Below are 57,671 nucleotides of genomic sequence, written 5' to 3'. Positions count from 1 at the left end.
AAAACGGGTTCAGGCTTGGAGTATTGACACCAGGGACTCGCCTAGCCGTGAACACCCACCATGACACCGCCACTCCGACCTTATCGGTCATTGACCCGCGCGCACTGGCGGTTCGCAGCGTTGCCTATTACCGACACCCGGATAAAGCCGACATCGAATCGCGCATCACCCGGCAGGTCTTCGATGAGGCAGGGCGCCAGGTAGCGTCGTGGGATCCGCGCTTGTGGGCCGTTGCGCCGAAATCGAATCTAGCCACGACTTATGCGATGGGCGGCCAGGCGCTGCTTACCGACAGCGTCGACGCCGGTTGGCAGGTGCGGCTGTTGAATGAGGCGGGTTCGATATGTTCTGGCTGGGATGCGCGGGGCAGTCAGAGTCATCGCCAATACGATGATCTGCAGCGACCGCTAGCCCTCACCGAGCAGGCGCACGACGGGCAGTCTCGCGTGGTCGAGCGCTGGATCCATGGAAAAGCCACCGATGATCGCGCGCTGCACAACCAGTGCGGTCGACCGATCCGCCACGACGACCCGGCCGGCAATCGGCACTTCGATGACTATGGTCTCGGCGGTGCAGTTCTGGTGGAGTCGCGAAGCTTTTTGACCGAGCTTGAGACGCCCGACTGGCCACTCGATCCCGACCGGCGGGATGACTATCTCGAGGAAACCACCTACGTCACCCGACAGACTTTCACTCCAACCGGCGACTTGCAGCATCACACCGACGCGGTTGGAAACCTCAGAACGCAGCATTACAACGTCGCCGGGCAATCCTGCGCGACCTGGCTGTTGCAGACCGGCGAGGGCAGGCAGCCGAAGTGCCTGGTCAGCGCCATTCGCTACAACGCGCAGGGTCAAGTCGAAAGTGAAACGGCCGGCAACGGCGTCATCGCCCGTGCCCAATACAGCCGTGATGACGGCCGATTGCTCAGACTCGTGGCCAGTGTCGGCACGCATCCTCCGCTGCAGGATCTGAATTACGCCTACGATCCGGTGGGCAACATCATCAGCCTGCAAGACAAGACTCAAGTCGTGTCCTGGTTCAACAACCAGCGCATCGATCCGCTCAGTCGATATCGCTACGACAGCCTTTATCAACTGGTCGAGGCCAGTGGTTGGGAGGTCAGCCAGCCCAGCCATGGCCCGGCCTTGCCGGATCTGCTGCCAACACCGCTGGACCCCAATCAACGGCGCAACTACACGCAGAAATTCGACTACGACGCAGCGGGCAACCTCATCACTCACCATCACAGCGGTGCGCCGGGTTTCTCGATGTACACCTCCCATCGCAGCAACCGAAGCCTGATGCAGCGCGACGATGGTTCCTTGCCCGGGGAAGCGGAGATAGCGCTGGGATTTGATGCGGCGGGCAATCAGTTGGAGTTGCAACGCGGTCAGGCCATGTACTGGAACGTACGCAATGAGTTAAGCCGGGTTGTGTTGGTGAAGCGTGCGAATGAAAGCGATGACTACGAGTGTTATGGCTACGACGAGCCGGGCCATCGGTTGCGTAAAACGACTGTCAGCCAAGCGTCCGGTCAGACGCTGACGGTAGAAGTTCGTTATCTGCCGGGGCTCGAGATTCATCGCGAAGTCGATGGTGTCGAGCGACATGTCGTCAGTGTCGACACCGGGCGCAATCGGGTACGACTGCTGCACTGGCCAAACGGGGTGGAAGGCGACCAACTGCGTTACAGCCTCAGTGATCATCTTGGTTCCAGCACGCTGGAATTAGATGATGGTGTGGGGATTTTGACTCAGGAGCACTATTACCCGTTTGGTGGCACCGCGTGCTGGGCGGGTAAAAATGCATTGGCGGCGAAAAACAAAACGATTCGTTACTCAGGCAAAGAACGGGATGCGACCGGTCTTTACTATTATGGCTATCGTTATTACGCGCCGTGGTTACAGCGGTGGGCTGGACCAGATCCTTTAGGCGTCGTTGATGGATTAAATATTTACCGGTACGTCGGCAATCATCCGATCAGTTATTCGGATTTGGACGGAAGGTCGCGTGACAAGCCCAAGATCAGCAGTCCTGAAGCTGCAGAACCGGTGATGCATGCGTTTTACTCAGATAACGTTAGTGCTCTTAAAGAGTGGAGCAGTATCGAGCCTAATTTAGCCATTGTTCACACTCTCAGATTAAATGATCCTTACTATCCAAAGCCCAGCATTTTATTAAGCGAAAGTGCAAATACGCTTTTTTCTTCTTGGGACGCGATAAGCACCTCGTTGGTTGATTTCAGAGACCGTGATACAAAAATCATAGAACGCGTTGGTGTCGGAGGAGAAACTCAAGTAGTCGATGAGCTACAAATATATTCTTCATCCAAAAAAATTACTCGCGGAGAAATAGCGTTTGTGCTGAATGTCAGTCCTTCCAATATTATTGGAACCTCGCCAGTTGACGCTTTTTTCCCTAATCATATCGGTGCTGGCGAAAAATCCATTGAAGGCAAAGGGGCGCTGGCAAAAGCCGTGTTTTCCGGACAGTTGACCGTGCCTGGCGCCAAAGACGACGTGGATACCCATTACAAAATTATCACTCCAAAGCAGCTGATAGAAAAGCAAAAAGAAATGGAAAATATACGCCCATATAACGAAGTTATTGTTATGGGCAGAGGTGGTGTGACCATGCATCAATTCATGCCCGCATCGCGGGATATAACGGTAAAAGAAATTGTTATATTGCCGTTAGGTGAATTGCGATTGGTAAATGGACGACCGGAACTTCCCGAATATTTGAATCTTGCAGTAGAGAGTATTAGGCGCGCCAACCCGGAATTAAAAATCTCCATTCGATGACTATCGCAACTTGCTGCAGGTTAGCCCGCGTGAAAGACTTTCAATTCACGCCTACGCGGCTAGAAGTCCATGTTTTCGGCAATCAATTTTTCGATACCGATTTTCACCGCTTGTTCAACCCCCGCGCCAACCGATCCCCACCCAACTGAATCACCGCCACCAACGCCACCAGCAAGACAATCACCGTCAACATGATCTGGCTGTCGAAGCGCTGATAGCCGTACCGATAAGCGATATCCCCCAGTCCGCCAGCGCCAATTGCCCCAGCCATGGCCGACGAATTGATCATTGTCACCAGCGTGATGGTGAACCCCCCGACGATCCCCGGCAGCGCCTCGGGCAGCAGCACATGCCAGACGATATGCCAGCGTCTGCAACCCATGGCCTGCGCGGCTTCAATCAGACCATGATCGACCTCGCGCAGACTGACCTCGGCGATCCGCGCGAAGAAGGGCGTTGCGGCGATTGTCAGCGGCACCACAGCGGCCCACACGCCGTAGGTGGTGCCGACGATCAGGCGGGTGAACGGAATCAGCGCGACCATCAGAATCAGGAATGGAATCGAGCGGAACAGATTGACGAAGGCGCCCAAGGCGCGGTTCAGCAGCGGCGCTTGATAGATCCCGCCCTTGTCGCTGGTTACCAGAATCACCGCCATGGGAATGCCCACCAGCAGCGCGATCAGTGACGACACGCCGACCATCAGGAAGGTGTCGATAAAACCTTGCAGCAAGCGATCAAACCACATAACCCAATACCTCCACCCGTTGCGCCCAGTGCCCGGCGCGTTCACGCAATTGTTCGGCGCTGAAAGTCGAGCCGCTGACGGCCAGCAACAGCTGCCCCAGCGCATGACCCTGGATCCGTTCGACACCGCCCTGAAGCAGCTTCACCCGGCCACCCAATGCAGCGAATAACGCGGCCAGATCCGGCTCGTCTGCCGCACTGCCGGTGAACTGCAAACGCAACACCACCGCCGCATCAGCAGTCGTCGATTGCGTCTGCAAACGGCTTTGCAAGTCTTCCGGCAGGGCGTGCTGCAGCGGAGCGAGCAAGGTCTGGCTGACTGCGTGTTGCGGATTGCCGAACACTTGCCACACCGGCCCTTGCTCGACCACATGGCCGTGTTCGAGGACGACGACGCGGTCGCAGACCTCGCGGATCACCGCCATCTCGTGAGTGATCAGCACGATGGTCAAGCCGAGGCGTTTGTTGATCTCGCGCAGCAGGCCGAGGATCGACTGCGTGGTCTCCGGGTCCAGCGCCGACGTCGCTTCATCGCAGAGCAGAATGTCCGGGTCATGCACCAGGGCGCGGGCGATGCCGACACGCTGTTTCTGCCCGCCGGAGAGTTGCGCCGGGTAGGCCTTGTGCTTGCCTTGCAGGCCGACCAGTTCGAGCAGTTCGCGAACCTTGTTGTCGCGTTGTTCTTTCGGCACGCCGGCGACTTTCAGCGGCAATTCGACGTTCTGCCAGACGGTCTTGGCCGACATCAGATTGAAGTGCTGGAAAATCATGCCGATACGCCGGCGCAGAGCGACGAGGCGGTCTTCATCGAACTCGCCAATGTCGACCTGATCGATCAGCACCCGCCCCGACGTTGGCTGTTCCAGGCGATTGATCGTGCGGATCAGCGACGACTTGCCGGCGCCGCTGCGGCCGATGATGCCGAACACTTCCCCGCGCTGAATGGCCAGGTCGATGCCCTGCAACGCCGCGACCGGGCCTTGCCGGCCGTTGTAGGTTTTGCCCACGCTGATAAAGCGTACATGGGCGCGATTCAACTCGGGATGCAGCTCGGTTTTCTCGGCATTGTGTGGCTCTGGAAGCTCCAGTCGCCGTTGGATCGCGGCGCTCATGCTCAGCTTTCCCAACCGGCCTGATAGAGCTTGCCGTGGGCTTTATCCAGTGCCGCGCGGACGGCCGGCGAATGCTGGTAAATGTCGACGAACTTGATCAGGCGCGGGTCGGTTTTGCTCTTCGGCTGGATGACGAACTGGATCACGTATTCCTTGTGATCGAGACCGTCGAACAGCAGCGCCGAGCCGGCATCGAAGGTCTTCGCCAGTCGGATATAGGCCGGGTATCCCTGGACCAGGTCTGCGTCATCGTACGCGCGCACCAGTTGCACGGCTTCGACCTGAAGGATCTTGATCTTCTTCGGGTTGGCGACGATGTCGTCTTCGGTGGCCTTGTAGCCGACCCCCGGTTTCAAGGTGATCAACCCGGCCTTGGCGAGCAATTGCAGGCCGCGACCGCTGTTGATCGGGTCGTTGGCGATGGCGACGCTGGCGCCTTCGGGCAGCTCATCGAAGCTTTTGTACTTCTTCGAGTACAGACCGACGTTGTTGATGATCCCCGGTGCGAACGGCACCAGGTCGAAACCGGACGCGGCTTTGGCATTTTCCAGGAACGGGATGTGCTGGAAGTAATTCACGTCGATATCACCAGCGGCGAGGCTGACGTTGGGCGCGATCCAGTCGGTGAATTCCACCAGCTCGACTTTCAGGCCCTGTTTGGAGGCCTCTTCGACGGCGGCTTCCAGCGGAATCGCAAACGCGGCGGTGGTGCCGATTTTCAGCGGCGCATCGGCAGCGAATACCGCCGAGCTGAACAGGCCGAAGGCCAGGGCCAGTGCTTTGACTGGGTGGGTCAGGATTTTTTTGGTCATGGTGGTTTTTCCAGTCAGTGCATGAATTTGTTGTGCCGGGGAGGGCCTCTTCGCGAGCAGGCTCGCTCCCACAGGGGTACGCATTTCAAATGTGGGAGCGAGCCTGCTCGCGATGCTTTTAGTGGCGATACTCGGAACCGGTGTGTTGCTCGGGCAACTGCGCCTCCCCGTGAAACAGCTTTTCGCGCAAGGTGCCGTCGTCGTACGCGGTCTTGTACGAGCCGCGCCGCTGCAACTCGGGAATCACCAGTTCGATGAAATCGACATAGCTTTCCGGGGTGACGATGCGGGTCAGGTTGAAACCGTCCAGCCCGGTTTCGGCGATCCACGCTTCCAGCTCATCCGCCACTTGCTCGGGCGAACCGACCACGGTGATGTAACGACCACCGAGGGCGTGCTGGTCGAGCAATTTGCGCCGGGTCCAGTCGTTGTTTTGCAGGTTTTTCGTCGCCGACTGAATCGCGTTGCTCTTCACGTACTGGATCGGTTCGTCGATTTCGTACTGGGCAAAGTCGATGCCGGTGGACGCGGAAAAGTGCGCCACACCGGCCTCGGCACTGGCATAGCTGAGGTACTCGGCATGTTTGGCCCACGCCGCTTCTTCAGTGGCGCCAACGATCACGTTGAGGCCCATGAACACCTTGATGTCTTCAGGATTGCGTCCGGCTTCGACCGCGCTGGCACGGACCTTGTCGACCTGCACTTTGGTCGACGGTTTATTCTGGCCGCTGATGAACACGCATTCGGCATGACGCCCGGCGAAGAGCAGTCCGCGATCGGAGCTGCCGGCCTGAAACAGCACCGGCGTGCGCTGCGGTGAAGGTTCGCAGAGGTGATAGCCCTCGACCTGATAGAACTCGCCCCTGTGCTCGACCTTGTGCACTTTTTCCGGGTTGGCGTAGATGCGCTGCTCCCGGTCATTGAGCACCGCGCCGTTCTCCCAGCTGCCTTCCCAGAGCTTGTACAAGACCTGCAGGTATTCTTCGGCCTGGTCGTAGCGGCGGTCATGTTCGACCTGTTCGCGCAGGCCCATGGCTTTGGCGGCACTGTCCAGATAACCGGTGACGATGTTCCAGCCAACGCGACCGCGACTCAGATGATCGAGCGTCGACATGCGCCGCGCGAACAGATACGGCGGCTCGTAAGTAAGGTTGGCGGTGAGGCCGAAGCCAAGGTTTTTCGTCACCGCGGCCATCGCCGAAACCAGCAGCAGCGGATCGTTGACCGGCAACTGGATCGACTCTTTCAGCGTCACGTCGACCGAGTTCTGATAGACGTCGTAGACACCGACGATGTCAGCGATGAACAAGCCGTCGAACAGCCCGCGCTCAAGCAACTGCGCGAGTTCGGTCCAGTACTCGATAGTGTTGTAACGGGTCGAGGTGTCGCGCGGATGCGTCCACAAGCCATGGTTGATATGGCCGATGCAGTTCATGTTGAACGCATTGAGCAGAATCTTCTTTTTCGCAGCAGCCATCAGATGGTCCCCCGCAGTGGCGGCTTTTCATCGTTGAGGTAGTAGTTGCCCACCGCATGATATTTCCAGCGCACCGGATCATGCAGAGTGTGCACCCGGGCGTTGCGCCAGTGCCGGTCAAGGCTGTGTTCACTCAAGGTGGCTTGGCTGCCGGCCAGTTCGAACAGCGTACTGCCCGCGGCGAGGGAAATTTCCGTGCTGATTGCGCGGGCTTCGGCCACCGCGATCGATGCGGCAGCGACAGTGTCAGCATTGGTTTCAGCTTGCGCGGCATCAAGGAATTCGCCGGCGCGTTCGAGCAAGGCTTCGGTGGCGTTCAGACGAATGCTCAAGTGGCCAAAGCTCTTCAGCGTCAACGGATCTTCGGTGGCCTTGTCGTGGCCGGAATCGATCCACGGCCGGGTCTTGCTGCGCACGAAATGCAGCGCATCTTCGTAAGCGGCGCGAGCAATGCCGGTGTCGATGGCGGCGTGGAGAATCTGCGCCAGCGGCCCAACCGTGGTCGGGCGTTCGAAAGCACTCTGGAACGGCAGCACGTCTTCGGCCGCTACATACACATCTTCGAACACCACTGAGCCGCTGCCGGTGGTGCGCTGGCCGAAGCCGCTCCAGTCGTCGATCACCGTCAGGCCTTTGCTCTCGCGCTGGACGAAGGCCAGTTGCTGTACGCCGTTTTCATCGACCACCGACGTCGGGATGCGCTGCGCGTAAATCGCCCCGGTCGAGTAGAACTTGCGCCCGTTGATGCGATAACCAGCGCCGTCGCGGGTCAGGCTGGTAACGCGGTCGTGAGCGGTTTTGGTGCCCAGTTCTGCCAGCGCATTGCCGAAGCGTTGGCCGGCGAGGACCTCGGCGTACAGGCGCTGTTTCTGTTCTTCGCTGCCATTCACGCGCAGCACTTCCAGTGCGTAGAAATGGTTCTGCGGAATCTGTCCCAGCGAGCCGTCGGCCTGGGCGATCAGGGCGATGACTCTGGCCAGGGTGACGTTCGATACGCCGGCGCCGCCATATTCTTTCGGCACGCTGATGCCCCACAGGCCTGAGCGGGAAAACACTTCGAGCTCTGCCAATGGCAGGCGGCGTTCGCGGTCGCGCAGGGCGCTGTCGCGTTTGAAATCTTCGGCCAGATCGCTGGCGACAATCAGGGCTTGCTCATCGCTGGTGATGACCGCGACGTGATGGGAAAGCGTCATGTTTTTCCTCCAGATGTCTGGTCGTCTCAGATCCAGGAATGGCGAGCCGGTAAAGTGCCGTTGAGGCGATAGGCGCCCACCGCGTGATACTTCCAGCGCACCGGGTCGTGCAGGGTGTGCACGCGGGCATTGCGCCAGTGGCGATCGAGATTGAATTCGGCGAGGGTCGCGCGGCTGCCGGCCAGTTCGAAGAGCTTTTCGCTGGCCAGCAGCGAGATCTCGGTGGTCAGCACTTTCGCTTCGGCCACGGCAATCGAAGCACGAGCAGCGGATTCGGCAGTCAGCGGTGCCGCATGAACCTGATCAAGCACTTGCCCGGCCTTGCGCAGCAGCGCTTCGGCGGCGTGCAGTTCGATTTTCAGTTTGCCGATGTCGGCGATCACGTAGAGGTCATCGCTGGCGCGCTCGACTTTGGCGTCGATCCATGGCCGTGCGCGGGTTTTGACGAACTCGATGGCATCGTCGATGGCGCCACGGGCGATGCCGGCGTCGATGGCCGCTTGAATCAACTGCGACACTGCGCCTTGGGTGTTCGGCTTCTCGTTGATCTTCCAGTTGTCGATGACCAGGCTCGACTCGACGCGCACGTTGTTCAGCAAAATCGTGCCGCTGGCGGTGGTGCGCTGGCCGAAGCCCGACCAGTCATCGACGATGCGCAAACCCGGCGTGCCGCGACGGACGAAGGCCAGCACTTGCTTGCCCTCATCGTTGAGCGCTTTCACCGCGACCCAGTGCGCGAACAGGGCGCCGGTGGAATAGAACTTCTGACCGTTGATCACGTAATCGTCGCCATCGGCGCTGATTCGCGCCTTCAGTTCCAGGGTGTTTTTCGTACCGCGTTCCGGGCCGGCGTTGCCGATGCGCCAGCCTTCCAGGACACTCTGGAACAGCTGTTTTTTCTGCGCTTCGGTGGCGCTGCCGAGGACCAGATTGATGATGCCGAACTGGTTCTGCGGGATCTGCCCGAGCGCCGGGTCGGCGGCGGAAATGATCGCGAATACTTCGGCCAGCGTGACGAAGGAAACCTGCGGGCCACCGTATTCACGGGGTATGGCAATGCTGCCCAGACCGCTGCGGGTGAACTGTTCGATTTCCGACCAGGGCAGCTTGCGCTGGCGGTCGCGTTTGGCCGCCTGGACACGGGCGACCTGCGCCAGGTCTTGGGCGGCCTTGATCGCTTGAGCATCGTTGCGCAGTACTTGCGCGGGCAACAACAGCGGGGCGATGTCCAGATCGGACTGCACGTCGGCATCTGCAAGACTGGACATCAGTGCCGCTCCCTGGCTGCACGCAATGCCCTGGCGATCTGCACTGGGGTGATTGTGTTCCGGACCATACCTACCTCACATCTCATGAAAAACGCCGCGAAGTGCGACGATTGAAAGAATGTCCGGTGGTCCGGTGCATATACCCTAAGCGCGTATAAAAATTAAATAAACTAACTTTTAGGAATATGCATAGAAGGGGGAATGTCAGCGTTGGTTGCCGATTTTCAGGTGAGAGGTACCGTACCTCCCATCCTGAGCGGCGCTCACTTGGTGCGCGATTCGGCGGCCTTGAATTCGGGCTTCAACGGGACTTTCACATACGGATTCACGCAGCCGATTTTCAATGTGCGCGGCGGCGCCCAGCGCGAGTTGTTACCGACCCGGTCGAGGATGCAATAGGTCACGTCCAATCGCAGATCTTCGCCCGCTTCGACGATGACTGCCGGTGGCACCCACACCTGAATCGGCAGCCCGACATCGGCCGCCGTGACCGGCGCCAGATCCATGCGCACATCGCCCCAGCGCAGGGTGATGGCGTCGTCTTCAGCCATGTTCAGGTAGGGTTCGATGGTCAGCGGCACGCCGCGTTTGATCTGGTTGGGGTTTACGCCCTGACGGCGAATCGCCTCCGGGATGATCACCGGTGCCAGCTGCTGATTTTCGTCGTCGCACTGCCCAGTGGGCTGGCCACCGGGGCAATCAAGTTTGACCTGCACCCGGGTCGCCGAGGACAGGGCGGGGCCTTGGCCGACCTGCATCACGCGGTAGTGAATGCGGGCGGTACCGTTGGCGATGAAACTCTCAGGCACCCGCAGGCTGACGGGCGCGCCGACATCGGCCGCGCTGAGGACTTTGGAAGCGACATAACACTTGTTCCAGAACAGCTCGATCAGGTCGCCATCGTCCATGCCAGGGTAGGGCGGCACATTGACCAGCAGGTGAGCGGCTGTCGCCAGGTTGACGCCGGTTGTCTGTGCGCATGCCAGCGTTGGCGCTGCAAGTTCGGGGGTGTGCGAAGTGCGGGTCATCGGTTTCTCTCCTTGAAGTCTTGCAGCGAAATCCGTTTCTGGAAAACAAAAGGCGCGAATCAACTGGCAATAAAGTGACAAGTATTTTGCTCAGTATTGATTTGGTTTTTTTGAACTAAGTGGCGCCGGTTGCCGACTAGATAAAAGTCTGCAGAGAGGGGTGTCAATAGACGGGGTTAGTTAATCCGTGAATTACAAGTTAATCAGAAATCTCCTACGCCATTGAGGCACTGTGCCTCGGCGGAGTGGCGAAAGCAGCTACAGAAAAACGCCGATTCCGTTGCGTTTTGTGCGGGTTTATGCTCGAGCAAACGTGTAGGAGTGCGATTACTCAAGGATGAATGCATGCGTTGCGCAATGTATCTTGCGTGCGTGGATAATAAATATGTGAAAGGTATAAGTGCGGGAGAGAAAAGCTAACTTCCATCCGTGGAAGTTAAGAGCTATTGCAGAGAAAGTTCTCAGGCGTGATTCAGAAACTTGCTGAGAAACTGTTGGGTGCGTTCTTCTTTCGGATTGGCAAACAGTGCTTTTGCTTCACCCTGTTCGACAATTACGCCCTTATCAAAAAACACCACGCGATTGGCCACGTCACGGGCAAAACCCATTTCGTGGGTGACTATCACCATGGTGCGATTTTCTTCGGCAAGGCCGCGAATGGTCGCCAGCACTTCGCCGACCAGTTCCGGGTCGAGCGCCGAGGTCGGTTCGTCGAACAGAATCACTTCCGGCTCCATCGCCAACGCCCGGGCAATCGCCACGCGCTGTTGCTGACCACCGGAAAGACGACGCGGATAAGCGTCCTCCTTGCCGGCGAGACCAACTTTGGTCAGGAGCTTTTTGCCCAGGGCAACCGCCTGGTCGCGCGGCATCTTCTTGACCACGATCGGGCCTTCGATGACGTTTTCCAATGCGGTGCGATGGGGGAATAGGTTGAAGTTCTGGAACACGAAGCCGACATGCTGGCGCAGGTTGCGCACCAGACTCTGCTGCTGGTTCAGCGGGCGGCTGGTATCGACCTCGATTTCGCCGACCTTGATCCGGCCACTGGTGGGTTCTTCGAGGAAATTCAGGCAACGCAGGAACGTCGTTTTCCCCGAGCCACTGGGGCCGATGATCGCGACGACTTCGCCTTCCTTAACCTCAAGGTCAATGCCGTTGAGCACGACCTGATCCTTGAATTGCTTGGTCAGTTTTTCCACGACAATCATCGCGTCAGGACTCCTGGTCATGCCGATTGACCCGCTCTTCCAGCTTGTTCTGGAAGTGCGAAAGCACCGTAGCCAGAATCCAGTAGATCAGCGCGGCGGCAAGATACATGGTGAAGACTTCGAAAGTCCGGGCGGTAATCAACTGCGCCTGGCGGAACAGTTCCGGCACCTGAATAGTCGCGGCGAGCGCGGTGTCCTTGACCAGCGAAATGAAGCTGTTGCCCAGCGGCGGCAGTGCTGTGCGCATCGCTTGCGGCAGGATGGCCCGGCGCAGGGTCTGCGCGCGGGTCATGCCGATGCTCGCAGCAGCTTCCCACTGACCGCGCTCGATCGAACCGATCGCGGCACGCAGGATTTCACAGGCGTAGGCGGCCATGTTCAGCGAGAAACCGATCAGCGCCGCTGGCAGCGGATCCAGCTCCATGCCGAGTTGCGGCAGGCCGTAGTAGATCACGAACAGCTGCACCAGCAACGGCGTGCCGCGAAAGAACGACACGTAGATGCGAGCCAGCCAACTGACCGATCTGAAGCGCGACAGGCGCATCAGTGCCAGGCCGAAGCCCAGCAGCAGACCGAAGAACATCCCGCCGAGGCTGAGGACTACCGTGTAATACGCGCCTTTCAACAGGAAGGGCGCGGAATCCAGCGCGAGTTGGAAAGCCTCTTCCATTATTTAGTGACGTCTGCGTTGAAGTACTTCTTCGACAGTTTCTCAAGGGTGCCGTCGGCGCGCAGTTCGTCCAGAGCCTTGTTCACCGCAGCCAGCAGTTCCGGCTCGCCTTTGCGCAGGGCGATACCGGATTCCTGACGGGAGAAGGCTTCACCGGCAGCGACGGTTTTCGGCGCTTTCTTGGCGTATTCAAGTGCAGCCAGACGGTCGATCAGGATGGCATCGGTGCGGCCGTTGTTGAGGTCGGCGAACTTGGTCGGATCATCGTCGTAGGTGCGCACGTCAGCACCCGGCACGTTGGCACGAACCCACTGCTCGTAGTTGGTGCCCAGGCCGACACCGACTTTCTTGCCGGACAGGTCAGCGGCGGTCTTGATATTCAGGGCCGACTCTTTGCTTTTGAGCACGAGGGCCTGAATGCCGGAGACAGTGTACGGTTCGGAGAAGTCATACTTCTTCTTGCGCTCGTCGGAGATGGTCACCTGATTGACTACCAGATCCAGACGCTTGGATTCCAGCGCAGCGAGGATGCCGTCCCATTTGGTCGGCTGGATCTTGGCCTTGACCCCGAGTTTCTGCGCCAGGGCTTCGGACAGCTCGACTTCGAAACCGGACAGCTTGCCGTTCTCGTCGACGAAGCTGAATGGAGGATAAGTGCCTTCCAGGCCGACGTTGAGAACGCCTTTGTCCTTGATCTGTTGCAACTGCTCACCGGCCACTGCCTGGCCAATCAGACCGGCGCTGAGCGCAAGACCCAGCGAACCGACCAGCAGAGTGCGACGTAGTGCGGAAAAATTCATGACAAGCCCCTGTGTTTTCTTATGGAAGACGCTTAAGGAATGTAGGCAAATTTGTGATTTGGACGACAGCGCTATCCTGCCTTAATGCAGCTTAAGCGTCTCGCCCGAAATTCGCCTGCGGCGAGACTATAAGATGTCTGTTTTAGACTTGAAAATACTTAATATGGAAACTGTTATTCATTTAAGGAATATGTGTGGCTTCTTCAAAGATCGCAGCCTTCGGCAGCTCCTACGGGTGATCTCACGCGGGAGCCGCTGAAGGCTGCGATCTCTTGATCCGCTCTTACAAAAAATCTTTGTACGCAAATAGCGCCGGCGCGCCACCGGTGTGCAGAAAGATTATCGGGCCTTCATCGAAGCGCTGCCGGCCAATCCCGTCGAGCAGCCCGGCCATGGCCTTGCCGGTGTAGACCGGGTCGAGCAACAGACCTTCCTGACTGGCCAACAGTTTCACCGCCGCCAGTGTGCCGGCATTCGGCTCGCCATAACGCGGGCCGAAATATTCGTCCCACAGCTCGACCTTGAAACTGGCCGGCAACTCGACGCCCAGCAATTCTGCCGTGCGTTCGGCCAGACCCTGCACCTTCGGCCGCTGATCTTCTTCACTGCGCGAAACCGTTACGCCGATCACCGGCAGTTGCGGCAGCGCCTCACTCAGCGCCAGCCCCAGACCGCTGTGAGTTCCGGCGCTGCCGGAGGCCAGCACGACTGCGGCGAAGTCGACGCCGCTGTCCTTGATCTGCTCAGCCAGTTCCAGCCCGGCACGTACATAACCCAAGGCACCGAGCGCATTGGAGCCGCCAATCGGCACCAGGTACGGCTTTTTGCCGTTGCTGCGCAGGCGCACGGCCAGGGCGGCCAGTTGTTCGTCGGCATTGTCGAGGTTGTCGACCAGCTCGACCTTGGTGTCGAACAGATCGAGCAGCAAGCGGTTGCCGTTGCCGGTGTAATTGCTGTCGTCAGTGCCCAGCGGGTTTTCCAGCAGCGCCACACAACCGAGTCCAAGTCTGGCAGCGAGGGCAGCGGTCTGGCGCACGTGGTTCGATTGCAGCGCGCCTGCGGTGATCAGCGTGTCGGCGCCTTGTGCCAGCGCATCGGCGGCCAGGTATTCGAGTTTGCGCAGTTTGTTGCCGCCCATCGCCAGCGGCGTCAGGTCATCGCGCTTGACGTACACCTCGCGGCCGAGCCAGGCGGACAAGCGTTCAAGTTTTTCCAGCGGCGTGGGATGGCTCAGCAGGTCGAGACGGGGAAAGCGTTGCAGCTGTTGTTTGATCATGAGTCCGTACTGGCGCAGAAGAATGAAAGGACTATAGGCACGCGCTTTTGCCCGGGCAACCGCCAATCGCTTATAGCCAAATGGACTGAGACCAGCACTATCGGTTCTTAATTCGTCGGCAAAGCCATGCCGTAAAGTAGGCGCCGATGACGCGGCCAGACAGTCCGGCCGCCCGTGAGGAGTCTTCACCGTGAGCGAGCGTTCCAGCCATTGGCAATTGCACACCATCGTCAGCCAGCTGCGCAGCGCGCGGGATCAGTGGCGCGCACAGAATGGTCGGGCTTCAGGAGAGCAGGGCGGCCGCGAATTGCCATCGCGAGCGGCGATGGCGGAGATCCTTGAGGCGCTATGTGGCGCGCTGTTCCCGATGCGCTTGGGGCCCGTGGATCTGCGTGAGGAAAGTGAGGATTTCTACGTCGGTCACACCCTGGATGTGGCACTGAATGCCTTGCTGGCGCAGACGCGGCTGGAACTGCGCTACGTCGCCCGTCACAGCGCGCAGGATGACAGTGAAGTCGAGGCTCGGGCGATTCAGATCGTGCAGGATTTCGCTCTCGCGTTGCCGGGGCTGCGCACGCTGCTCGACACCGACGTGCTGGCGGCTTACCACGGCGACCCGGCGGCACGCAGCGTTGATGAGGTGTTGTTGTGCTATCCGGGCATTCTAGCGGTCATTCACCATCGTCTCGCGCACCATCTGTATCGTGCCGGGCTGCCGCTGCTGGCGAGAATCAGTGCGGAAATTGCCCATTCGGCGACGGGCATCGATATCCACCCGGGCGCGCAGATCGGCCGCAGCTTCTTTATCGATCACGGCACCGGTGTGGTGATTGGCGAAACCGCGATTATTGGTGAGCGAGTGCGCATTTATCAGGCGGTGACCCTGGGGGCCAAGCGCTTCCCGGCGGATGAGGACGGCCAGTTGCAGAAGGGCCACCCGCGTCACCCAATCGTTGAGGATGACGTAGTGATTTACGCCGGGGCGACGATTCTCGGGCGGATCACTATCGGCAAGGGATCGACCATCGGCGGCAACGTGTGGCTGACGCGCAGCGTACCGGCGGGGGCGAATCTGACCCAGGCGAATCTGCAGCATGATGATGGGACGCAGAAGTGAGTCTGGTCGAGACTTCAAGATTGCCGACCTGAGCTGACGAGTGAAACGAGGCTGCGATCTTTTGATCTGGCACTTAAATCAAGATCAAAAGATCGCAGCCTTCGGCAGCTCCTACAGGGGTTAGCCATGAGATCTTGCCGTTGAACGAATCTCACAAAACCCGCGTCATACAGCTCCTCGGGCGCTGTAGGAAACCTACCGCCCAGCCCGGCGATTAGTCCTTACCACCCTATCCATGTTTAACTTGAACGTTCATTCAAGTTAAACCGGTGGTTCGCTGCCCGCTCACAACAGGAGGCTTGCCTTTGCTGAGTCCGATCATTTCAGCCACGTTTCAACCCCTTGAGGTGCACGTTTCATGAGTGCATCGTCTACCCCCGCCAGCGGTCTGGTACGCATGAATCCGCCGGTGTTCTACTTCGCCGCGACGGTCATCCTGCTGTTTGGTCTTGTCGTCATCGCCATCCCTGAACGGGCCGGCGCCTGGTTGCTGGAAGCGCAAAACTGGGCGGCCAATACGGTCGGCTGGTACTACATGCTCGCGATGACTCTGTATCTGGTCTTCGTGGTGGTCACCGCGTTATCCGGCTACGGCAAGATAAAACTCGGTGCCGACCACGACGAGCCCGAATTCAGTTACCTGTCCTGGGCCGGCATGCTGTTCGCCGCCGGGATCAGCATCACGCTGTTCTTCTTCTGCGTCTCCGAACCGCTGACGCACATGCTCCAGCCGCCGCAGGGCGAGGCCGGTACCGCCGATGCTGCGCGCCAGGCGATGCAGATTCTGTTCCTGCACTGGGGCCTGCATGGCTGGGGCGTGTTTGCCTTTGTCGGCATGGCGCTGGCCTACTTCGCCTATCGGCACAACTTGCCGCTGGCGCTGCGTTCGGCGCTTTATCCGCTGATCGGCAAACGCATCAACGGCCCGATCGGCTACGCAGTGGACGGCTTCGGCATTATCGCCACGGTGTTCGGCCTCGGTGCGGACATGGGCTTCGGCGTGCTGCATCTCAATTCCGGTCTGGACTATCTGTTCGGCATCGCGCACACCCAGTGGATTCAGGTCGGCCTGATCACGCTGATGATGGGCGCGGCGATCATCGTTGCGGTCTCCGGCGTCGATAAAGGCGTGCGGGTGATGTCCGACATCAACATGCTGCTCGCCTGCGGGCTGCTGCTGTTCGTGTTGTTTGCCGGGCCGACACAGCACCTGCTCAACACCCTGATCCAGAACGTCGGCGACTATCTCGGCGCGTTGCCGATGAAGAGTTTCGACCTCTACGCCTACGATAAACCGAGCGACTGGCTGGGCGGCTGGACAGTGTTCTACTGGGCCTGGTGGATCGCATGGTCGCCGTTCGTGGGCCTGTTCATCGCGCGGATTTCCCGTGGTCGTACCATCCGTGAATTCGTCTTCGGCGTGCTGTTGATCCCGCTCGGGTTCACCCTCGCTTGGATGTCGATTTTCGGCAATAGCGCTCTCGACCAGGTGCTCAATCACGGCATGAGCGCGCTGGGCATGTCGGCCATCGACAACCCGTCGATGAGCATTTATCTGTTGCTGGAAACCTATCCGTGGAGCAAAACCGTCATCGCCGTGACGGTGTTCATCAGCTTCGTGTTCTTCGTCACCTCGGCAGACTCCGGCACCGTGGTGCTCTCGACGCTGTCGGCCAAGGGCGGCAATCCGGACGAAGACGGGCCGAAGTGGCTGCGGGTGTTCTGGGGCGCGATGACCGCGCTGATCACCAGTGCGCTGCTGTTCTCCGGCAGCATCGATGCGCTGAAGTCGGCAGTGGTGCTGACCTCGTTGCCGTTCTCGTTGATTCTGCTGCTGATGATGTGGGGGCTGCACAAGGCGTTCTATCTGGAATCGCAGAAGCAGATCGCGCAGCTGCATTCGCTGGCGCCGGTGTCCGGCTCACGGCGCGGCACCGGCGGCTGGCGCCAGCGTCTGAGTCAGGCCGTGCACTTCCCGTCCCGCGATGAGGTGTACCGCTTCATGGAAAGCACGGTGCGCCCGGCAATCGAGGAAGTGACCGCCGTGTTCGTCGAAAAAGGCCTGCACGTGGTCACCCAGCCGGATCCGGCGCATGACAACGTCAGCCTGGAAATCGGCCATGGCGAGCAGCATCCGTTCATCTATCAGGTGCAGATGCGCGGCTACTTCACGCCATCGTTCGCGCGCGGCGGCATGGGTTCCAAGCAACTCAACAATCGTCGCTACTACCGCGCCGAAGTGCATTTGAGCGAGGGCAGTCAGGACTACGATCTGGTCGGCTACACCAAAGAGCAGATCATCAACGACATCCTTGATCAGTACGAACGGCACATGCAGTTCCTGCATCTGGTGCGTTGAATGGCCCCTGAGCGCCGGGACGTTTCACGCCTCGGCGCTCAGCACCATGAACAACACCATCGCCGCCACCGGCACGCCGAATACCGCACTGCCAATGGCTATTTCCGCTCCTGCGGAATGGCCGGCATGCACTACCCCCACCGCACCATTGATCACCGTCAAAGCCAGCCACAGGGCGGCGAAGCCGTAGGCCATGGTCTGGCGACTGAAGCCGATGCGCTCGCCGATGTAGAGCATCAGCGCGAGCAGGACCAGGCCGAAGAAGATGGTGATGGCGGTGTGCATGGGGCGTTCTGCCCGATGAAGGTGCAGTGCCGGGAGGAGCCCCTTCGCGAGCAGGCTCGCTCCCACATTGGATCTCGGCTGGACATAAATTTCATGTACACAGGAAATCCATGTGGGAGCGAGCCTGCTCGCGAAGGGGCCACCTCAGTGTCCTTTAGAGCATAGCCAATCCAGCCCCCGCCATATTCATCAGGTGCTTTCGCGCTCGATCACTTGGCATCGCAGCAGGTTCAGCCGTTGCACTGCGTCGTTTGGCAAGACGCCAAGGCTTTCCAGCACCCGTGTTGCCGCCAGTACGCCAATCTCCAGCGCCGGCGGTTTGATCGTACTCAGGCTCGGCAGCAGCATCTCGGCAAACGGGTAATCACCGAAGCCGAGCACGGCGCAGTCTGCGGGGATGCGGATGCCCGCGCGTTGCCCGGCGAGGAGGCCGCCGGCGGCGAGGTTGTCGTTGGCGAAGATGATCGCGTCGGGGCGCGGTGAGGCGGTCATCAGGGCCTCCATCGCTTGCTTGCCGGCCTCGAACGGTGCGCGGTCGGCGTCCGGGGCGAAGACCCATGGCTCACGTCCTGCGTCACGCATAGTGGCGGCGTAACCATCGCGGCGTTCCAGTGCGCTGAAGTCCCCCGGCGCGCTGTTCTGTACGAAGGCAATGCGTTGATAGCCTTTCTCTAACAGATGCCTTGCCGCTGTCACGCCCACTTCGAAGTGCGAAAAGCCGATCTGTATCGGTCCGCGTTCCGGCTGGTAATCCCAGGTTTCGATCACTGGGATATCCGCCTCGGCGAGCATCTTCTCGGTGCCTGCGCTGTGGAAGTGGCTGGTCAGCACCAATGCCGCCGGCGACCAGCCGAGAAACGCGCGCACGGCATTCTCTTCCTGCTCGATATCGAAATAACTGGACGCCAGCAACAGCTGATAACCGTGACGACTGAGGGTGTCGCTGAAGCCCTGGATGGTGTTGGCGAAGATCGGCCCGGAAATGTTCGGAATGATCATGCCAACGATTTTCCCGCGCGCCGAGGCCAGGCCTCCTGCCACCAGATTCGGCACGTAGCCCAACTCTGCGACCACTGCCGCAATGCGCTCGCGACGCTCAGGCGAAACCTGTTCGGGCTGATTGAAATACCGCGAGACGGTAATCGCCGACACCCCGGCCGCCCGCGCCACGGCATTCAACGTTACACGGCCGGCGCCCCTGCGTTTACGCGGCTTTTCGTCGTTCAAGGCTCGATCCTTTCTAAAACCGAATCGTATATAAAAGTAATTTTTCAGTATTGGACGCTCTATGGCTCGATGGCCAATATTGGCGATGTTAGCGCTAACAAGGCGCGTTGTCTGCTACTCGCTCGAGCGAATGCCCAAGACAGATTCAGGCGTTGTCGTCGCAGAACGGCAGCGGTTCAGGGCCATTTTTCGAGCGGATACCTATGCGCAATTTTCCTGGGGCACCACACACACTGACGCAGTCGATTCGTGCGGCGGGCTGGATTTTCACCGGGCTGGCGGCGCTGCCGCTGCCCACCGCGTTTGCCGCTGACAGCAGCGATCAGGAACCGACGCTGAAATCCGTCACGGTGACCGCGACTCGCCGCGAAGAGTCCCTGCAAAAAGTGCCGGTGGCGGTTTCGGTGCTCGACGGCGAACAGCTCGAACGCGACAACCGCAATAGCGTGGCGAGCATCGTTCAGCAAGTGCCGTCGTTGAATTTCCGCACCGGCGCCTCGAACAAGGACACCTCGTTATTCGTGCGCGGTGTCGGCACGATTTCCACCTCGCCCGGCGTTGAGCCGACCGTGGCGACGGTGATCGATGGTGTGGTGTATGCGCGGCCCGGCCAGGCCACGCTGGATCTGCTTGATCTCGAGCGCGTCGAAGTGCTGCGCGGTCCGCAAGGCACGCTGTTCGGCAAGAACGCCTCGGCCGGTGTACTCAACATCACCAGCAAAGCACCGACCGCCGAGACCCACGGCTACATCGATCAGGCGTACTACAGCGGCAACGAAAGCCGTACCCGATTCGGCCTCGGCGGCAGTCTGGTTCCGGACACATTGAAGGGCTCGATCAGCACATTGTTCGGCACCTACGACGGTAACGTCGACAACCAACACAACGGCCATGAGGTCAACGGCTACAACCATCGCGGCGTGCGCGGCAAACTCCAATTCACCCCGAACGACGACATCACCTTCACCCTGATCGCTGACTACATGCAGTCACACGACGACGCGCCCAATGGCGTCGTCAGCCAAGCGCTGACGCCGGCCTTCGCCAACGCGCTGAGCCCGGTGAATGCGACCAGCCACAACCGCGATATCAACACCGACACCCGCTCTCACATCGAGGACATCAACAAAGGCCTGTCCGGCCAGCTCGACTGGCAACTGGGCGATTACACCCTGACGTCGATCACCGCATGGCGCGGCTGGGACAACACCCAGTATCAGGATGGCGATCGCCTCGGCACCGTCACCGCCGCGTTCCCCGGCACCGCAGACAAGGGTGATCTGACTTTCGACCAGTATTCGCAAGAGCTGCGTCTGGCCTCACCAAAAGGCGAGTTTCTCGAGTACGTCGGCGGCCTGTTCTACATGCACGGCAAGGACGACGAGACCTATCAGCGCACCCTGACCACCACTACTAGCACCGACCGTGGCGTAGCCGACTACAGCACCACAAGCGACAGCTACGCGGTGTTTGGCGAGAGCACGCTGAACTTCACTTCGGACTTTCGCGGCATCGCCGGCCTGCGCTATACCCACGATGATCTCGAATACGATCACCGGCGCGTTTCAACCTCGGCCACCACGGTCAGCGGCATTCAACCGGCAACCAGCAGCTCAGGCTCGGTGGACGAAGACGGCTGGTCCGGTCGCCTCGGCTTGCAGTACGACCTGAGCGATACCGTCACCACTTACCTGACCTATTCGCGCGGTTACAAAGGCCCGGCCTACAACGTGTTCTTCAACATGCAACCGCGCGATACCGAAGCCCTGAAACCGGAGACTTCCAACACCTGGGAGGCGGGGATCAAAGCCACTTCGTGGAACAATCGCCTGACCACCAACCTGGCGATCTTCCACAGCGAGTACGACAACTATCAGGCGAACTTTTTCGACACCGTCGCCGGGCAAGTGGTGACGCGGTTGATCAACGCCGGCAGCGTCACCAGCGAAGGCGTCGAACTCGATTACGCCCTGCAAGCCACCCAGCAGCTGAAATTTTCCGGCGCACTGGCCTACACCCGCGCACGCATCGACGAATTCGCCTGCCCGGCCGGCGCGGCGGCGTCTTGCAACGTCAACGGCAAACCATTGCCGTTCAGCCCGGACTGGAAAAGCTACGTGCGCGCCGACTACACCATCCCGCTGGACAATGGCCTCGATATTGAATTGGGCACCGACTACAGCTGGCAGAGCGAAGTGCAGTACGACATCAGCCAGAACCCCGATACCAAACAGGGCGCCTATGGGCTGTGGAACGCCAGCGTCGCCCTGGCCGATTACAGCAACGGCTGGCGCGTCGCCCTGCTCGGCAAGAACCTCGCCGACAAATCCTATTCGCCGTTGCTGGCCAGTGGCGGCAGCTACATCTATCGCGCCGTGCCGCGCGATGACGAACGCTACTTCGGCGTGCAACTGCGCAAGGATTTCTGAGATGAGCAGACAGATGAAACTCGGTGCGTTTCTCATGGCCACCGGGCATCACGTAGCGGCCTGGCGGCACCCGGATGTGCCGGCGGATGCGGGGCTGGATTTCGCCCATTACAAACGCCTGGCGCAGATCGCCGAAGCGGCAAAGTTCGACGCGCTGTTTGTCGCCGACAGCGTTGCTGCGCCGACCCAGGACATCGCTAGCCGCATGGCGCGCTCCGATCACTTCGAGCCGCTGACGTTGCTCTCGGCCCTGAGCGCGGTGACCGAGCACATCGGCCTGATCGCCACGGCCACCACCAGTTACAACGAGCCGTACCACGTGGCGCGCAAGTTCGCCTCGCTCGATCATTTGTCGGGCGGACGTGCCGGATGGAATCTGGTGACTTCGGACAACGCCGCCGAGGCGCTGAATTTCGGCCGCGACGCTCACATCGGCCATGCCGAACGCTACAGCCGCGCCCGCGAATTTCATCAAGTGGTCACCGGGCTCTGGGACAGTTGGGAGGACGATGCCTTCCACCGCGACAAGGCCAGCGGCGCCTATTACGACCCGCAGAAGCTGCATGTGCTCGATCATGAGGGTGAACATTTCCGGGTCAAAGGCCCGCTGAACGTGGCGCGCTCGCCACAGGGGCAGCCGGTAATTGTCCAGGCCGGATCTTCCGAAGCCGGGCGTGAGCTGGCCGCGCAAACCGCTGAAGTGGTGTTCACCGCACAGACTTCGCTGGCCGCCGCTCAGGCGTTTTACGCCGATATCAAGGGACGCTTGCCCAGGTTCGGACGCAGTGCCGATTCGCTGAAAATCATGCCTGGGGTTTTTGTGGTGGTCGGTGCCAGTGAGGCCGAAGCGCAGGAAAAGTGTGAAACGTTTCAGCAATTGGTCGAACCCGAGGTGGGCGTCGAGCTGCTTGGGCGTATGCTGGGCAACTTCGATTTATCGAAGTACCCGCTGGACGGGCCATTGCCAGAGTTGCCGCTGACTGACAGCGGTCAGCAGAGTCGACAGAAGCTGCTGACCGAGCTGGCGGGTCGGGAGAACCTGACCCTTGCCGAACTCGGTCGCAGGATTGCTGGCGGGCGGGGGCATTACAGCCTGGTCGGTACGCCGTTGCAGATTGCCGATCGCCTGCAGGAGTGGTTCGAGCAAGGCGCGGCGGACGGCTTCAACGTGCTGGTACCGCACCTGCCGGGCGGGCTCGAGGATTTCGTCAACGGCGTGGTGCCGGAACTGCAACGGCGTGGCTTGTTCAGAACTGAATATGAAGGCCGCACGTTGCGGCAGAACCTGGGCCTGACTCGACCCGGCAATAGATTTGCGTAACAGCCTTCGCGAGCAGGCTCGCTCCCACACGAGCAATCGACACCCATTTCAAGACAGACAAGAGAGGATTCGATGACCTACACCGCTGCCGAAAACCGCTACGACTCCATTCCCTACCGCCGCGTCGGCCGCAGCGGTCTGGTGCTGCCGGCCTTGTCGCTGGGCCTGTGGCACAACTTTGGTGACAGCACACCGATCGACACCCAGCGCGCCTTGCTGCGCACCGCGTTCGATCTGGGCATCAACCATTTCGATCTGGCCAACAACTACGGCCCGCCGTACGGCAGCGCCGAGATCAATTTCGGGCGCCTGCTGCGCGAAGACTTCAAGCATTACCGTGACGAACTGATCATTTCCAGCAAGGCTGGCTGGGACATGTGGCCTGGCCCGTACGGCCAAGGCGGCGGATCGCGCAAATATGTGCTGGCGAGCCTCGACCAGAGCCTGCAACGCCTCGGTCTGGACTATGTGGATATCTTCTATTCGCATCGCTTCGACCCGGACACCCCGCTGGAAGAAACCGCCAGCGCCCTCGCCACTGCCGTGCAGCAAGGCAAGGCGTTGTACATCGGTATCTCGTCTTACTCAGGCGTGAAAACCCGCGAAATGGCTGAGCTGCTGAAAGAGTGGAAGGTGCCGCTGTTGATTCATCAACCGGCGTACAACCTGCTCAATCGCTGGGTGGAAAAAGATCTGCTCGACACCACCGATGAACTCGGCACGGGCGTCATCGCCTTCACGCCGCTGGCGCAGGGCTTGCTCACCGACAAATACCTCAACGGCGTGCCGGCCGATGCGCGAGTCAATCGCCCGGGTGGCGGTTCGTTGCAGGCTTCGCATTTGTCCGAGGCCAACATCGCTCACGTGCGGGCGTTGAACGAGATCGCCCAGCGTCGCGGCCAGAGCCTGGCGCAACTGGCACTGGCGTGGACGCTGCGTGATCCACGGGTGACTTCAGCGCTGATCGGCGCGAGCCGGCCGGAGCAGATTATCGAGAACGTTGGGGCGTTGAAAAATCTGAATTTCAGCGCTGAAGAGCTGGCGGAAATTGACCGGTTTGCTCAGGAAGGCGGGATCAATCTGTGGGAGAAGCCTTCGACGGCGGAATAAGTTTCAAGCTCAAAAAGCTTTCGCGAGCAGGCTCGCTCCCACAGGGAAATGCGTTCCAATGTGGGAGCGAGCCTGCTCGCGAAGGAGCCGGTTCAGGTAATGAAGATGTCGGTAATTACCGAAAAAACGGCACATCCCCCAACACCGTCGCCCGCTGCATCACTCGCCGCGCCGGGCGGTAATCATCCACCGCGTAATGCTGGGTCACGCGGTTATCCCAGAAGGCGATGTCGTCTTTTTGCCAGCGCCAGCGAATGGTGAACTCCGGCCGTGTGGCATGGGCAAACAGAAACTTCAGGATCGCCTCGCTCTCGGTTTCCGAGAGCTCGTTGATCTTCGAGGTAAACCCCTCACTGACGAACAGCGAGCGCCGTCCGCTCACCGGGTGCGTGCGAATCACCGGGTGCGACAGCGGTGGATTCTTGCGCCGCGCCTCTTCCCACTGCGCCAGCGCCTCGGGCGTGTTGCCGTAGCGCTCCAGTGGAAACGAACGGGTGAAATCGTGAGTCGCCGTCAGCCCTTCGAGCAGGGTTTTCATCGGTGCCGACAACGCTTCATACGCGGCGATACCGCTCGCCCACAAAGTGTCGCCACCAAACTCCGGCAGCAACTTGGCGCTGAGCACTGCGCCCATCGCCGGCGTCGGCAGGAAGGTCACGTCGGTGTGCCAGATCGCGTTATCGCGCACGTCGGTGACGGCGGTGTCGAGGATCAGAACTTCCGGTTGCTCCGGCACGTTCGGGTAGATCGGGTGAATGTGCAGGTCGCCGAAATAATGCGCGAAACGTGCCTGCTGCGCCGGCTCGATCGGCTGGTTACGGAAGAACAGCACCTGATACTTGAGCAGCGCCTGTTCGATGGCGTCGCGGTGTTCCAGGCTCAGCGGCTGGCTGATGTCGACGCCGCTGATCTGCGCGCCGAGGGCCGAGCTTAACGGGGTGATGTGGAGGCTGCTCATGGTGGTTCTCTAGAATTCGAGATTTAGCTTTTGTGGGAGCGAGCCTGCTCGCGAAAGCGGAGTGTCAGGCAGCAAAGATGTCGACAGAAAGTCAGCATTCGCGAGCAGGCTCGCTCCCACAGGGTTCTTTACATAGCAATTATTCAGTGCGCCTGGCCGTGCCACGGCACCAGTTTGCGCTGCAACGCGCGCAGGCCCATCTCCATGGCGAAGGCGATCAGGGCGATGACCAGAATCCCCAGCACCACCACATCGGTGACCAGAAATTGCGCGGCCGACTGCACCATGAAGCCGAGGCCGCTGGTGGCCGCGATCAGCTCAGCGGCGACCAAAGTTGACCAGCCGACGCCCAGACCAATGCGCACGCCAGTGAGAATGTCCGGCAGGGCGCTGGGCAGAATTACATGGCGAATCAGCTGCACGCGCGTCGCGCCCAACGACTGCGCCGCGCGCAGTTTTGCCGGATCAACCGTGCGCACACCCGTCGCGGTGGCAATCGCAATCGGCGCAAAAATCGCCAGATAGATCAGCAGCACTTTCGACAACTCGCCGATGCCGCACCAGATCACGATCAGCGGCAGATAGGCCAACGGCGGGATAGGACGGTAGAACTCGATCAGTGGATCGAGCACACCGCGGGCGATGCGGTTGGCGCCGATGGCAATGCCCACCGGCACGGCAGTCAGGATGGCAAAAGCGAGCCCCAGGCCAATGCGGCTGAGGCTGGCGCCGAGGTGCTGCCACAACGTTGAATCCATGTATCCGGAAGTCGCCAGCAGCCAGCCCTTTTGCAACACGGCAGAAGGTGACGGCAGGAACAGCGGTTCGATCACGCCGCTAGCGGTCACCGCCCACCAGATCGCCAACAGGCCGAACAGGGTCAGCAGGCTGATCCAGCGCGTGCTGAGGCTACGGCGTACCGGGATGCTCACCGAAGGGGTTTTTACCGCCGCAGCGGAAACGTCGTAACTGCTCATGCGCGCTCCTGCCGGGGTACGGCGCTGCGTTGCGAGAAGACTTTGCTCAACACGTGTTCGCGGGTTTCGATAAAACGCGGATCGGATTTGATCGCGCGGGCCGACTCGCCGGCGGCGTAACGCTGACCGAAATCCAGCTGCAGGCGCTCGACGATTTGTCCCGGATTCGGCGCCAGCAGAATCAGGTCCGTGGCGAGGAACACCGCTTCTTCAATGTCGTGGGTAATCAGGAAAACCGGTTTGGCGGTGCGCTGCCAGACTTGCAGCAACAGCTCCTGCATCTGCTCGCGAGTGAACGCGTCGAGGGCGCCGAAAGGCTCGTCCATCAGCAGCACGCGCGGGTCGGCGGCGAGGGCGCGGGCGAGGCCGACGCGTTGTTTCTGGCCCCCGGACAATTGCCAGATGCGCCGGTCTTCGAAGCCGGCGAGATCGACCAGCGCAAGCATTTCCCGGGCGATTTTTTCCCGCTTGTCCTTGCCGACACCGGCCAGTTCGAGGCCGAAGGCGACGTTGGCGAGCACGTCCTGCCAGGGCAGCAAGGCGTCGTCCTGGAACACTACGCCGCGCTCGGCGCTCGGGCCTTTGACCGGCACGCCGTCGAGGGTGATGCGCCCGGCACTCGGTTCGACGAAACCGGCAATCAGGTTCAACAGCGAAGTCTTGCCACTGCCGGACGGGCCGAGGGCGACCAGCAACTGCTGCGGCCCCAGGGTCAGAGAAATATCCGCCAGCACCGGCTCCGGGCTGCCCGGGTACTGTGCGCTGATGCGCTCCAGCTGTAGCAAGGCCATCGCTGTTATCTCCCGATCAGTTGGTGATGTATTTGGCGCTGACGTACGGCGCGTAGTCCGGCAGCACGGCTTCGACCTTGCCTTGCTCCTTGAGGAACGCGGCGGTGTCGGTGATCGCTTTGGTGGTCGGCGCACCGAGGTCACTGACCTGATCCGCCGCCAGCGGATAGACGTTGCCTTGCAGCAGCAACGGAATGTCGCTGGCCTTGGCGCCGGACAGTTTGACCAGCTTGTCGACGTTGGACTGATTCGCCAGCCACGCTTTCGGGTCCTTGCGGTAGTCGGCGTAGGCGTCGAGGGTGACCTTGGCGAACGCGGTGACGATTTCCGGATGCTTCTCGGCGAAGTCTTTGCGCACGATCCACGCATCGAAGGTCGGCGCGCCGAATTTGGCCAGCTCGCCGGAGGTGATCAATACCTTGCCGTTTTCCTTGGCCACACCCAGTGCCGGATCCCACACGTAAGTGGCGTCGATGTCGCCGCGTTTCCAAGCGGCGATGATCGCTGGCGGCGCGAGGTTGAGCACCGTGACTTTCGACGGATCGATGTTCCAGTGCTTCAGCGCGGCGAGCAGGCTGTAGTGCCCGGTGGACACGAACGGCACGGCGATTTTCTTGCCGATCAGATCCTGCGGAGTTTTGATGCCCGAGCCGTCGCGCGCGACCAGTGCTTCAGCGGCGCCGATCTGCGTGGCAATCAGGAAGGTTTCCACCGGTACTTTGCGGGTAATCGCGGCGGTCAGCGGGCTCGAACCGAGATAGCCGATCTGCACATCGCCGGACGCGATGGCGGCGATGATGTCGGCACCGTTATCGAACTTGCGCCAGCTGATATCGGCCTTGGTGGCCTTCTCGTAGGCACCGTCGGCCTGAGCGACTTTCGCCGGATCGACGGTGGTCTGGTAGGCGACAGTGAGATCGGTCGCCTGGGCCAGGAAGCTTGCGGCGGCCAGCGAGGCGGCGGCGAGCAGGCGAAGCGGGAAATTCAGTTTCAATTGGGAGCTCCAGATCAGGCGACCGAATGTCGGCGTGAACGGAGACTAAATGATCTAAGAATCGAGAAATAAATAACTTTTTCGAATGAGCTTATGAGCGGAAAAATCTAAGCACAGCGGGCGGTTGGGACTTGTGGCGAGGGAGCTTGCTCCCGCTGGAGTCCGAAGGACTCCCAAATCCGTTAACGCATTTCATCTGATGCGCCGCATTGGATAATTTGCGACTGCTGCGCAGCCGAGCGGGAGCAAGCTCCCTCGCCACAGAGAAATTTGATCAGTTACTGATCGCCAGGATGCTCGCCTGATACGCGCCAACGAACACATCGAAATCGCCGACCTCGTTCTGCTCAAGCTCGGTCTGCTGCGCCAGCGACGCCCGCGCCAATTCTTCAAACTTCGCTTGCTCGACAGCAGCCAGCGGCTCGCTGCGGAAGAACTCGGCATGGGCCTGGCTCTGGCGCAGGGAGAACTGCGCAAAGCTTTCCTTGTGCTCGGCCATGGCGGCAAGCACCTGCGCCGATGGCGTCAGGGATGGGTCGTTGACCTTGGCCAGTTGCGCATCCAGCGCCTTGCTGTGGGCATCGCCGCCGACGCTCTGATCGAGCATCGCCGCCAGCGGGGCAATCTGTTCCAGCAACTCGGTCGCCCACTGTTTCATCTGGACCGGCTGACCGTCACGCTGCAATTGCAGGCCCGGACGGCGGCCTTCCTTGACCACGCTGAGGAAGTTCGAGGTGGCGTTGCCGCACGAAGTGTTGGTCAGCAGCGGGCTGTCGTTCAGCGCGCAGTACAGCAGGAAGGCGTCGATGAAGCGCGATTCGGTGATATCGATACCCATCGGCAGAAACGGGTTGATGTCCAGGCAGCGCACTTCGACGTATTGAATGCCGCGCGCCATCAGCGCCTGGATCGGCCGCTCGCCGGTGTAGGTCACGCGTTTCGGGCGGATGTTGGAGTAGTACTCGTTTTCGATCTGCAGGATGTTGGTGTTGAGCTGCACCCACTCGCCATCCTTGTGCGTACCGACTTCCACGTACGGCGCGTACGGTGTGGCCACCGCTTCACGCAGGCTGTCGGTGTAACTGGCCAGATCGTTGTAGCAAGGCGTCAGGCCGGCCTGGGCGTTGCTCTGATAACCGAGATCGCTCATGCGCAGGCTGGTGGCGTACGGCAGATACAGCGTGTCCGGATCAAGTTGCTCGAGCTGATGCGAACGCCCGCGCAGGAAACCGGCGTCCAGCGCCGGCGAGGCACCGAACAGGTACATCAGCAGCCAGCTGTAGCGGCGGAAGTTGCGAATCAGGGCGATATAGGACACCGACTGGAAATCGCGATCAGTGCCGACGAAGCCTTCGGCCTCGCGCAGCAATGGCCAGAGCTGTTCCGGCAGGGAAAAATTGTAGTGAATCCCGGCGATGCACTGCATGGTCTTGCCGTAGCGCAGGGCCAGGCCCTTGCGATAGACGTACTTGAGCTGACCGATGTTGGAGGTGCCGTAATAGGCGATCGGGATGTCTTCCTCGGCCGGCAACGGGCACGGCATCGATGGACTCCACAGGTACTCGTTGCCGAGTTTGCTGTAGGCAAAGCGGTGAATCCTGTCCAGGCTTGCCAGCGTGTCGGCAGGATCCGGCAGGGCAGGCGTGATGAATTCCAGCAGCGATTCGGAGTAGTCGGTGGTGATCTGTTCGTTGGTCAGCGCGGAACCCAGGGCTTCGGGGTGCGGCGTTTGCGCCAGGCGACCTTCACTGGTCACGCGCAGGCATTCACGTTCGATACCGTGCAGGCACTGCTTGAGCAGAGAGAGGTTGGCGCGCTCGCCGAGCAGAGCCAGGCGGCGGTTGAGAAGTTCGCTCAATTTGGATTCCTTCACGCGTCAGTCGCCCCAATATGGGGGTGGGCAGGACGGTCTACAAGGGTGAAGTTGAAACTGGCGTGATCGCCTGGTTTGTAGCGGCAGGCCATTTGCCGGTCAGTCAAGAACTGCACAATCCCTGTGGGAGCGAGCCTGCTCGCGAAGAGGGTTTTGCAGTCAATATCACCGTCGACTGACACACCGTCTTCGCGAGCAGGCTCGCTCCCACAGGATTCGTTGCGCCGAAATTAACTCAAAATGATGAGCAACATCTACAGGACAGCGAAGGTGCCTTGCGCTTTTGCGACCAGTTTGTCGCCCTGCATCACCTCGGCTTCGACCACCAGCGTGCGCCGGCCCGGATGGATCACCCGCGCCGTGCACAGCACCTCGCCGTCGGAAACGGCGCGGATGTAGTTGATCTTGCACTCGATGGTCGCGCTCTGCTGATCGAAGCCATGGCTGCTGGAACAAGCCAGGCCCATGGCAATGTCGACCAGGCTGAACAGCGCGCCGCCATGCAGTTTGCCGCCGCGATTGCGCAGTTCGGGCTCAAGCGCCAGGGCGACTTGCGCCACCCCGGTTTCGAGGCTGTGCAGGCGGCAGCCCAACAGCTTGAAAAACGCGCTCTCAACGAGCCCGGTCGGCATTTCCATCAGCGTTTCTTCAGCTGTTTGGCGTTAGCGAACAGCGAGGCCATCGCGTTGTTCACCGGCGCGGCGGTAGCGGTTTCCTTGCGCGGCGCGTTGCCCGAAGACTGGCGCGGTGCCGAGCCCGGACGCGAGCCACGGGCGCCGTCGATCTTCTCGCCCGGAGTGTCGCTCATGCGCATCGACAGGCCGACGCGTTTGCGCGGGATGTCGACTTCCATGACCTTGACTTTCACCACGTCGCCGGCCTTCACCGCTTCGCGTGGGTCCTTGATGAATTTCTCCGACAGCGCCGAGATGTGCACCAGACCGTCCTGATGCACGCCGATGTCGACGAACGCACCGAACGCCGTCACGTTGGTCACCACGCCCTCAAGGATCATCCCCAGTTGCAGGTCCTTGAGATCCTCGACGCCTTCCTGGAATTCGGCAGTCTTGAACTCCGGACGTGGGTCGCGACCGGGTTTTTCCAGTTCTTGCAGGATGTCGGTGACGGTCGGCAGACCGAAGGTTTCGTCAGTGAATTTCTTCGGGTCGAGACGCTTGAGGAACGCGGCATCGCCGATCAGCGAACGGATGTCGCGGTCGGTTTCAGCAGCAATGCGCTGCACCAGCGGATAGGCTTCCGGGTGCACCGCCGAGGAATCCAGCGGGTTGTCGCCGTTCATTACGCGCAAGAAACCGGCGGCCTGTTCGAAGGTCTTTTCGCCCAGACGCGCGACTTTCTTCAGCGCTGCACGAGTCTTGAACGCACCGTGTTCGTCACGGTGAGCAACGATGTTCTGCGCCAGCGTCGCGTTGAGGCCGGAGATCCGCGCCAGCAATGCCACGGAGGCGGTGTTCACATCCACGCCCACGGCGTTCACGCAGTCCTCGACCACCGCGTCAAGACCGCGCGCCAGTTTCAGCTGCGAGACATCGTGCTGGTACTGGCCGACACCGATGGATTTCGGATCGATCTTCACCAGCTCGGCGAGCGGGTCCTGCAGACGACGGGCGATCGACACGGCACCACGGATCGACACGTCGAGGTCCGGGAATTCCCTGGCTGCCAGTTCCGAGGCCGAGTACACCGAGGCGCCGGCTTCGGACACCATGACCTTGGTCATCTTCATCGCTGGATATTTTTTGATCAGCTCGATCGCCAGCTTGTCGGTCTCGCGGCTGGCAGTGCCGTTGCCGATGGCGATCAGGTCCACCGAGTGCTTGGCGCACAGGGCGGCAAGAATGGCGATGGTCTGATCCCATTTGTTGTGGGGCACGTGCGGGTAAACCGTGGCGTGATCGAGCAGCTTGCCGGTGGAGTCGACTACGGCAACCTTGCAGCCGGTGCGCAGACCCGGGTCGAGGCCCAGGGTGGCGCGCGGGCCGGCCGGAGCGGCCAGCAGCAGGTCGTGCAGGTTGTGCGCGAAGACGTTGATCGCTTCGGTTTCGGCGCCGTCGCGCAACTCACCGAGCAGGTCGGTTTCCAGGTGGGTGTAAAGCTTGACTTTCCAGGTCCAGCGCACCACTTCGCTCAGCCATTTGTCCGCCGGGCGGTTCTGATTCTGAATGCCGAACTGCTGGGCGATCATGCCTTCGCACGGGTGCATGGTGCCGGGCAGCTCATCGCCGACTTTCAGCGCGGAGCTGAGAATGCCTTCGTTGCGGCCGCGGAAAATCGCCAGGGCGCGGTGCGACGGCATGCTTTTCAGCGGCTCGTCGTGTTCGAAGTAATCGCGGAACTTGGCGCCTTCCTCTTCCTTGCCGGCGATGACGCGGGCACTGAGGATCGCTTCCTGCTTGAGGAAGTTACGCAGCTTTTCCAGCAGGGCGGCGTCTTCGGCGAAACGCTCCATGAGGATGTACTTGGCGCCTTCCAGCGCAGCCTTGACGTCGGCCACGCCTTTTTCGGCGTCAACGAAGCGCGCGGCTTCGGTTTCCGGCGCCAGGTTCGGGTCGTTGAACAGGCCGTCGGCCAGTTCGCCGAGACCGGCCTCGAGGGCGATCTGGCCCTTGGTGCGGCGCTTCTGCTTGTATGGCAGGTACAAGTCTTCGAGGCGCGTCTTGGTGTCGGCGAGCTTGATGTCGCGCTCAAGGGCCGGGGTGAGTTTGCCTTGCTCTTCGATGCTGGCGAGGATGCTGATGCGCCGTTCGTCGAGTTCTCGCAGGTAGCGCAGGCGCTCTTCCAGATGACGCAGCTGGGTGTCATCGAGGCTGCCGGTGACTTCTTTCCGGTAACGGGCGATGAAGGGAACGGTAGATCCTTCATCGAGTAGCGCGACGGCCGCTTCGACCTGCTGTGGGCGTACGCCGAGTTCCTCGGCAATGCGGCTGTTGATGCTGTCCATAAAACCACCTGACATAGTTTGAAAGCAGGCTCACAGGCACGCAGATAAAGGCCTGGAGGCTGATTGAGCGGCTGGAAAATTGCCGCTGCCTGGATCAAGAGGCTGCCCATTGACCCGTGAAATCGAACAGTTGCTGCACAGGGCCGGGAAAAATACCGGCCACTTACGGTAACGATTCAGACGTTGCCTGGCGCAAAACGCCGCGCATTATAACCAGCGTTCTGTCATTCGGGGGCGTTGCAGGCTGTAGGCATAAACCCCGGTTTTCTGGCAGTGAAGGAAAAATCTGCTAACAATGCACACGGTGCGTATAACGGCAGCTACGCCATAATGCGCGCCGAGCTAAAAGGAGCATCCAATGAGCAGCACTGCACAAACGGCTGAAGGCGAAAAAATTCTTATCGTTGATGACGATCCGGGGCTGAGCAGCCTGCTGGAGCGTTTCTTCGTCAGCAAGGGCTACCGTGCCCGTACCGTTCCGAACACCGAGCAAATGGATCGTCTGCTGGCGCGTGAAGTGTTCAATCTGGTCGTTCTCGACCTGATGCTACCGGGCGAGGACGGCCTGACCGCGTGCCGCCGCCTGCGTGGCGCGAACAACCAGATTCCGATCATCATGCTCACCGCCAAGGGCGATGAGCTGAGCCGTATCAAGGGCCTTGAACTGGGCGCCGACGATTACCTGGCCAAGCCGTTCAACCCGGACGAGCTGATGGCGCGGGTCAAAGCGGTATTGCGCCGTCAGGCTGCACCGGTACCCGGCGCGCCGGGCAGTGAAGACGAAAACGTCACCTTCGGTGATTACGTGTTGTCGCTGGCCACCCGTGAGCTCAAGCGTGGCGACGAAGTGCACATGCTCACCACCGGTGAGTTCGCTGTACTCAAGGCACTGGTGATGAACGCGCGTCAGCCGCTGACCCGCGACAAACTGATGAACCTCGCCCGTGGCCGTGAGTGGGATGCGCTGGAGCGTTCCATCGACGTGCAGATCTCGCGTCTGCGCCGGATGATCGAACCCGATCCGTCGAAACCGCGCTACATCCAGACTGTCTGGGGCGTGGGTTACGTGTTCGTACCGGATGGCACCGCCACCAAGTGATCGGTGATTTGTAGGAGCGGGTCTGCAAGGCTCTGGCCGCTCGGCCATTGCCACAGACTCGCAATCCGCAATATGCGAGCATTGCTCGCTCCTGCAAGTGTGTAGCGGTTAAAGATGAAAACCCCCGTCTGGTTCCCCCAAAGCTTTTTCTCCCGCACCCTCTGGCTGGTGCTTATCGTCGTGCTGTTTTCCAAGGCGCTGACCCTGGTTTATCTGTTGATGAACGAGGATGTGCTGGTGGATCGTCAATACAGTCACGGCGTCGCTCTGACGCTGCGCGCCTACTGGGCCGCCGATGAAGAAAACCGCGCAAAAATCGCCGATGCCGCGACCCTGATCCGTGTGGTCGGCGCCGGTGTGCCGGAGGGCGAACAGCACTGGCCGTACAGCGAAATCTATCAGCGTCAGATGCAGGCGGAACTGGGCGCCGACACCGAGGTGCGGTTGCGCATGCACTCGCCGCCGGCGCTGTGGGTGAGGGCGCCAAGCCTGGGCGATGGCTGGCTGAAAGTGCCGTTGTATCCACATCCGTTGCGCGGGCAGAAGATCTGGAACGTGCTCGGCTGGTTCCTCGCCATCGGCCTGTTGTCGACAGCGTCGGCATGGATTTTCGTCAGCCAGCTCAACCAGCCGTTGAAGCGACTCGTCTATGCCGCAAGGCAACTTGGCCAAGGCCGCAGCGTGCGCCTGCCGATCAGCGACACGCCCAGCGAAATGACCGAGGTTTACCGCGCCTTCAACCAGATGGCCGAGGACGTCGAACAGGCCGGGCGCGAGCGCGAACTGATGCTGGCGGGGGTGTCCCACGATTTGCGCACGCCGCTGACGCGCTTGCGCCTGTCGCTGGAACTGATGGGCGATCACACCGACCTCACCGACGATATGGTCCGCGACATCGAAGACATGGACGCGATTCTCGATCAGTTCCTCGCATTCATTCGCGACGGTCGCGACGAGTCGGTGGAAGAAGTCGATCTTAGCGATCTGGTGCGTGAAGTGGCCGCGCCGTATAACCAGAACGAAGAAAAAGTGCGCCTGCGCCTGGAACCGATCCAGCCGTTCCCGCTGCGTCGCGTGTCAATGAAGCGCCTGCTCAACAACCTGATCGGCAACGCTTTGAACCATGCCGGTACAGGCGTTGAAGTGGCGGCTTATGTGTCCGGCGACACCAGTGCGCCGTATGTGGTCCTGAGCGTGATGGACCGTGGCGCAGGAATCGATCCGTCCGAGCTGGAGGCGATTTTCAATCCGTTCACCCGAGGCGACCGGGCTCGCGGTGGCAAGGGCACCGGGTTGGGACTGGCGATCGTGAAAAGGATTGCGGCGATGCATGGCGGCAACGTCGAATTGCGCAACCGCTCCGGAGGTGGGCTTGAAGCGCGGGTGCGATTGCCGCTTGGATTGATGTTGCCCCGAGATGCAGTCTAGAAGCAGCTGCAAGCTGCAAGCTGCAAGCTGCAAGCTGCAAGCTACAAGCTACAAGCTACAAGCTGCAAGCAAGAGCGCTTTCCCCTTGCAGCTTGGAGCTTGCCGCTAGCAGCTGCTTTTCTAGCCCTTGCCCTTGGTGCGGGTCATATTCGGTCCGCCATTCTTTTCAAGATGCTCGATGATGATCCCGGCCACGTTCTTGCCGGTGGTAGTCTCGATTCCTTCCAGTCCCGGCGACGAATTTACTTCCATCACCAGCGGCCCGTGATTGGAACGCAGGATATCCACACCTGCCACCGCCAGCCCCATCACCTTGGCGGCGCGTAACGCGGTCATGCGTTCTTCCGGGGTGATCTTGATCAGGCTGGCGCTGCCGCCGCGATGCAGGTTGGAACGGAACTCGCCCGGTTTGGCCTGCCGCTTCATCGCCGCGATCACTTTGTCGCCGACCACGAAACAGCGTATATCCGCGCCGCCGGCTTCCTTGATGTATTCCTGGACCATGATGTTCTGCTTCAGGCCCATGAACGCCTCGATCACCGATTCTGCCGCCGTGGCTGTTTCGCACAGCACCACGCCGATGCCCTGAGTGCCTTCGAGCACCTTGATCACCAGCGGTGCGCCGTTGACCATGGCGATCAGATCGGGAATGTCATCCGGCGAGTGAGCAAAACCGGTGACCGGCAAACCGATCCCGCGCCGCGACAGCAACTGCAGCGAGCGTAATTTGTCCCGCGAACGGGCAATCGCCACCGACTCGTTGAGCGGGAACACGCCCATCATTTCGAACTGACGCAACACCGCGCAGCCGTAGAACGTCACAGACGCGCCGATCCGCGGGATCACCGCATCAAAACCTTCCAGCGGTTTGCCGCGGTAGTGGATCTGCGGCTTGTGGCTGGCAATGTTCATGTAGGCGCGCAAGGTGTCGATCACCACCATTTCATGCCCGCGCTCGATTCCGGCTTCGACCAGACGGCGGGTGGAATACAGACGCGGATTACGCGACAGCACAGCGATCTTCATGCAACACCTGTGGAGGAGGTAGATACCGGGAACACCGGCTTGTCTTGTACATATTTGATGCCCGGATTGACCACCAGCTGGCCATCGATCAGGGCTTTGGAACCGAGCAACAGGCGATAGCGCATGGACTTGCGGCAGGCGAGGGTGAATTCCACCGGCCAGACCCGATCCCCCAGGGCCAGCGTGGTGCTGATCACGTAGCGCACCTGCGCATGGCCATTGGAGCTTTTGATGGTTTTGCGCGTGACCAGCGGGGCTTCACAGCGCCGGTGCCGCAATTGCACCACCGTGCCCAGATGCGCGGTGAAGCGCACCCATTTCTCGCCGTCGCGTTCGAACGGTTCGATATCGGTGGCATGCAGGCTGGAAGTGCTGGCGCCGGTGTCGATTTTCGCGCGCAGGCCGGCGACTCCCAAGCCAGGGAGCGCCACCCACTCGCGCAGACCGACAACGGTCAGATGATCAAATGTCTTCAATGAAAAAAACCAAGGGTTAACGCTTCCAGGCCTCGTCCGGCACCTGGGGCAACGCTTTGAACGCAGGTTTGGCGAACCAGTAGCCCTGCATCAGAAATATTCCACAGTCCGCGAGGAAATCCCGTTCCCCAACGCTTTCGATGCCTTCGGCAATGACTGTAACGCCCAACTCCGCACACATTGTGACAATCCCCCGCACGATCACCTGACGGACACGGTCTTGATCGACATCGCGGATCAGCGCCATGTCGAGTTTGATCAGGTCCGGTTGGAAATCAGCCAGCAGATTGAGCCCCGAATAGCCGGCACCGAAATCGTCGATGGCGGTCTTGAAGCCGAATTCGCGGTATTCACGCAGAATATTGGTCAAATGGCGATAATTATCTACGTGCTCGATTTCCAGGGTTTCGAAAATCAGTCGGTCAATCGGGAAGTTGTGTTTTCGTGCGGCCTCCAGCGTGCTGCGAATGCATAACTCTGGACGGTAGACGGCGTTGGGCAAAAAGTTGATCGACAAGTGTGTCTGCATATTAAGACTGGCCGCACCTTCGATGGCGCGGGTCCGGCAGAGCTGGTCGAAACGGTAGCGGTTGTCTTCTGTAACCTGATTTAACACGGACAGTGCGCCTTCTCCTGCGATGCCTCGCACCAGTGCTTCGTGGGCAAACACGGACTGATCGCGCAGGTCGACGATCGGCTGGTAGGCGAAGGCAAAATCGAATTCCAGCGGCTCGCTTTGCTGGCAGCCCTGGCAACCGCCCTTGGGCGAGGTCAATGAAGTCGGGAATTTTGTCACTCGGTCACTCCAGGCCGGTCATGCGGCGAAGATCACAGTCTATCTGGTGGGCCGAGTTCTTGCGCCCGACAGAAACGGTAGTACAGTTCCGACTACTGGCTGAACGAGGAATTCATATGGCGCAGAAACAGGAGGAGGACGACAAGGTCCGTCTCGATAAATGGCTATGGGCGGCACGTTTCTATAAAACCCGTGCCTTGGCCAAAGCGGCCATTGAAAGTGGCAAGGTGCATTGTCGCGGCGAGCGCTGCAAACCGGGCAAGGAACCACGCATAGGCGATGAGTTTGAGATTCGCACCGGCTTCGAAGTGCGCACCGTGAGGGTCGAGGCCTTGTCGATCGTGCGTCGAGGCGCACCCGAGGCGCAGACCTTGTACGCCGAGACCGAGGCGAGTATCGCCAAGCGTGAGGCGGCTGCGGCAATGCGCAAGGCAGGGTCGTTGGGCGTGAGCACCGATGGCAAGCCGAGCAAGAAGCAGCGGCGCGATCTGTTCAAGTTTCGCGGTAGCAGCAACGAAGATTGAAACGTTATGCCGGCCTCTTCGCGAGCAGGCTCGCTCCCACATTTGATCGAGCTGTCTGTGGGAGCGAGCCTGCTCGCGAATCGAGTACGACGCGGTATCAGGCGCTACGTATGACACTCATCCGCGACACCAGCGGCAACTTGCCCAGCAATGCAAACACCGGCGCGGTCAGCTTCAACCAGAAGTTCGCTGCGTGAAAGGCAAATGGCGTGTAGTAACCCCAGCCCAACGCCCACACCGCCAACAACACGCCGCCGATGTAATCGTCCTGCCCCCAATGCGCGCCAGCCACCAGGCGCGGCAACATGAACAGCACCGCCAAGCCCCAGACCGTAAAAAACTGCCCGATGGTGCGGCTGAACACGCCCATGAACAACGCCCAGATCAACAATACCGAAGCGTGATCACCTGGGAAGCTCTGGCCCGAACGATCCTTCAGCTCCCAGGTTTTTTCCAGGTGCGGAAAGTAATCGCTGATGTGCACGGCGCCCTCGATCACCATCGACGGGCTGCTGTGCTGCCAGCCCATGTGATCGGCTAATTTGGAAAACAGCGCACGGATCACCACCATCAACAGCAGGATCGAGAAAAAACCGAAGAATGCGCGGCGCACATCGATTGCCCGGAAGACCCAGTCGCCCTTGATCAGCAGCGTCAGCAGAATCAGTCCGACGACAATGTCGAACGGGCGCAGACTTGCAATTGCCCAGATGTGGAGCCATATCGGATTGCTGGCCAGCGGTGCATTCAGCGAGCGGAACAGCCACTCGTCGAAAATCACACACAGCATCTGGCCGGTAGGCCATAACCAGAAAGCCAGTAGCGCCAACGGCACTACGTTACACAGAACCAGCCGGCCGAGGTTCCACCTTGATTGGAACAAACCCGGATTGTTCATAAAATGCCTCCCATGGCGAAAAAGCGCCGGCACCAAAAAAAGTGCCAGCAAGCGCAAATTTTCACGTTTTGTAACCATTTTGTCATCACATTCAGATACCCAGACCTATGACCGATCTAGCGGATACCGATTTCACTCAACGCTTCATCTTTGATGACAGCGACACTCGCGGCGAGCTGGTAGCGCTGGAGCGCAGCTACGCCGAAGTCCTCGCCAAACACCCGTACCCGGAGCCGGTCGCGCAGTTGCTTGGCGAATTGATGGCGGCCGCATCGTTGCTGGTTGGCACGCTCAAGTTCGACGGCTTGCTGATCTTGCAGGCGCGTTCGGAAGGGCCGATTCCGCTGCTGATGATCGAGTGCTCCAGCGAGCGCGAAATCCGTGGCCTGGCGCGCTATGACGCCGAGCAGATCGCCGCAGACGCCACCCTCGGCGACCTGATGCCGAACGGCGTTCTGGCCCTGACCGTCGATCCGACTGTCGGCCAGCGCTATCAGGGGATTGTCGATCTCGACGGCGAAACCCTGTCGGATTGCTTCACCAACTATTTCGTCATGTCGCAACAGGTCGGCACGCGCTTCAAGCTGTTCGCCGATGGTCGTCGTGCACGCGGCATGCTGCTGCAACAACTCCCCGCCGATCGCTTGAAAGACGAAGAGGATCGCGCCGCCAGCTGGCAGCACCTCACCGCGTTGGCCAGCACTCTGAGCGCCGATGAACTGCTCAGCCTGGACAACGAAACCGTGCTGCATCGTCTGTATCACGAAGAGCAGGTGCGCCTGTTCGATGTGCAGCATCTGCGCTTCAGCTGCAGCTGCTCTCGGGAACGCTCCGGCAATGCGCTGGTCAGTCTTGGGCTGGAAGATGCGCTGGCGCTGGCAGCCGAGCAGGGCGGCAAAGTCGAGATCGATTGCCAGTTCTGCAATCAGCAGTACCTATTCGACGCGGCCGATATCGCTCAATTGTTCGCTGGCGCGGGCGTCGATACGCCGTCAGATACCCGTCACTAAAACGGTTCAGCGCAGGTAAATTCACTGCGTAATGACGGAATATCGCCGTTACGACGGGAGGACCCTACTCTTTTTGGGCTTTTCTGGCATAATCCGGCCCACTTTTTTCGCGGTAGTAGTGCACGACTTTCTACTACAAAACGTTTGGAGCACACTCGGCCACTGGCCGACGGGGAACCTCATGACGCAAGCCAATAACGCCGTGTACACCGATCTGAGTGTTGATGATCTGGTAAAAGAAGCCCTGAATCGCGGTGAAGGCGAGCTTGCCGATACCGGCGCTCTGGTTGTTCGCACCGGTCACCGCACCGGCCGTTCGCCAGTCGACCGTTTCATCGTTGAAGAGCCTTCCACCCAGGCCGCTATCGCCTGGGGCCCGATCAACCGCAAGTTCCCGGCCGACAAGTTCGATGCCCTGTGGGCTCGCGTCGAGGCCTTCAACAATGCGCAAGAGCACTTCGTTTCCCACGTGCATGTAGGCGCGGCGGAGGATCACTACCTGGCCGTGAAAATGACCACGCAGACTGCCTGGCAGAACCTGTTCGGTCGTTGCCTGTTCATCAACCCGGCCCAGTACAACCCGGCTGGCCGTGAAGAATGGCAAGTGCTCAACGTCGCCAACTTCGAGTGCGTGCCTGAGCGTGACGGCACCAACTCCGACGGCTGCGTGATCATCAACTTCGCGCAGAAAAAAGTGCTGATCGCCGGCATGCGTTACGCCGGTGAGATGAAGAAAGCCATGTTCTCGGTGCAGAACTTCCTGCTGCCGGCCGCTGACGTGCTGCCAATGCACTGCGCTGCCAACATCGGCGAAGACGGCGACGTGACCCTGTTCTTCGGTCTGTCGGGCACCGGTAAAACCACCCTGTCGGCCGACGAAAGCCGTTACCTGATCGGTGACGACGAACACGGCTGGGGCGAAGGCGTGGTCTTCAACATCGAAGGCGGTTGCTATGCCAAGTGCATCGACCTCTCCGAGAAGAACGAGCCGGTCATCTGGAAAGCCATCAAGCACGGCGCGGTGCTGGAAAACGTCGTCATTGACGATGCCAAGCACGCCGACTACGCCGATGTCAGCCTCACCCAGAACAGCCGAGCGGCGTATCCGCTGGAGCACGTTGCCAAGCGTTCCGAGAAGAACCTGGGTGGCGAGCCAAACGCGGTGATCTTCCTGACCTGCGACCTGACCGGCGTACTGCCGCCAGTGTCGATCCTCAACGAAGAACAAGCGGCCTACCACTTCCTGTCCGGCTACACCGCACTGGTGGGCTCGACTGAAATGGGTTCGGGCAGCGGCATCAAGTCGACCTTCTCGACCTGCTTCGGCGCACCGTTCTTCCCGCGTCCGGCTGGTGAATACGCCGAGCTGCTGATCAAGCGCATCCGCGGCTTCGGCTCCAAGGTCTACCTGGTCAACACCGGCTGGACCGGCGGTGGCTACGGCGTCGGCCAACGCTTCAACATCCCGACCACCCGCGCAGTGATCGCCGCGATCCAGAGCGGCGCTCTGATCGGTGCAGCCACCGAGCACCTCGACACCATCAACCTCGACGTGCCACTGGCCGTTCCGGGCGTCGACACCAACCTGCTCAACCCACGCAACACCTGGGCTGACAAGGCTGCGTACGACGAGGCAGCGAAAGCACTGGCCGGTCTGTTCATCGAGAACTTCAAGAAGTTCGAAGTGAGCGACGCGATCAAGGCTGCTGGGCCGAAGTTGTAAGTATTGGTTTGCAGTGAATAAAAAAAACCGCCCTTTGGGGCGGTTTTTTTATGAGCGAAGAATCCGAGTCAGCTCATTCCCGGGGCTGTTCTCTGCTTGCCCCAGCCATGTATCAGTATTCCTTCAGTTTCTGCGTACTACGACCAGAATCGCTACAGCAGCTTGCCCCTCTTAACTATGGCCATTGCCGCCGTGCATGCAGGACACGAAGCACTTCAACACAGTCTTTTTTGATTGCGTAGACGATGACGTAGTTGGAGGCTGCAATGATTTCACGTGTGCCGTCGACCTTGCCCTTTTTGTACAAGGTTGGGCGCTGTCTTGCGATTTCCCCTTTTGATTCGAACATTTCATCGAGGTCCGCAGCCGCGTCGGGGTTGTCCTGGCTGATGCGGTTCATTATCCGGTCTCGGTCAGCAAGCGCTTCCGGGCGCCAGACCAACCTCATCAGCGCCCTCGTTGACGCAGGGCATCACGCTTGGCGGCGAATATTCGGCGAGCGTCTGCATCGCTGACACTAGGTCTTGGGTCATCGATGCTGATCTGGACCTGGCGTTTGAACCATTCTTCATAAGCGGCGGCTTCATGCGCTTGCTTCAACGCTTCGGAGCGATCGGGGCGGGCGTAAGTTTTCAGTTGCAGCGGATCATAAGCGGAGGCATCCACGTTGAATTGGCTAATGCCCAAGCCTTGCAAATAGGTCACCAGCGTCTCCATTTTTTTGAACAGCCGCACTTGACCGCTACGCTGAGCGGTCAGCTTATATATGTTCCTGCCTTGATGAATTTCGATCGACCAGCCACCCGATTTGGCGACGATATTCGTGCCGCTGACAGAACCGTTTTCAACCAGGCGAACAAGAGTGCTGTGATCGATGGTTTCAGTGCTGGTCATAAAAGCGAGCCCTTCGCTGAATAATGGCTCCCATCGTACGCAATCAATAGTAGTTTGCAAAATTCGACTCCTGGTGCTGGACACGGCGTGTGCAGCGATGATGTTTCGTTTGTTACTGGGCCGGGGCTTTCTTGTCTGCGCGACTTGCAGCAGGTCGCAGCCGTCCTGTGTCAGCAGGTACAGAGCCTGGGCGATGTGGGTGTCGCTGACCAAGGCAGCGACGCCCACGACTATAGGTTCGTACCACCCGCTCGCGATAGCCGACAAGGCATCGCGTGAAGTAGGAACGAGACGAACAATGTGCCAGACGTTGCTAACGATTCTTCAACGCTTTTCAACGCAATGCTGGTAGCAAGAAAATATCCAGCAAACTTGTGCTCAGACCGGTCGCCGGCCGGTAGATCGTGCCTTTGACTGCCGAGAACGACACGCCGTTGCAGCGGTGTTGAGTCCCTGATTCTTGAGCGTTGTGGTGTGACGGCTGGCCTCTTGGCGAGCAGGCTCGCTCTCACAGCGTGCCGCGGTACTCGTGGCATCCGCTGTATTATTCCGTATCGATTTAGCCCCCAACCTTTTCTCGACTCGCTGCGATCGCCCGCTAGGCTTTGGGCATGGCAGCAGTCAAAGGAGTGACAGCGAATGCACAACACCCTGGAACAGGTTTTTGGTTATCCACAGTTTCGACCCGGTCAGGAGGCCGCCATCAGCGCGGTGCTGGCGGGGCGCTCGGCGGCGGCGATCTTTCCCACGGGCTCCGGCAAATCGCTGTGCTACCAACTGCCGGCCCTGCTGCTACCACATCTGACATTGGTGGTCTCGCCGCTGCTGGCGTTGATGCAGGATCAACTGGCGTTTCTCAAGCGCCACGGCATCTCGGCAGGCAGTATCGATTCGGCGCAGAGCCGCGAGGATGCCAACGACGTCATGGCCCGTGCGCGTTCGGGCGAGCTGAAAATTCTGATGATTTCCGTCGAGCGCCTGAAAAACGAGCGCTTCCGCAATTTTCTGCAACAGGTGCCGATCTCGTTGCTGGTGGTCGATGAAGCACACTGCATTTCCGAGTGGGGCCACAACTTTCGTCCCGACTACCTGAAACTGCCGGACTACCAGCGCCAGTTCAACATCCCCCAGGCCCTGCTGCTTACCGCTACGGCCACACCGAAAGTCATCGCCGACATGCAGGCCAAATTCGCCATCGCCCCGGCAGATGTGGTGACCACTGGTTTTTACCGACCCAACCTCAACCTGCTCGTTGAGCCTGTGCGCGGCCACGACAAGCGCCGGCGGCTGGTGGAATGGATGGCCGAGCGCCCCGGACAACCGAGCATTGTCTACGTCACGTTGCAGAAGACCGCCGAGCACGTTGCCGAGCATCTCGAGCGCAACGGTATTCAGGCCGAGGCTTACCACGCAGGTTTGCCCCACGATCAGCGTGAGGACATTCAACGCCGCTTCATGGCCGGGCAGTCCAATTGCATCGTCGCCACCATCGCTTTCGGGATGGGGATCGACAAGAGCGACATTCGCAACGTCGTGCATTTCGATCTGCCCAAATCCATCGAAAACTACAGCCAGGAAATCGGTCGCGCCGGCCGTGACGGTCAGCCCTCTGACTGCCTGGTGCTGGCCAATCGCGACAGCCTCAATGTGCTCGAGAACTTCGTTTATGGCGACACACCCGAGTGTGATGGCATTCGTTATGTACTCGATGAACTGAAAGCTTCGGTGCCTGAGGGACAGTGGGAGTTTCTGCTCGGGCCATTGGCGGATCAGAGCAATATTCGCTCGTTGCCAGTGAAAACGTTGCTGGTGCAGCTGGAACTGCGCGGTCTGATTGCTCCGCGTTACGCCTATTACGCCGAGTATCGCTTCAAATATTTGCTCGAGCCGGAGGCACTGCTCGAGCGTTTTGAGGGTGAGCGCAGGGATTTCGTCGCTGCAATTATTCAGACCTCGACCCGCGCGCGAACTTGGGCAACGGTGAATTTCGAGGCGATGTACTCGCAGTATTCCGCCGAGCGCAATCGCGTAGTGACAGCGCTGGATTACTTCCAGGAAAAGGGTTGGGTCGAGCTGGAGAGCAAGCAGATGACCGAGGTCTACAGCCTGCTGCACAGTGATTTTGCCAGCGATGCCCTGAGCGCTGAGCTGCACGAGTATTTCACCCGCCACGAACAGACTGAAGTGGCGCGGATTCACGCCATGCTTGAGGTGTTTGCCACCGAACGCTGCCTGGGTTATCGCCTGGCCGAGTATTTCGGTGATCACAATGCTCCGGAGCGTTGTGGCCATTGTTCGGTGTGTCACGGCCATGTCGCCCGGTTGCCCGAGCCGCCAGCGTTGCCGGCGCTTGTGGATAAAAACTTCGCGCAGCTGTGTGGTGAGTTTATCCACAGACATGAGCAGCACACAGGGCGCATTCCATCGGCCGAACGCCTGACGCGGTTCCTGTGCGGTATCAGCGTGCCGTTGTTCACCAAGCTCAAGGCGCGCGCAATTCCAGGATTCGCAGCGCTGGAAGAGTATCCCTACGCCGAGGTCCGCGCGTGGGCGCAAGAGCACCTTTGACCCCTGTAGGAGCTGCCGAAGGCTGCGATCTTTTGGTGTTGATTCTTCAAGATCGAAAGTTCGCAGCCTTCGGCAGCCCCAGGGGTCATCAAGGCAGGCGCTCTATCCATCCGCTGAATGTCGATCATCACGCGAATAAACTTCAAAAAGCGCCGTTGCCTGACTAAGGTTGGAATCTGTCTTCGGATCGCCCACAAGAGAACAACATGAGCCAGACATCCTTCGATATCCAGCAGGCTGCCGTCATCGGCGCGGGCACCATGGGCCGCGGCATTGTCATGTGCCTGGCCAATGCCGGCGTGAACGTGCAATGGGTGGACAACAATCCACAGATGCTCGAGCAGGCGCTGACGGCGGTCGCCGAGACTTATGCACACAACGTGCGTCAGGGCCGCATCGATCAGGCCGAGGCGGATGCGCGAATTGCTCGCGTGTCTGCGGCGGCGGATTACGCGGCGATCCGCAATGTCGATCTGGTGATCGAAGCGGTGTACGAAAACCTTGAGCTGAAGCAGAAGATTTTTCGCGAGCTCGATGGCCTGCTCAAGCCCGAGGCTCTGCTGGCGAGCAACACCTCGGCGCTGGATATCGACGCGATTGCCGCTGCGACCCGGCGCCCGGCACAGGTACTGGGCCTGCATTTCTTCAGCCCGGCGCACATCATGAAACTGCTGGAGATCGTGCGTGGGGCGCAGACCTCACCAGCGGCGCTGGACGCGGCGTTGGCGCTCGGCAAGCGCATGGGCAAGGTCAGCGTGGTGTCGGGCAATTGCCACGGTTTCATCGGCAACCGCATGCTGCATCCGTATGTACTTGAAGCGCGCAAGATGCTCCTCGAAGGCGCTTATCCACACCATGTTGACGCCGCGCTGCAAGGCTTCGGTTTTGCCATGGGGCCGTTTCGCATGTACGACGTGGTCGGCATCGATCTGGAGTGGCGTGCTCGGGAGCTCGCTGGTAAAGGGCAGGATGCACCGGAGGTTCAGGTGGATAACCGCTTGTGCGAAATGGATCGGTTCGGGCAGAAGTCCGGTAACGGTTACTACCACTATGAACCGGGCAGTCGACAGGCCGAGCATGATCCCGAGGTCGATGCACTGGTGCTGCGGGTCAGTGAAGAATTGGGTTTCCAGCGTCGCGACATCGGTCCTGACGAAATCCTTGAGCGCTGTTTGCTGGCGCTGGTCAATGAGGGCGCGAAGATCCTGCAGGAAGGCATTGCCGGCTCGGCCCATGACATCGATCTGGTGTACTTGAACGGATATGGTTTTCCAGCGGACAAGGGCGGGCCGATGGCCTGGGCGGATCAGCAAGGGCTCGCGGATATTCATCAGCGCTTGCTGGCGCTGGAGACGCGCCAGGGCGATCAGTGGAAGCCGGCGCGGCTGATTGGCGAACTGGCGGCGCAGGGCAAGGGGTTTGCTCAGGCTTAGTGTTACGGCGAAAATCTATCCCCCTCACCCCGGCCATCTCCCCCAAGGAGAGAGGGGAAAGGGAGCCGATCTTCGTGATTTTCGAATGTGAGCTCGACTCGACAGTTCAGGTCGGTGTATTTCGAGAGAACACCTCGGTCAGTCCCCTCTACCTCTGGGAGAGGGCTAGGGTGAGGGCAAGCGCCCTCACTGAAAAACAAGAGAACCAGCACAACCATGTCCACCCCTCAGCGCACCGACTACCCCCACTTCCAGCCGATCACCACACGCTGGCACGACAACGACGTCTACGGTCACGTCAACAATGTCACCTACTACAGCTTCTTCGACACGGCGGTGAACACTTACCTGATTCAGGTCGGTGGCCTGGATATCCATGACGGCGAAGTGGTGGGATTCGTGGTCAGTTCGGCCTGCGATTATTTTGCCTCGATCGCTTTCCCCGATCTGATTGAGATCGGACTGCGGGTCGGCAAGCTGGGCAACAGCTCGGTGCAATACGAACTGGCTGTGTTCAAGGTCGGCGAAAGCGAGGCATGTGCGGCGGGGCGGTTCGTGCATGTGTTTGTCGATCGCGCGAGCAATCAGCCGGTGCCGATTCCTGCGGGTTTGCGCCGGGCACTGGAGCGGTTGGTCATTTGATCGTGCAAAAAAAATCGCAGCCCCAAGGGCTGCGATTTTCCTTCAAGCCTTCGCCTTAGTGGTGGCGATAGTACTTGTGATGCTTGCGGTGGCCATAGGCGTGACCACGACCTGGATGACCACGGTCGCGGTAGTAGCGACGGTCATCATGGCGACGGTCGTAACGACGATCATCGTCGTCGCTCTTGTTGCCCATGTAGTTACCCAGCGCGCCGCCCGCGCCGCCACCTGCGGCAGAGCCGATCAGGCTGCCGGTGGTGCCGCCCAGACTGCGGCCAACCACGTTACCGCCGGCTGCACCCAGTGCACCGCCGATGGCCGCTTCGCCACGGCTGCGCTTGTCTGCGCCGACCGCACTACCACCCGCGCCGCCCAGGGCTGCGCCGATGGTGGAACCTGTATTGCCGCCTAACGATTGACCGACGACCGAGCCAAGAACCCCGCCCAATGCGCCGCCCACACCTGCTTCGGTGGTGCCTCCGGCAGAAGCGAAGCCACTGACCAGGCCAAGGGACAACAAGAGAATCGAGGAGAACTTCATAGAGGATGAGCCTCAAAGGGATGACGGCGCCGATCCTGAGGCTCTGCAATGGGCGTGACAATCAAAATCCGACGAATAGCACGACTTGTATACAAGATTGCAAGTTACTGTTTTTTCACCGGAACTTAACCGATTTTCGCCGGTCTTTAGTTACTTCGGACAGGCCGTTTTTATGCAAAAACGGCCTTTTTTGTGGGCGGTCGGAAATTTTCGCCGCCGCAGATCTGTTGATTGGTTGATCGCCTTCGCGAGCAGGCTCGCTCCCACATTTGAAACGCATTCCAACTGTGGGAGCGAGCCTGCTCGCGAAGGGACCGGATCTGGCTCCGCGGTTAAGCGGATTCAGCCATGATCAACCCCGTCTCACTCGCCGCTTCCAGCCGGATCGCAATGAACTTCGACGTCGGCGTGTGGCTGCCATCGCCAGTGCTCTCCAGCGGCACCAGCGGATTGACTTCCGGATAGTACGCCGCCGCCTGCCCCGCAGGAATATCGAACGCCAACAATGTAAAACCTTTCACCCGGCGCTCGCGACCGTCGTCCCACAACGAGACGATGTCGGCCTTCTGTCCCGGACGGAAGCCCAGACGAATGATGTCGGCCTCGTTGACGAACAACACGTCGCGCTGGCCCTTCACGCCGCGATAACGATCATCGAGACCATAAATCGTCGTGTTGTACTGATCGTGAGAACGCATCGATTGCAGGATCAGATCAGGCACTTGCCCAGTGGCGCGAGTGCGCTCGTGAACCAGATCTTTCGGCAACTGGTTAGCGCGGAAGTTGGCACGGCCCGAGGGCGTGTTCCACTTGCGTGCGCCCGCCGAGTTGCCCAGATAGAAGCCGCCCGGGTTTTTGATCTTGTCGTTGAAGTCCTTGAAATTCGGGATGGTGTCGGCGATCAGTTCGCGAATGCGCCCGTAATCGGCCACCAGCCAGTTCCAGTCCACCGGTTGGCTGCCCAGCGTCGCAGCAGCGATCCCGGCAATGATCGACGGCTCCGAGCGCATCTGGTTCGACAGCGGCTGCAACTGGCCGTTGGAGGCGTGGACCATGCTGAACGAGTCCTCCACGGTCACCGCTTGCGGGCCTTCGCTCTGGATGTCGATGTCGGTGCGGCCCAGGCACGGCAGGATCAGCGCATCTTTACCGTGAGCCAGGTGGCTGCGGTTGAGCTTGGTGCTGATCTGCACGGTCAGATCGCAGTTGCGCAGCGCTTCGAAGGTGCGTGAGCTGTCGGGCGTGGCCTGGGCAAAGTTGCCGCCCAGACCGATGAAGACCTTGGCGCGACCTTCGGCCATCGCATGAATCGCCTCGACCACGTTGTGACCGTTATGACGCGGCACCTTGAACTGGAAGCGGCGCTCCAGCGAATCGAGGAACGCCACCGGCGGACGCTCGTTGATGCCCATGGTGCGATCGCCCTGCACGTTGCTGTGGCCGCGCACCGGGCACAGGCCGGCGCCTGGTTTGCCGATGTTGCCGCGCAGCAGCATCAGGTTGGCGATTTCCTGAATGGTCGGCACCGAATGACGGTGCTGGGTGATGCCCATGGCCCAGCACATGATCACGTTCTTGCCTTTGGCGTACATGCGCGCGGCCTGCTCGATCTCGACCAGCGTCAGGCCCGACTGCTCGACGATCTGCTCCCATGAGGTGTCGTCGACGATGGCCAGATACTCCAGCACGTTGGTGCTGTGGGCATTGAGGAAGTCATGGTCGAACACCGCCGGTTCGCCAGCCTTTTGCGCATCGCGTTCCCATTGCAGGAGGAACTTGGCCATGCCGCGCAGCACCGCCATGTCGCCGCCGAGTGCCGGGCGGAAATATGCGGTGTTGGTTGGCTTGTCGCCATTGGTGAGCATTTCGATCGGGTGCTGGGGATGCTGGAAACGCTCCAGGCCGCGCTCTTTCAGCGGGTTGATACACACCACCTGAGCGCCGCGTTTGACCGCTTCACGTAACGGTTCGAGCATGCGCGGATGGTTGGTGCCGGGGTTCTGGCCCCAGACGAAAATCGCGTCGGCGTGTTCGAAGTCGTCGAACGTCACCGTGCCTTTGCCGACCCCGACGCTCTGCGCCAACGCCACGCCGCTGGCCTCGTGGCACATGTTCGAGCAGTCAGGGAAATTGTTGGTGCCGTAAGCCCGCACGAACAGTTGATACAGATACGCCGCTTCGTTGCTGGCGCGGCCCGAGGTGTAGAACTCGGCCTGATCCGGGCTCGGCAGATTGCGCAGGTGCTTGCCGATCAGGGCGAAGGCATCTTCCCAACTGATCGGCTTGTAGCGATCGGACTCGGCGTCGTAGACCATCGGCTCGGTCAGGCGACCCTGATATTCCAACCAGTAATCGCTTTGTTCCAGCAGGGAAGTAACGCTGTGCTTGGCGAAGAATTTGGCATCGACACGGCGTTTGGTGGCTTCCCAGTTCACCGCTTTGGCGCCGTTCTCGCAGAACTTGACCATGCCGCTTTCCGGCGAATCACCCCAGGCGCAACCCGGGCAGTCGAAGCCGCCGTTCTGGTTGGTCTTGAGCATCATGCGCAGGTTTTTCAGGGCGTTGTCGCTGGTCAACCAGGCCTGGGCCACACTGATCAGGGCACCCCAGCCGCCGGCGGCACCTTTGTAAGGCTTGTAGCGCGGGACAGGTTTCTGGTCGGCTTGATGATGTTGGCTCACGCTTGATTCTCCATCGCGGGGCTGTACACCCGCGGCGCACTTTTCTGCGGCAGGTGGATGAGATTGAGGTTGTGGCGCCGGGCCCATTGCACGGCCAGGCCGGTGGGTGCCGACAGGCTGACCAGGGTCTGGATGCCGGCACGCAAGACTTTCTGGATCAATTCGAGGCTGCAACGGCTGGTGACGATCGCCAGCCCACCCTCGGTGGAAATCTTCTGGCGGATCAGCCCGCCGATCAACTTGTCGAGAGCGTTGTGCCGGCCGATGTCTTCACGGCCAAGCAGCAATTCTCCGTGGGCGTTCATGAACACCGCCGCGTGCACCGCGCCGCAGTGCTGGCCAAGTGGCTGAAATGCGCCGATGCGCTGGCGCAGACCCTCAAGCCACTCGATCGGTGGCAACGCCGCGCCCGGCAACACCTTGAGATCGGGCAGCGCCTGTTCCACCGCTTCGACGCCGCACAGTCCGCAACCACTGGTGCCGGCCAAATGCCGACGTTGCTGCTTGAGGTTCCAGAATGCCCGGTTGGCGATGGTCACTTGCGCGTATTGCGCCGAGCCTGAGCCTGTCAGTTGCAGATCGTAAATATCGCTGGCGTCTTCGATGATGCCGCTGCCGAGGCTGAAACCGACGATGAAATCCTCAAGGTCGGTCGGCGTCACGAGCATCACTGCCTGGCTGATGCCGTTGTAGGCGATCGCCAACGCAACTTCTTCGGCCAGCGCGGTGCTGGCCGATGCCTCAAGGGGTAGATCGCTGTAGCTATAGGTCTGGCTGGCGGCAGGCGCAGGCGCTTCATTTGCTGGCGCCGCGCAGGCTGGGCGCTTGGCGTTCATGGCATCACCGACGGTTTGATCTAGGTCAAGACTAGGCGCGGCAAGTTGTCACGTCTAATCGCTATTACCGATCTACCGATAGATGCCGTCGATCAAGTGTCGTTTGGCGATTTCTGATAGAGCGCGAAACAGGCTTCTGCCAGCGCCGAACGCGGTGCGCCACGGCGCATGATCAGCCCCAGCGGCGCGAGGGTGTGGGCATTCTCGATGGGTTGCAGGCGCAGATGATCGGCAAGGTTTTCCGCGCCGCCGTCGAGCGGCATGATCGCGCAGCAGAAGCCGCCATGTACCGCTTGCAGCAATTGATGCACGGCATCGGTTTGCAGCAGCGGCTGCGGCGTCAGGCCCCGACTGTGGAAGTTGTGGTCGATGGACTGGCGAAAGTGCATGCCGCTGGTGAGCATGCACAGCGGCAGTTCGATCAGCGATTCCCAGCTCAGTGGTTCTTGGCCGAAGTTGAACGAGCGCTCGTCATAGAGCAAGCCCATGCGCGTCTCGTTGAAGGCCAGCGAATCGAAGCGCTCGCTGTCCAGACGCTCCAGATACGACACGCCGATGTCGATGCGGTTGTTCGCCAGATGTTCGAGCACCTGTTCGGAGCTCAGCGATGACAGCTCGAAGCGCAGTTCCGGATGCGCCGCGTGCAGGCGTTGCATCAGCGGCAACGGATCGAAACTCGACAGCGGCACCACACCCAGGCGCAGCGTACCGATCAGGTTGCCACGACAGGCCGCCGCTTCCGCCTGCAAGCCGTCATACGCCGCCAGCACCGTGCGCGCCCACGCCAGCACGCGCTCGCCCGGCGCGGTGAAGCCTTCGAAGCGCTGGCCACGGTTGACCAATGGCAGATCAAGTTCTTCTTCAAGGCTGCGCAAACGCATCGACAGGGTCGGCTGGGTGATGTGGCAGCGCGCGGCGGCCTGGCCGAAATGGCGGGTTTCGTCGAGGGCGATGAGGAATTTCAGCTGCTTGATGTCCATCTTCGCTCCGGGCGGTTGGCGGGGTGTGGCGATTCTACCGCCTGCGGCGCGGCAGCGTCATTGGTCGGACTGGAACCGGGTTTGGCTGGGGTGGTCTAGTCTTGGACGACTGGAACCTAAATCAAGGAGTGTGCGCTATGAGTCTGTTGAGCTTTGTGAAAGAGGCCGGGGAGAAGCTGATTGATCTGCTGACCCCGGGCAATGCCAACGCCAGTGAGCAGTTGAAGGAACATATCAGCAAGGTCGGGCTGGGCAATCCCAACGTGCAGGCGACCGTGGATGGCGACAAGGTGACGGTCACCGGTGAAGTGGCGAGCCAGGAAGAAAAGGAAAAGATTTTGCTCGCAGTCGGCAACATTGCGGGCGTAGGCAGTGTGGATGATCATATCACCGTGACCGGGCCGGTGGTGGCTGCAGCAAAGTTTGTCGTGGTGAAAAAAGGCGACACCCTCAGCGCGATTTCCCTCGCTGTGTATGGCAATGCCAACCAGTACAACAAGATCTTTGAGGCGAACAAGCCGCTGCTGTCGCATCCGGACAAGATCTATCCGGGGCAGACTCTGCGTATTCCTGAATAACTTGCGAAACCGCTTTCGCGAGCAGGCTCGCTCCCACATTTGAAACGCATTCCAGTGTGGGAGCGAGCCTGCTCGCGAAGGACGCAACGCGGGATCACAACCCGGCAATGAGATCGCGATAATCCTCAACTGCCGCAAACTCAGCCGTGTCCTTCGGCCCCTTGCGGCTGTCCGGTTCTTTCACTGCGAGCAAATGCGCCACGCCAAAATCCCGCGCACTGCGCAGGATCGGCAAGGTGTCGTCGATGAACAGGCTGCGCGCCGGATCAAAACCGATGTCGGCCTGCAAGGCATCCCAGAACTGCGGGTTCTCCTTGGGATAACCATAGTCATGCGAGCTGATCAGCCGCTCGAAGTAGGGCGCCAGTTCGATCCGTTCCAGTTTCAACGACAGCGAATCGCGGTGGGCATTGGTGATCATGATCACCCGTTTGCCGGCGCGTTTGATTGCGTCGAGAAAGGTATCGGCGTCCGCGCGCAGGGCGATCAAGTGCGCGGTTTCCTGTTTCAATTCGCGCACCGACAATTTCAGTTCCGCGCTCCAGAAATCCAGGCAATACCATTGCAACTGGCCGGCGTGGCGTTCGAACAATGGCTGCAACTCCAGCTCGGCCATGGCCCGGCTGATGCCGTGCAGTTCGGCGTAGCGCTGGGGCAGATGCTCGAGCCAGAAGTGGTTGTCGAAGTGCAGATCCAAAAGTGTGCCGTCCATGTCGAGCAGGACGGTATCGATCTCGGACCACGGTAAAGAAGGCATGGCAACGTCTCGAACGGTGAAAGGATATCCGACGCAAACAATCGGGAAAGCCGCGTTATAGTAGCGCGTTCACGCCAAGGAGCTTTGCATGCGCCAGAAACCCACCGTACTCGCCCGCGAGATCGTCGCCACCAGTCGCCTGTTTCGCGTCGAAGAACTCAAGCTGCGATTTTCCAATGGCGTGGAGCGCACTTACGAGCGTCTGGTCGGCAAGGGTGCGGGCTACGGCGCGGTGATGATCGTCGCGATGCTTGATGCTGAACACGCGGTGCTGATCGAGGAATATTGCGGCGGCACCGACGAGTACGAACTGTCTCTGCCCAAAGGCCTGATCGAGCCGGGCGAAGATGTGCTGGCAGCGGCCGAGCGGGAACTCAAGGAAGAGGCCGGTTATGGCGCACGCCAGTTGGAACATCTGACCGAGCTGTCGCTGTCGCCCGGTTACATGAGCCAGAAGATCCAAGTGGTGCTGGCCACCGAGCTCTACGAAGAACGGCTGGAAGGCGATGAGCCCGAGCCGATGCGGGTCGACAAGGTCAATCTGCGCGAACTGTCGGCGCTGGCGCTCAATCCGCAATTCACCGAAGGCCGCGCATTGGCGGCGCTGTATTTGACTCGTGATCTGCTGAGCCAGCGCGGGGTGTTCAGCTATGAGTGAGACGTTGATGAATTTCCCCCATCCGTTGATGGCACCGGTGGTTGAGCTGGCGTTGCAGGCCGGCGAGGCGATTCTGCCGTTCTGGCGTGTCGGCGTTGAAGTCACCGCCAAGTCCGATGATTCACCGGTGACAGCCGCCGACCTGGCTGCGCATCACCTTATCGTTGCCGGGCTGAAGGCGCTTGATCCGAGCATTCCAGTGCTGTCCGAAGAGGACGCCGATATCCCGCAGAGCGTGCGCGCCGGTTGGCAGCGCTGGTGGCTGGTGGATCCGCTGGACGGCACCAAGGAGTTCATCAGTGGCAGCGAAGAGTTCACCGTTAACATCGCGCTGGTCGAACACGGCCGGGTGGTGTTTGGCGTGGTAACTATGCCGACCAACGGTCGCTTTTACGTCGGCGGTGGCGGACTCGGTGCGTGGCGTGGCGACAAGGGTGCAACGCCGGTGCCGATTCAGGTGCGCGATGTGCCTGCGCCAGGCGAGGCGTTTACCGTGGTCGCCAGCCGTCGCCATTCAAGTCCCGAGCAAGAGCGTTTGCTGGCCGGGTTGAGCGCGAGTCTTGGTGAGTTGCAACTGGCCAATATCGGCAGTTCCTTGAAGTTTTGCCTGCTGGCCGAAGGTGCTGCCGATTGCTATCCACGTCTTGCGCCCACTTCACAGTGGGACACGGCGGCAGCGCAGGGCGTACTGGAAGGGGCGGGGGGCGAGGTGCTGGATCTGAACGGCGAGGCGTTCAGTTATCCGCCGCGGGAATCGCTGTTGAATGAATTCTTTCTGGCGTTGCCGGCGAAGGCTGCCTGGCGCGCGCGGTTGTTGGAGTTGGCTCGAGGCTAACTGCCTGATCCGGAATCCCCCTCACCCCAGCCCTCTCCCCCAGGAGAGGGAGCCGACCGAGTTGTCTGGCGCTATGCATCGACCTGGAGAATCGAGTCGATTGTGGATTCGGCGAAGCAGTTTCACGTCGACGTAAATCTGCAGCATCCCCGTATCGGTGCCCTCTCCCTCGGGAGAGGGCTAGTGGGGCTTTTGATCTTCAGCTGTGCAAAACGTACTGCCCGGTAAATCTCACCGCCTCGTCCTCACTTCCCGCATTCAGGATCCGCGTATTCAGCGTCAACCGCGCCCGTCCATAACGCCGATACATCGCCACAAACCGCTTCCACACCGCCGCATCCGGCGCCGGACAAATCGCCACGGCGTCCCCGGTTACCGGCAGCGGATAACTGATCTGCCCTTCCTGGATGACGATGTGTCCGTCGGCAATCCCTTCTTCTTTCAAACGCAAATGCAACCAGCCCCAACCGGCCAGCACCGCGCCGCAGTAGAGGCTGCCGCCAAACATGGTGCTCTTGTGATTGACGTTGGGCGCAAGCGGCAGGTGCAGGCTCAATTGCTGCTCGTGCCACTCGAGCACCTCGAGGCCCATTTCAGCGGTCAGCGGAATGTCGTGATGCAGCACCGTTTGCAGGTATTCGCTCGCGCTGCTCATTCGTTCTCTTCTCCGTGGCTGCTGTCGCCGAAATTCAGGCCATGTTTGCGCAACTTGTCATGCAGAGTCTTGCGCGGAATACCCAACGCCTCTGCGAGGCTGCGCACCGAGCTGTGCGAGCGCGCCAGTTCGGCGGCGATCAACGATTTTTCGAAGTTTTCCACTTGCTCGCTGAGGCCGCCGCTGACCATTTCGACAGGCGTACCGCCGCTGCCATCGGCGCTGTTGTCCAGAGCCAGCTCCAGACCCAGCGCAAAGCGCTCGGCGGCATTTTGCAGTTCACGCACATTGCCCGGCCAGGTGTGGCGCAGCAGCAGGGCGCGTTGCGCCGGTTGCAGTTCATGGGGCGGCAAGCCGTGGCGGGCGCTGGCTTCGTCGGCGTAGTGCTGGAACAGCACCAAGGCGTCTTCACCACGTTCGCGCAGGGGCGGGATGCGCAGCGGCGCGACGTTGAGGCGGTAATACAAGTCGGCGCGGAAGCGACCCTGATCGGCCGCCTGGCGCAAATCTTCCTTGGTCGCGGCGATGACGCGGATGTCCAGCGGGATCAACTGATTGCCGCCCAGGCGTTCAACGACGCGCTCTTGCAGCATGCGCAGCAGTTTCACTTGCACGTCCATGCTCATGCTTTCGATTTCGTCGAGAAACAGCGTGCCGCCGTTGGCAAATTCGAATTTACCGATGCGGCGCTTCTGCGCGCCGGTGAAGGCGCCGGGCTCGTGGCCGAACAACTCGCTTTCCACCACCGATTCGGCGAGTGCGCCGGCGTTGATCGCCACGAACGGGCCGTTGCGCCGGCTCGACAAGTCGTGCAGCGCACGGGCGACCACCTCTTTGCCAGCGCCGGTCTCGCCGAGGATCAGCACGTCAGCCTTGGTCGCCGCCAGCGCACCGATCTGCTCCCGCAGGCGCAGCATCGGTGTCGAGTGGCCGACCAGTCGCGCGCTCAGTTCGTTGCGATCACTCAGGGCCAGACGCAGGCTGCGGTTGTCCAGCACCAGTCGCCGTAGCGAGAGGGCGCGACGGACACTGTCGAGCAGCGCATCGCTGGCAAATGGTTTTTCCAGAAAGTCATACGCGCCGGCGCGCATCGCCTGCACTGCCAGCGGTACGTCGCCATGACCGGTGATCAGCAGCACCGGCAGCTCGGGATCCTGTGCGTGCAATTCACTGAGCAGTTCGAGGCCGTCCATGCCCGGCATGCGGATGTCGCTGACCACTACACCCGGCCAGTCACGCTCAAGTTGCGCGGCCAGCCCCTTGGCTTCGGACAGTGGCAGGATTTTCAGGCCGGCCAGGTCCAGTGTCTGGCCGAGGGCCTGGCGCAGGTGCGGATCGTCGTCGATCAACACTACCTGGATGCGATTGTCGATGGTCATGCACTTCGGTCCTCGGACGGTTGCAGGCTGACTCCGGGCGCGCCGGCGCGCAGGCGCAGGGTAATCAGGGCGCCGCCCTGCTTGTGGTTGGCGAACGACAGCTCGCCGCCAAAGGCGCGCATCAGCGTTTCACAAATGGCCAGCCCCAGACCCAGACCCTGTGTGCGGGTCTTGGTGGTGTAGAAGGGCTCGCTGGCGCGGCCAAGGGCTTCCATGCAGAACCCGGGGCCGTTATCGCGAATGTACAGATTGACGCCGTCGGCAGTGGCTTCGGCACTCAGCCACAGTTTGCGCGGCGGGCCTTTTTCGGTGAGGGCATCAAGGGCGTTGGCCAGCAGATTGCCAAGGACCTGACGCAATCGGGTTTCGCCGGCCTCGACCCACAGCGTCGCGGCGGGCAAATCGCGGATCAGTTCAACTTCCATGCTGCGCCGACGTTTGGCCAGCAAC

Annotated in this window: 51 protein-coding genes (1 of these 51 running past the window's edge); 17 read left to right on the top strand and 34 right to left on the bottom strand. The window is 60.3% G+C overall.

All coding sequences use genetic code 11. The features are described from left to right. Positions 1-47 precede the first annotated feature (47 nt). Positions 48-2,807, top strand: a complete 2,760-nt coding sequence (locus GXB78_RS02170) for an RHS repeat domain-containing protein (protein WP_329513960.1) — start codon at positions 48-50, stop codon at positions 2,805-2,807. A gap of 103 nt (positions 2,808-2,910) precedes the next feature. Here the strand turns inward: GXB78_RS02170 and GXB78_RS02165 are convergent, their stop codons facing one another. The 11 genes from GXB78_RS02165 to GXB78_RS02115 form a co-directional block, all read right to left on the bottom strand. Then, positions 2,911-3,555, bottom strand: a complete 645-nt coding sequence (locus GXB78_RS02165) for a methionine ABC transporter permease (protein WP_027611182.1) — start codon at positions 3,553-3,555, stop codon at positions 2,911-2,913. Further along, complete coding sequence (locus GXB78_RS02160) at positions 3,545-4,666, bottom strand: methionine ABC transporter ATP-binding protein (protein ID WP_329513959.1); 1,122 nt, start codon at positions 4,664-4,666, stop codon at positions 3,545-3,547. Before GXB78_RS02160 ends, GXB78_RS02165 begins: the two co-directional genes overlap by 11 nt. Before the next feature lie 2 nt (positions 4,667-4,668). Beyond that, complete coding sequence (locus GXB78_RS02155) at positions 4,669-5,478, bottom strand: MetQ/NlpA family ABC transporter substrate-binding protein (RefSeq protein WP_329513958.1); 810 nt, start codon at positions 5,476-5,478, stop codon at positions 4,669-4,671. Between the two features lie 118 nt (positions 5,479-5,596). Next, positions 5,597-6,955, bottom strand: a complete 1,359-nt coding sequence (locus tag GXB78_RS02150) for an LLM class flavin-dependent oxidoreductase (RefSeq protein ID WP_329513957.1) — start codon at positions 6,953-6,955, stop codon at positions 5,597-5,599. Then, on the bottom strand, positions 6,955-8,148 hold the full coding sequence (locus GXB78_RS02145; protein ID WP_329513956.1) for an SfnB family sulfur acquisition oxidoreductase: 1,194 nt from the start codon (positions 8,146-8,148) through the stop codon (positions 6,955-6,957). The genes GXB78_RS02150 and GXB78_RS02145 overlap by 1 nt, the downstream gene beginning before the upstream one ends. Before the next feature lie 26 nt (positions 8,149-8,174). Beyond that, positions 8,175-9,416 (bottom strand): SfnB family sulfur acquisition oxidoreductase, encoded by a 1,242-nt coding sequence (locus tag GXB78_RS02140; RefSeq protein WP_329513955.1) that lies wholly within the window; start codon positions 9,414-9,416, stop codon positions 8,175-8,177. Positions 9,417-9,679: 263 nt separating this feature from the next. After that, positions 9,680-10,444, bottom strand: coding sequence for a hypothetical protein (locus GXB78_RS02135; RefSeq protein WP_116658280.1), 765 nt, complete (start codon positions 10,442-10,444; stop codon positions 9,680-9,682). Between the two features lie 461 nt (positions 10,445-10,905). Further along, complete coding sequence (tcyN, locus tag GXB78_RS02130) at positions 10,906-11,655, bottom strand: L-cystine ABC transporter ATP-binding protein TcyN (protein ID WP_329514028.1); 750 nt, start codon at positions 11,653-11,655, stop codon at positions 10,906-10,908. Between the two features lie 4 nt (positions 11,656-11,659). Then, on the bottom strand, positions 11,660-12,325 hold the full coding sequence (gene tcyL / locus GXB78_RS02125; protein WP_329513954.1) for a cystine ABC transporter permease: 666 nt from the start codon (positions 12,323-12,325) through the stop codon (positions 11,660-11,662). Beyond that, positions 12,325-13,125, bottom strand: a complete 801-nt coding sequence (tcyJ, locus tag GXB78_RS02120) for a cystine ABC transporter substrate-binding protein (RefSeq protein ID WP_122508407.1) — start codon at positions 13,123-13,125, stop codon at positions 12,325-12,327. Before tcyJ ends, tcyL begins: the two co-directional genes overlap by 1 nt. 283 nt (positions 13,126-13,408) lie before the next feature. Further along, the gene (locus tag GXB78_RS02115) at positions 13,409-14,401 is read right to left on the bottom strand and encodes a D-cysteine desulfhydrase (RefSeq protein WP_329513953.1); all 993 of its coding nucleotides are present in this window, start codon (positions 14,399-14,401) and stop codon (positions 13,409-13,411) included. Positions 14,402-14,591: 190 nt separating this feature from the next. Here GXB78_RS02115 and epsC point away from each other — a divergent pair, with 190 nt between their 5' ends. After that, positions 14,592-15,518, top strand: coding sequence for a serine O-acetyltransferase EpsC (gene epsC, locus GXB78_RS02110; RefSeq protein ID WP_329513952.1), 927 nt, complete (start codon positions 14,592-14,594; stop codon positions 15,516-15,518). Between the two features lie 397 nt (positions 15,519-15,915). Beyond that, the gene (gene betT / locus GXB78_RS02105; protein ID WP_329514027.1) at positions 15,916-17,877 is read left to right on the top strand and encodes a choline transporter BetT; all 1,962 of its coding nucleotides are present in this window, start codon (positions 15,916-15,918) and stop codon (positions 17,875-17,877) included. A gap of 24 nt (positions 17,878-17,901) precedes the next feature. Here betT and GXB78_RS02100 read toward each other — a convergent pair whose 3' ends face one another. Both GXB78_RS02100 and GXB78_RS02095 read right to left on the bottom strand, forming a co-directional pair. After that, complete coding sequence (locus GXB78_RS02100) at positions 17,902-18,162, bottom strand: hypothetical protein (RefSeq protein WP_329513951.1); 261 nt, start codon at positions 18,160-18,162, stop codon at positions 17,902-17,904. Positions 18,163-18,351: 189 nt separating this feature from the next. After that, positions 18,352-19,389, bottom strand: coding sequence for a LacI family DNA-binding transcriptional regulator (locus GXB78_RS02095; RefSeq protein WP_329513950.1), 1,038 nt, complete (start codon positions 19,387-19,389; stop codon positions 18,352-18,354). 203 nt (positions 19,390-19,592) lie between these two features. Here GXB78_RS02095 and GXB78_RS02090 point away from each other — a divergent pair, with 203 nt between their 5' ends. The 3 genes from GXB78_RS02090 to mgrA all read left to right on the top strand — a co-directional run bounded on the left by GXB78_RS02090 (position 19,593) and on the right by mgrA (position 24,249). After that, on the top strand, positions 19,593-21,818 hold the full coding sequence (locus GXB78_RS02090) for a TonB-dependent receptor (protein ID WP_329513949.1): 2,226 nt from the start codon (positions 19,593-19,595) through the stop codon (positions 21,816-21,818). A 1-nt stretch (position 21,819) separates the two neighbouring features. Next, a complete protein-coding gene (locus GXB78_RS02085; RefSeq protein ID WP_329513948.1) occupies positions 21,820-23,139 on the top strand; it encodes an LLM class flavin-dependent oxidoreductase in 1,320 nt (439 codons plus the stop codon). Positions 23,140-23,211: 72 nt separating this feature from the next. Next, a complete protein-coding gene (gene mgrA / locus GXB78_RS02080; protein ID WP_329513947.1) occupies positions 23,212-24,249 on the top strand; it encodes an L-glyceraldehyde 3-phosphate reductase in 1,038 nt (345 codons plus the stop codon). Between the two features lie 115 nt (positions 24,250-24,364). On the opposite strand, the gene tauD is transcribed toward mgrA, so the two are convergent. From tauD to GXB78_RS02045, 7 genes are all read right to left on the bottom strand, one after another. Further along, a complete protein-coding gene (gene tauD, locus GXB78_RS02075) occupies positions 24,365-25,207 on the bottom strand; it encodes a taurine dioxygenase (RefSeq protein ID WP_329513946.1) in 843 nt (280 codons plus the stop codon). Positions 25,208-25,350: 143 nt separating this feature from the next. Further along, positions 25,351-26,184, bottom strand: a complete 834-nt coding sequence (gene tauC / locus GXB78_RS02070; protein ID WP_329513945.1) for a taurine ABC transporter permease TauC — start codon at positions 26,182-26,184, stop codon at positions 25,351-25,353. Continuing rightward, the gene (gene tauB, locus GXB78_RS02065) at positions 26,181-26,975 is read right to left on the bottom strand and encodes a taurine ABC transporter ATP-binding subunit (protein WP_041477476.1); all 795 of its coding nucleotides are present in this window, start codon (positions 26,973-26,975) and stop codon (positions 26,181-26,183) included. Before tauB ends, tauC begins: the two co-directional genes overlap by 4 nt. A gap of 16 nt (positions 26,976-26,991) precedes the next feature. After that, positions 26,992-27,969 carry a taurine ABC transporter substrate-binding protein gene (tauA, locus tag GXB78_RS02060; protein ID WP_329513944.1) on the bottom strand — a complete coding sequence of 326 codons (978 nt, stop codon included), beginning with the start codon at positions 27,967-27,969 and terminating at the stop codon, positions 26,992-26,994. A 274-nt stretch (positions 27,970-28,243) separates the two neighbouring features. Then, positions 28,244-29,827 carry a glutamate--cysteine ligase gene (gshA, locus tag GXB78_RS02055; RefSeq protein ID WP_329513943.1) on the bottom strand — a complete coding sequence of 528 codons (1,584 nt, stop codon included), beginning with the start codon at positions 29,825-29,827 and terminating at the stop codon, positions 28,244-28,246. A 269-nt stretch (positions 29,828-30,096) separates the two neighbouring features. After that, positions 30,097-30,480 (bottom strand): PaaI family thioesterase, encoded by a 384-nt coding sequence (locus GXB78_RS02050; protein ID WP_329513942.1) that lies wholly within the window; start codon positions 30,478-30,480, stop codon positions 30,097-30,099. Continuing rightward, positions 30,480-32,804, bottom strand: a complete 2,325-nt coding sequence (locus tag GXB78_RS02045) for a Tex family protein (protein WP_329513941.1) — start codon at positions 32,802-32,804, stop codon at positions 30,480-30,482. Before GXB78_RS02045 ends, GXB78_RS02050 begins: the two co-directional genes overlap by 1 nt. Before the next feature lie 358 nt (positions 32,805-33,162). Between GXB78_RS02045 and ompR the strand changes: the two genes are divergently transcribed. Then, positions 33,163-33,903, top strand: coding sequence for an osmolarity response regulator transcription factor OmpR (ompR, locus tag GXB78_RS02040; protein WP_039756430.1), 741 nt, complete (start codon positions 33,163-33,165; stop codon positions 33,901-33,903). A gap of 114 nt (positions 33,904-34,017) precedes the next feature. After that, positions 34,018-35,331 (top strand): ATP-binding protein, encoded by a 1,314-nt coding sequence (locus tag GXB78_RS02035; RefSeq protein ID WP_016770645.1) that lies wholly within the window; start codon positions 34,018-34,020, stop codon positions 35,329-35,331. A gap of 120 nt (positions 35,332-35,451) precedes the next feature. On the opposite strand, the gene rimK is transcribed toward GXB78_RS02035, so the two are convergent. The 3 genes from rimK to rimA are packed head-to-tail and all read right to left on the bottom strand — an operon-like array spanning position 35,452 to position 37,629. Then, positions 35,452-36,357, bottom strand: coding sequence for a 30S ribosomal protein S6--L-glutamate ligase (gene rimK / locus GXB78_RS02030; RefSeq protein ID WP_024011184.1), 906 nt, complete (start codon positions 36,355-36,357; stop codon positions 35,452-35,454). Further along, positions 36,354-36,833, bottom strand: a complete 480-nt coding sequence (gene rimB / locus GXB78_RS02025) for a retropepsin-like aspartic endopeptidase RimB (RefSeq protein ID WP_016772184.1) — start codon at positions 36,831-36,833, stop codon at positions 36,354-36,356. Before rimB ends, rimK begins: the two co-directional genes overlap by 4 nt. Positions 36,834-36,849: 16 nt before the next feature. Continuing rightward, positions 36,850-37,629 carry a S6 modification regulatory phosphodiesterase RimA gene (rimA, locus tag GXB78_RS02020; RefSeq protein WP_329513940.1) on the bottom strand — a complete coding sequence of 260 codons (780 nt, stop codon included), beginning with the start codon at positions 37,627-37,629 and terminating at the stop codon, positions 36,850-36,852. Between the two features lie 116 nt (positions 37,630-37,745). On the opposite strand from rimA, the gene GXB78_RS02015 reads away from it, so the two are divergent. Further along, positions 37,746-38,153: an RNA-binding S4 domain-containing protein gene (locus GXB78_RS02015; protein WP_256808572.1), complete on the top strand. Its 408-nt coding sequence runs from the start codon at positions 37,746-37,748 to the stop codon at positions 38,151-38,153. A 97-nt stretch (positions 38,154-38,250) separates the two neighbouring features. On the opposite strand, the gene GXB78_RS02010 is transcribed toward GXB78_RS02015, so the two are convergent. Beyond that, positions 38,251-39,051 carry a phosphatase PAP2 family protein gene (locus tag GXB78_RS02010; RefSeq protein ID WP_329513939.1) on the bottom strand — a complete coding sequence of 267 codons (801 nt, stop codon included), beginning with the start codon at positions 39,049-39,051 and terminating at the stop codon, positions 38,251-38,253. 107 nt (positions 39,052-39,158) lie between these two features. Here GXB78_RS02010 and hslO point away from each other — a divergent pair, with 107 nt between their 5' ends. Beyond that, entirely contained in the window at positions 39,159-40,061 is a 903-nt protein-coding gene (gene hslO / locus GXB78_RS02005) for an Hsp33 family molecular chaperone HslO (RefSeq protein ID WP_329513938.1), read from the top strand. A gap of 181 nt (positions 40,062-40,242) precedes the next feature. Continuing rightward, on the top strand, positions 40,243-41,784 hold the full coding sequence (locus GXB78_RS02000) for a phosphoenolpyruvate carboxykinase (protein ID WP_016772179.1): 1,542 nt from the start codon (positions 40,243-40,245) through the stop codon (positions 41,782-41,784). A gap of 175 nt (positions 41,785-41,959) precedes the next feature. Here GXB78_RS02000 and GXB78_RS01995 read toward each other — a convergent pair whose 3' ends face one another. Continuing rightward, positions 41,960-42,232, bottom strand: coding sequence for a type II toxin-antitoxin system RelE/ParE family toxin (locus GXB78_RS01995; protein ID WP_329513937.1), 273 nt, complete (start codon positions 42,230-42,232; stop codon positions 41,960-41,962). Further along, positions 42,232-42,906 carry a hypothetical protein gene (locus tag GXB78_RS01990; RefSeq protein WP_329513936.1) on the bottom strand — a complete coding sequence of 225 codons (675 nt, stop codon included), beginning with the start codon at positions 42,904-42,906 and terminating at the stop codon, positions 42,232-42,234. Before GXB78_RS01990 ends, GXB78_RS01995 begins: the two co-directional genes overlap by 1 nt. Before the next feature lie 411 nt (positions 42,907-43,317). Between GXB78_RS01990 and GXB78_RS01985 the strand changes: the two genes are divergently transcribed. The 3 genes from GXB78_RS01985 (at position 43,318) to GXB78_RS01975 (ending at position 47,321) form a co-directional block, all read left to right on the top strand. Beyond that, positions 43,318-45,246 carry a RecQ family ATP-dependent DNA helicase gene (locus GXB78_RS01985; RefSeq protein WP_329513935.1) on the top strand — a complete coding sequence of 643 codons (1,929 nt, stop codon included), beginning with the start codon at positions 43,318-43,320 and terminating at the stop codon, positions 45,244-45,246. A gap of 206 nt (positions 45,247-45,452) precedes the next feature. Continuing rightward, positions 45,453-46,679 (top strand): 3-hydroxyacyl-CoA dehydrogenase, encoded by a 1,227-nt coding sequence (locus tag GXB78_RS01980; protein ID WP_329513934.1) that lies wholly within the window; start codon positions 45,453-45,455, stop codon positions 46,677-46,679. Positions 46,680-46,895: 216 nt separating this feature from the next. Then, positions 46,896-47,321: an acyl-CoA thioesterase gene (locus tag GXB78_RS01975; protein WP_329513933.1), complete on the top strand. Its 426-nt coding sequence runs from the start codon at positions 46,896-46,898 to the stop codon at positions 47,319-47,321. 55 nt (positions 47,322-47,376) lie between these two features. Here the strand turns inward: GXB78_RS01975 and GXB78_RS01970 are convergent, their stop codons facing one another. The 4 genes from GXB78_RS01970 to GXB78_RS01955 all read right to left on the bottom strand — a co-directional run bounded on the left by GXB78_RS01970 (position 47,377) and on the right by GXB78_RS01955 (position 52,359). After that, the gene (locus tag GXB78_RS01970; protein WP_039756448.1) at positions 47,377-47,862 is read right to left on the bottom strand and encodes a glycine zipper domain-containing protein; all 486 of its coding nucleotides are present in this window, start codon (positions 47,860-47,862) and stop codon (positions 47,377-47,379) included. A 332-nt stretch (positions 47,863-48,194) separates the two neighbouring features. Continuing rightward, positions 48,195-50,543 carry an FdhF/YdeP family oxidoreductase gene (locus tag GXB78_RS01965; protein ID WP_329513932.1) on the bottom strand — a complete coding sequence of 783 codons (2,349 nt, stop codon included), beginning with the start codon at positions 50,541-50,543 and terminating at the stop codon, positions 48,195-48,197. Beyond that, the gene (gene fdhD / locus GXB78_RS01960) at positions 50,540-51,379 is read right to left on the bottom strand and encodes a formate dehydrogenase accessory sulfurtransferase FdhD (RefSeq protein WP_329513931.1); all 840 of its coding nucleotides are present in this window, start codon (positions 51,377-51,379) and stop codon (positions 50,540-50,542) included. The genes GXB78_RS01965 and fdhD overlap by 4 nt, the downstream gene beginning before the upstream one ends. 92 nt (positions 51,380-51,471) lie before the next feature. Further along, complete coding sequence (locus GXB78_RS01955) at positions 51,472-52,359, bottom strand: LysR family transcriptional regulator (protein ID WP_329513930.1); 888 nt, start codon at positions 52,357-52,359, stop codon at positions 51,472-51,474. Positions 52,360-52,496: 137 nt separating this feature from the next. Here GXB78_RS01955 and lysM point away from each other — a divergent pair, with 137 nt between their 5' ends. Then, a complete protein-coding gene (lysM, locus tag GXB78_RS01950; protein ID WP_329513929.1) occupies positions 52,497-52,937 on the top strand; it encodes a peptidoglycan-binding protein LysM in 441 nt (146 codons plus the stop codon). Positions 52,938-53,031: 94 nt separating this feature from the next. Here lysM and yrfG read toward each other — a convergent pair whose 3' ends face one another. After that, positions 53,032-53,694, bottom strand: a complete 663-nt coding sequence (gene yrfG / locus GXB78_RS01945) for a GMP/IMP nucleotidase (RefSeq protein WP_329513928.1) — start codon at positions 53,692-53,694, stop codon at positions 53,032-53,034. Positions 53,695-53,782: 88 nt separating this feature from the next. Here yrfG and nudE point away from each other — a divergent pair, with 88 nt between their 5' ends. Together nudE and cysQ are read left to right on the top strand one after the other, a co-directional pair. Continuing rightward, complete coding sequence (gene nudE / locus GXB78_RS01940; RefSeq protein WP_329513927.1) at positions 53,783-54,352, top strand: ADP compounds hydrolase NudE; 570 nt, start codon at positions 53,783-53,785, stop codon at positions 54,350-54,352. Between the two features lie 7 nt (positions 54,353-54,359). Next, positions 54,360-55,187, top strand: a complete 828-nt coding sequence (gene cysQ, locus GXB78_RS01935) for a 3'(2'),5'-bisphosphate nucleotidase CysQ (RefSeq protein WP_329514026.1) — start codon at positions 54,360-54,362, stop codon at positions 55,185-55,187. A gap of 199 nt (positions 55,188-55,386) precedes the next feature. On the opposite strand, the gene GXB78_RS01930 is transcribed toward cysQ, so the two are convergent. The 3 genes in view from GXB78_RS01930 to GXB78_RS01920 are tightly spaced (each overlapping or abutting the next) and all read right to left on the bottom strand, a layout consistent with a single transcriptional unit that may run on beyond the window. Continuing rightward, positions 55,387-55,842, bottom strand: coding sequence for a YiiD C-terminal domain-containing protein (locus GXB78_RS01930; RefSeq protein WP_329513926.1), 456 nt, complete (start codon positions 55,840-55,842; stop codon positions 55,387-55,389). Beyond that, positions 55,839-57,221, bottom strand: coding sequence for a sigma-54-dependent transcriptional regulator (locus tag GXB78_RS01925; protein ID WP_329513925.1), 1,383 nt, complete (start codon positions 57,219-57,221; stop codon positions 55,839-55,841). The genes GXB78_RS01930 and GXB78_RS01925 overlap by 4 nt, the downstream gene beginning before the upstream one ends. Beyond that, positions 57,218-57,671 carry the 3' portion of a sensor histidine kinase gene (locus GXB78_RS01920; RefSeq protein ID WP_329513924.1) on the bottom strand. It continues 1,355 nt past the right edge of the window, so the window shows 454 of its 1,809 coding nt (coding positions 1,356-1,809); its start codon lies off the right edge, out of view; its stop codon occupies positions 57,218-57,220. Before GXB78_RS01920 ends, GXB78_RS01925 begins: the two co-directional genes overlap by 4 nt.

Origin of the sequence: Pseudomonas moraviensis subsp. stanleyae, assembly GCF_036283065.1 — a bacterium.
Taxonomy (GTDB): domain Bacteria; phylum Pseudomonadota; class Gammaproteobacteria; order Pseudomonadales; family Pseudomonadaceae; genus Aquipseudomonas; species Aquipseudomonas stanleyae.
This window is presented reverse-complemented; position numbering and strand designations above follow the sequence as displayed.

Coding starts and splice junctions, on each gene's coding strand:
- GXB78_RS01985 (WP_329513935.1), top strand. CDS start 43,318: ATGCACAACACCCTGGAACAGGTTTTTGGTTATCCACAGTTTCGACCC.
- GXB78_RS02115 (WP_329513953.1), bottom strand. CDS start 14,401: ATGATCAAACAACAGCTGCAACGCTTTCCCCGTCTCGACCTGCTGAGC.
- hslO (WP_329513938.1), top strand. CDS start 39,159: ATGACCGATCTAGCGGATACCGATTTCACTCAACGCTTCATCTTTGAT.
- betT (WP_329514027.1), top strand. CDS start 15,916: ATGAATCCGCCGGTGTTCTACTTCGCCGCGACGGTCATCCTGCTGTTT.
- GXB78_RS02135 (WP_116658280.1), bottom strand. CDS start 10,444: ATGACCCGCACTTCGCACACCCCCGAACTTGCAGCGCCAACGCTGGCA.
- GXB78_RS02050 (WP_329513942.1), bottom strand. CDS start 30,480: ATGGAAATGCCGACCGGGCTCGTTGAGAGCGCGTTTTTCAAGCTGTTG.
- tcyJ (WP_122508407.1), bottom strand. CDS start 13,125: ATGAATTTTTCCGCACTACGTCGCACTCTGCTGGTCGGTTCGCTGGGT.
- GXB78_RS02085 (WP_329513948.1), top strand. CDS start 21,820: ATGAGCAGACAGATGAAACTCGGTGCGTTTCTCATGGCCACCGGGCAT.
- tauB (WP_041477476.1), bottom strand. CDS start 26,975: ATGGCCTTGCTACAGCTGGAGCGCATCAGCGCACAGTACCCGGGCAGC.
- GXB78_RS01925 (WP_329513925.1), bottom strand. CDS start 57,221: ATGACCATCGACAATCGCATCCAGGTAGTGTTGATCGACGACGATCCG.
- GXB78_RS02015 (WP_256808572.1), top strand. CDS start 37,746: ATGGCGCAGAAACAGGAGGAGGACGACAAGGTCCGTCTCGATAAATGG.
- GXB78_RS01970 (WP_039756448.1), bottom strand. CDS start 47,862: ATGAAGTTCTCCTCGATTCTCTTGTTGTCCCTTGGCCTGGTCAGTGGC.
- GXB78_RS02010 (WP_329513939.1), bottom strand. CDS start 39,051: ATGAACAATCCGGGTTTGTTCCAATCAAGGTGGAACCTCGGCCGGCTG.
- GXB78_RS02150 (WP_329513957.1), bottom strand. CDS start 6,955: ATGGCTGCTGCGAAAAAGAAGATTCTGCTCAATGCGTTCAACATGAAC.
- GXB78_RS02160 (WP_329513959.1), bottom strand. CDS start 4,666: ATGAGCGCCGCGATCCAACGGCGACTGGAGCTTCCAGAGCCACACAAT.
- GXB78_RS01975 (WP_329513933.1), top strand. CDS start 46,896: ATGTCCACCCCTCAGCGCACCGACTACCCCCACTTCCAGCCGATCACC.
- GXB78_RS02140 (WP_329513955.1), bottom strand. CDS start 9,416: ATGTCCAGTCTTGCAGATGCCGACGTGCAGTCCGATCTGGACATCGCC.
- GXB78_RS01955 (WP_329513930.1), bottom strand. CDS start 52,359: ATGGACATCAAGCAGCTGAAATTCCTCATCGCCCTCGACGAAACCCGC.
- GXB78_RS02165 (WP_027611182.1), bottom strand. CDS start 3,555: ATGTGGTTTGATCGCTTGCTGCAAGGTTTTATCGACACCTTCCTGATG.
- GXB78_RS01995 (WP_329513937.1), bottom strand. CDS start 42,232: ATGAGGTTGGTCTGGCGCCCGGAAGCGCTTGCTGACCGAGACCGGATA.
- GXB78_RS02145 (WP_329513956.1), bottom strand. CDS start 8,148: ATGACGCTTTCCCATCACGTCGCGGTCATCACCAGCGATGAGCAAGCC.
- GXB78_RS02155 (WP_329513958.1), bottom strand. CDS start 5,478: ATGACCAAAAAAATCCTGACCCACCCAGTCAAAGCACTGGCCCTGGCC.
- tauC (WP_329513945.1), bottom strand. CDS start 26,184: ATGAGCAGTTACGACGTTTCCGCTGCGGCGGTAAAAACCCCTTCGGTG.
- tcyN (WP_329514028.1), bottom strand. CDS start 11,655: ATGATTGTCGTGGAAAAACTGACCAAGCAATTCAAGGATCAGGTCGTG.
- cysQ (WP_329514026.1), top strand. CDS start 54,360: ATGAATTTCCCCCATCCGTTGATGGCACCGGTGGTTGAGCTGGCGTTG.
- nudE (WP_329513927.1), top strand. CDS start 53,783: ATGCGCCAGAAACCCACCGTACTCGCCCGCGAGATCGTCGCCACCAGT.
- fdhD (WP_329513931.1), bottom strand. CDS start 51,379: ATGAACGCCAAGCGCCCAGCCTGCGCGGCGCCAGCAAATGAAGCGCCT.
- GXB78_RS02035 (WP_016770645.1), top strand. CDS start 34,018: ATGAAAACCCCCGTCTGGTTCCCCCAAAGCTTTTTCTCCCGCACCCTC.
- mgrA (WP_329513947.1), top strand. CDS start 23,212: ATGACCTACACCGCTGCCGAAAACCGCTACGACTCCATTCCCTACCGC.
- GXB78_RS02045 (WP_329513941.1), bottom strand. CDS start 32,804: ATGGACAGCATCAACAGCCGCATTGCCGAGGAACTCGGCGTACGCCCA.
- tauD (WP_329513946.1), bottom strand. CDS start 25,207: ATGAGCAGCCTCCACATCACCCCGTTAAGCTCGGCCCTCGGCGCGCAG.
- GXB78_RS02100 (WP_329513951.1), bottom strand. CDS start 18,162: ATGCACACCGCCATCACCATCTTCTTCGGCCTGGTCCTGCTCGCGCTG.
- ompR (WP_039756430.1), top strand. CDS start 33,163: ATGAGCAGCACTGCACAAACGGCTGAAGGCGAAAAAATTCTTATCGTT.
- GXB78_RS01980 (WP_329513934.1), top strand. CDS start 45,453: ATGAGCCAGACATCCTTCGATATCCAGCAGGCTGCCGTCATCGGCGCG.
- GXB78_RS02090 (WP_329513949.1), top strand. CDS start 19,593: ATGCGCAATTTTCCTGGGGCACCACACACACTGACGCAGTCGATTCGT.
- GXB78_RS01930 (WP_329513926.1), bottom strand. CDS start 55,842: ATGAGCAGCGCGAGCGAATACCTGCAAACGGTGCTGCATCACGACATT.
- tcyL (WP_329513954.1), bottom strand. CDS start 12,325: ATGGAAGAGGCTTTCCAACTCGCGCTGGATTCCGCGCCCTTCCTGTTG.
- rimK (WP_024011184.1), bottom strand. CDS start 36,357: ATGAAGATCGCTGTGCTGTCGCGTAATCCGCGTCTGTATTCCACCCGC.
- yrfG (WP_329513928.1), bottom strand. CDS start 53,694: ATGCCTTCTTTACCGTGGTCCGAGATCGATACCGTCCTGCTCGACATG.
- GXB78_RS02000 (WP_016772179.1), top strand. CDS start 40,243: ATGACGCAAGCCAATAACGCCGTGTACACCGATCTGAGTGTTGATGAT.
- lysM (WP_329513929.1), top strand. CDS start 52,497: ATGAGTCTGTTGAGCTTTGTGAAAGAGGCCGGGGAGAAGCTGATTGAT.